At 71.2% G+C, this 55,846-nt stretch carries 56 protein-coding genes and 1 pseudogene (1 of these 57 cut by a window edge); 25 read left to right on the forward strand and 32 right to left on the reverse strand.

The features are described from left to right. Positions 1-185 (forward strand): annotated as a pseudogene (locus ACZ4XJ_RS35880) (2-oxoacid:ferredoxin oxidoreductase subunit beta); the annotation flags it as partial. A gap of 76 nt (positions 186-261) precedes the next feature. Here the strand turns inward: ACZ4XJ_RS35880 and ACZ4XJ_RS35885 are convergent. Next, complete coding sequence (locus tag ACZ4XJ_RS35885) at positions 262-711, reverse strand: winged helix-turn-helix transcriptional regulator (RefSeq protein WP_468498685.1); 450 nt, start codon at positions 709-711, stop codon at positions 262-264. 94 nt (positions 712-805) lie between these two features. Here ACZ4XJ_RS35885 and ACZ4XJ_RS35890 point away from each other — a divergent pair, with 94 nt between their 5' ends. The 3 genes from ACZ4XJ_RS35890 to ACZ4XJ_RS35900 all read left to right on the forward strand — a co-directional run bounded on the left by ACZ4XJ_RS35890 (position 806) and on the right by ACZ4XJ_RS35900 (position 4,386). Beyond that, positions 806-1,660 carry an SDR family oxidoreductase gene (locus ACZ4XJ_RS35890; RefSeq protein WP_468498686.1) on the forward strand — a complete coding sequence of 285 codons (855 nt, stop codon included), beginning with the start codon at positions 806-808 and terminating at the stop codon, positions 1,658-1,660. A 161-nt stretch (positions 1,661-1,821) separates the two neighbouring features. Then, positions 1,822-2,862 (forward strand): EamA family transporter RarD, encoded by a 1,041-nt coding sequence (rarD, locus tag ACZ4XJ_RS35895; RefSeq protein ID WP_468498687.1) that lies wholly within the window; start codon positions 1,822-1,824, stop codon positions 2,860-2,862. A 207-nt stretch (positions 2,863-3,069) separates the two neighbouring features. Beyond that, complete coding sequence (locus ACZ4XJ_RS35900) at positions 3,070-4,386, forward strand: M28 family metallopeptidase (protein ID WP_362881897.1); 1,317 nt, start codon at positions 3,070-3,072, stop codon at positions 4,384-4,386. Between the two features lie 40 nt (positions 4,387-4,426). On the opposite strand, the gene ACZ4XJ_RS35905 is transcribed toward ACZ4XJ_RS35900, so the two are convergent. The 4 genes from ACZ4XJ_RS35905 to ACZ4XJ_RS35920 form a co-directional block, all read right to left on the reverse strand. Next, complete coding sequence (locus ACZ4XJ_RS35905; RefSeq protein WP_362881899.1) at positions 4,427-4,843, reverse strand: hypothetical protein; 417 nt, start codon at positions 4,841-4,843, stop codon at positions 4,427-4,429. Next, on the reverse strand, positions 4,840-5,043 hold the full coding sequence (locus tag ACZ4XJ_RS35910; RefSeq protein WP_362881901.1) for a hypothetical protein: 204 nt from the start codon (positions 5,041-5,043) through the stop codon (positions 4,840-4,842). The genes ACZ4XJ_RS35905 and ACZ4XJ_RS35910 overlap by 4 nt, the downstream gene beginning before the upstream one ends. Positions 5,044-5,163: 120 nt before the next feature. After that, a complete protein-coding gene (locus tag ACZ4XJ_RS35915) occupies positions 5,164-6,354 on the reverse strand; it encodes a LolA family protein (protein WP_468498688.1) in 1,191 nt (396 codons plus the stop codon). 248 nt (positions 6,355-6,602) lie between these two features. After that, a complete protein-coding gene (locus tag ACZ4XJ_RS35920; RefSeq protein ID WP_362881905.1) occupies positions 6,603-7,613 on the reverse strand; it encodes a polyprenyl synthetase family protein in 1,011 nt (336 codons plus the stop codon). 211 nt (positions 7,614-7,824) lie between these two features. On the opposite strand from ACZ4XJ_RS35920, the gene ACZ4XJ_RS35925 reads away from it, so the two are divergent. After that, complete coding sequence (locus tag ACZ4XJ_RS35925; RefSeq protein ID WP_468498715.1) at positions 7,825-9,318, forward strand: peptide MFS transporter; 1,494 nt, start codon at positions 7,825-7,827, stop codon at positions 9,316-9,318. Positions 9,319-9,357: 39 nt separating this feature from the next. Then, the gene (locus tag ACZ4XJ_RS35930; protein ID WP_468498689.1) at positions 9,358-11,364 is read left to right on the forward strand and encodes a CocE/NonD family hydrolase; all 2,007 of its coding nucleotides are present in this window, start codon (positions 9,358-9,360) and stop codon (positions 11,362-11,364) included. Between the two features lie 43 nt (positions 11,365-11,407). Here ACZ4XJ_RS35930 and ACZ4XJ_RS35935 read toward each other — a convergent pair whose 3' ends face one another. Beyond that, a complete protein-coding gene (locus ACZ4XJ_RS35935; RefSeq protein ID WP_468498690.1) occupies positions 11,408-11,602 on the reverse strand; it encodes a DUF397 domain-containing protein in 195 nt (64 codons plus the stop codon). Further along, positions 11,599-12,435, reverse strand: a complete 837-nt coding sequence (locus tag ACZ4XJ_RS35940) for a helix-turn-helix domain-containing protein (RefSeq protein WP_468498691.1) — start codon at positions 12,433-12,435, stop codon at positions 11,599-11,601. The genes ACZ4XJ_RS35935 and ACZ4XJ_RS35940 overlap by 4 nt, the downstream gene beginning before the upstream one ends. Positions 12,436-12,543: 108 nt before the next feature. Here ACZ4XJ_RS35940 and ACZ4XJ_RS35945 point away from each other — a divergent pair, with 108 nt between their 5' ends. The 4 genes from ACZ4XJ_RS35945 (at position 12,544) to ACZ4XJ_RS35960 (ending at position 14,060) form a co-directional block, all read left to right on the forward strand. Then, a complete protein-coding gene (locus tag ACZ4XJ_RS35945) occupies positions 12,544-12,783 on the forward strand; it encodes a hypothetical protein (RefSeq protein WP_468498692.1) in 240 nt (79 codons plus the stop codon). Then, a complete protein-coding gene (locus tag ACZ4XJ_RS35950) occupies positions 12,780-13,091 on the forward strand; it encodes a hypothetical protein (RefSeq protein WP_468498693.1) in 312 nt (103 codons plus the stop codon). Before ACZ4XJ_RS35945 ends, ACZ4XJ_RS35950 begins: the two co-directional genes overlap by 4 nt. Next, positions 13,088-13,474: a hypothetical protein gene (locus tag ACZ4XJ_RS35955; protein ID WP_468498694.1), complete on the forward strand. Its 387-nt coding sequence runs from the start codon at positions 13,088-13,090 to the stop codon at positions 13,472-13,474. The genes ACZ4XJ_RS35950 and ACZ4XJ_RS35955 overlap by 4 nt, the downstream gene beginning before the upstream one ends. A 157-nt stretch (positions 13,475-13,631) precedes the next feature. Further along, a complete protein-coding gene (locus ACZ4XJ_RS35960; protein ID WP_468498695.1) occupies positions 13,632-14,060 on the forward strand; it encodes a hypothetical protein in 429 nt (142 codons plus the stop codon). A gap of 99 nt (positions 14,061-14,159) precedes the next feature. Here the strand turns inward: ACZ4XJ_RS35960 and ACZ4XJ_RS35965 are convergent, their stop codons facing one another. Continuing rightward, positions 14,160-14,966, reverse strand: a complete 807-nt coding sequence (locus ACZ4XJ_RS35965) for an HAD family hydrolase (RefSeq protein WP_468498696.1) — start codon at positions 14,964-14,966, stop codon at positions 14,160-14,162. Between the two features lie 141 nt (positions 14,967-15,107). Between ACZ4XJ_RS35965 and fahA the strand changes: the two genes are divergently transcribed. The 3 genes from fahA to ACZ4XJ_RS35980 all read left to right on the forward strand — a co-directional run bounded on the left by fahA (position 15,108) and on the right by ACZ4XJ_RS35980 (position 17,863). Beyond that, entirely contained in the window at positions 15,108-16,331 is a 1,224-nt protein-coding gene (fahA, locus tag ACZ4XJ_RS35970) for a fumarylacetoacetase (RefSeq protein ID WP_362881918.1), read from the forward strand. Between the two features lie 193 nt (positions 16,332-16,524). Continuing rightward, a complete protein-coding gene (locus tag ACZ4XJ_RS35975) occupies positions 16,525-17,121 on the forward strand; it encodes a hypothetical protein (protein ID WP_468498697.1) in 597 nt (198 codons plus the stop codon). Positions 17,122-17,242: 121 nt separating this feature from the next. Next, the gene (locus tag ACZ4XJ_RS35980; protein ID WP_362881921.1) at positions 17,243-17,863 is read left to right on the forward strand and encodes a Uma2 family endonuclease; all 621 of its coding nucleotides are present in this window, start codon (positions 17,243-17,245) and stop codon (positions 17,861-17,863) included. A 53-nt stretch (positions 17,864-17,916) separates the two neighbouring features. On the opposite strand, the gene nuoN is transcribed toward ACZ4XJ_RS35980, so the two are convergent. The 14 genes from nuoN to ACZ4XJ_RS36050 are packed head-to-tail and all read right to left on the reverse strand — an operon-like array spanning position 17,917 to position 33,808. Continuing rightward, positions 17,917-19,563 (reverse strand): NADH-quinone oxidoreductase subunit NuoN, encoded by a 1,647-nt coding sequence (gene nuoN, locus ACZ4XJ_RS35985; RefSeq protein WP_383999294.1) that lies wholly within the window; start codon positions 19,561-19,563, stop codon positions 17,917-17,919. Then, positions 19,560-21,155 carry an NADH-quinone oxidoreductase subunit M gene (locus ACZ4XJ_RS35990; RefSeq protein ID WP_362881925.1) on the reverse strand — a complete coding sequence of 532 codons (1,596 nt, stop codon included), beginning with the start codon at positions 21,153-21,155 and terminating at the stop codon, positions 19,560-19,562. Before ACZ4XJ_RS35990 ends, nuoN begins: the two co-directional genes overlap by 4 nt. Position 21,156: 1 nt before the next feature. Continuing rightward, on the reverse strand, positions 21,157-23,076 hold the full coding sequence (nuoL, locus tag ACZ4XJ_RS35995; protein ID WP_468498698.1) for an NADH-quinone oxidoreductase subunit L: 1,920 nt from the start codon (positions 23,074-23,076) through the stop codon (positions 21,157-21,159). A 14-nt stretch (positions 23,077-23,090) separates the two neighbouring features. After that, positions 23,091-23,390, reverse strand: coding sequence for an NADH-quinone oxidoreductase subunit NuoK (gene nuoK, locus ACZ4XJ_RS36000; RefSeq protein ID WP_362881928.1), 300 nt, complete (start codon positions 23,388-23,390; stop codon positions 23,091-23,093). Continuing rightward, positions 23,387-24,214 (reverse strand): NADH-quinone oxidoreductase subunit J, encoded by an 828-nt coding sequence (locus ACZ4XJ_RS36005; protein WP_468498699.1) that lies wholly within the window; start codon positions 24,212-24,214, stop codon positions 23,387-23,389. The genes nuoK and ACZ4XJ_RS36005 overlap by 4 nt, the downstream gene beginning before the upstream one ends. After that, positions 24,211-24,798 (reverse strand): NADH-quinone oxidoreductase subunit NuoI, encoded by a 588-nt coding sequence (nuoI, locus tag ACZ4XJ_RS36010; RefSeq protein ID WP_468498700.1) that lies wholly within the window; start codon positions 24,796-24,798, stop codon positions 24,211-24,213. Before nuoI ends, ACZ4XJ_RS36005 begins: the two co-directional genes overlap by 4 nt. Then, positions 24,791-26,176: an NADH-quinone oxidoreductase subunit NuoH gene (gene nuoH, locus ACZ4XJ_RS36015; RefSeq protein WP_468498701.1), complete on the reverse strand. Its 1,386-nt coding sequence runs from the start codon at positions 26,174-26,176 to the stop codon at positions 24,791-24,793. Before nuoH ends, nuoI begins: the two co-directional genes overlap by 8 nt. Continuing rightward, a complete protein-coding gene (locus ACZ4XJ_RS36020) occupies positions 26,173-28,683 on the reverse strand; it encodes an NADH-quinone oxidoreductase subunit G (protein ID WP_362881933.1) in 2,511 nt (836 codons plus the stop codon). Before ACZ4XJ_RS36020 ends, nuoH begins: the two co-directional genes overlap by 4 nt. Further along, positions 28,680-30,059 (reverse strand): NADH-quinone oxidoreductase subunit NuoF, encoded by a 1,380-nt coding sequence (gene nuoF / locus ACZ4XJ_RS36025; RefSeq protein ID WP_362881935.1) that lies wholly within the window; start codon positions 30,057-30,059, stop codon positions 28,680-28,682. Before nuoF ends, ACZ4XJ_RS36020 begins: the two co-directional genes overlap by 4 nt. Next, positions 30,059-30,832 carry an NADH-quinone oxidoreductase subunit NuoE gene (gene nuoE / locus ACZ4XJ_RS36030; protein ID WP_468498702.1) on the reverse strand — a complete coding sequence of 258 codons (774 nt, stop codon included), beginning with the start codon at positions 30,830-30,832 and terminating at the stop codon, positions 30,059-30,061. The genes nuoF and nuoE overlap by 1 nt, the downstream gene beginning before the upstream one ends. Continuing rightward, positions 30,829-32,151 (reverse strand): NADH-quinone oxidoreductase subunit D, encoded by a 1,323-nt coding sequence (locus ACZ4XJ_RS36035; protein ID WP_362881938.1) that lies wholly within the window; start codon positions 32,149-32,151, stop codon positions 30,829-30,831. The genes nuoE and ACZ4XJ_RS36035 overlap by 4 nt, the downstream gene beginning before the upstream one ends. Then, a complete protein-coding gene (locus ACZ4XJ_RS36040; RefSeq protein ID WP_362881939.1) occupies positions 32,151-32,882 on the reverse strand; it encodes an NADH-quinone oxidoreductase subunit C in 732 nt (243 codons plus the stop codon). Before ACZ4XJ_RS36040 ends, ACZ4XJ_RS36035 begins: the two co-directional genes overlap by 1 nt. Beyond that, complete coding sequence (locus tag ACZ4XJ_RS36045; RefSeq protein ID WP_266381642.1) at positions 32,879-33,433, reverse strand: NuoB/complex I 20 kDa subunit family protein; 555 nt, start codon at positions 33,431-33,433, stop codon at positions 32,879-32,881. The genes ACZ4XJ_RS36040 and ACZ4XJ_RS36045 overlap by 4 nt, the downstream gene beginning before the upstream one ends. 15 nt (positions 33,434-33,448) lie before the next feature. Then, complete coding sequence (locus ACZ4XJ_RS36050; RefSeq protein WP_030773548.1) at positions 33,449-33,808, reverse strand: NADH-quinone oxidoreductase subunit A; 360 nt, start codon at positions 33,806-33,808, stop codon at positions 33,449-33,451. Between the two features lie 849 nt (positions 33,809-34,657). Between ACZ4XJ_RS36050 and ACZ4XJ_RS36055 the strand changes: the two genes are divergently transcribed. Both ACZ4XJ_RS36055 and ACZ4XJ_RS36060 read left to right on the forward strand, forming a co-directional pair. Next, entirely contained in the window at positions 34,658-35,572 is a 915-nt protein-coding gene (locus tag ACZ4XJ_RS36055; protein ID WP_468498703.1) for a C40 family peptidase, read from the forward strand. A gap of 209 nt (positions 35,573-35,781) precedes the next feature. Beyond that, the gene (locus ACZ4XJ_RS36060; RefSeq protein WP_468498704.1) at positions 35,782-36,045 is read left to right on the forward strand and encodes a hypothetical protein; all 264 of its coding nucleotides are present in this window, start codon (positions 35,782-35,784) and stop codon (positions 36,043-36,045) included. Positions 36,046-36,088: 43 nt separating this feature from the next. Here ACZ4XJ_RS36060 and ACZ4XJ_RS36065 read toward each other — a convergent pair whose 3' ends face one another. Then, entirely contained in the window at positions 36,089-36,376 is a 288-nt protein-coding gene (locus tag ACZ4XJ_RS36065) for a hypothetical protein (protein WP_362881942.1), read from the reverse strand. Then, the gene (locus tag ACZ4XJ_RS36070) at positions 36,373-36,945 is read right to left on the reverse strand and encodes an ATP-binding protein (protein ID WP_468498705.1); all 573 of its coding nucleotides are present in this window, start codon (positions 36,943-36,945) and stop codon (positions 36,373-36,375) included. Before ACZ4XJ_RS36070 ends, ACZ4XJ_RS36065 begins: the two co-directional genes overlap by 4 nt. 256 nt (positions 36,946-37,201) lie before the next feature. On the opposite strand from ACZ4XJ_RS36070, the gene ACZ4XJ_RS36075 reads away from it, so the two are divergent. The 4 genes from ACZ4XJ_RS36075 to ACZ4XJ_RS36090 all read left to right on the forward strand — a co-directional run bounded on the left by ACZ4XJ_RS36075 (position 37,202) and on the right by ACZ4XJ_RS36090 (position 39,606). After that, positions 37,202-38,053: a helix-turn-helix domain-containing protein gene (locus tag ACZ4XJ_RS36075; RefSeq protein ID WP_362881966.1), complete on the forward strand. Its 852-nt coding sequence runs from the start codon at positions 37,202-37,204 to the stop codon at positions 38,051-38,053. 12 nt (positions 38,054-38,065) lie between these two features. Next, the gene (locus tag ACZ4XJ_RS36080) at positions 38,066-38,275 is read left to right on the forward strand and encodes a DUF397 domain-containing protein (RefSeq protein WP_362881944.1); all 210 of its coding nucleotides are present in this window, start codon (positions 38,066-38,068) and stop codon (positions 38,273-38,275) included. Between the two features lie 302 nt (positions 38,276-38,577). After that, the gene (locus ACZ4XJ_RS36085) at positions 38,578-39,027 is read left to right on the forward strand and encodes a hypothetical protein (protein ID WP_468498706.1); all 450 of its coding nucleotides are present in this window, start codon (positions 38,578-38,580) and stop codon (positions 39,025-39,027) included. A 69-nt stretch (positions 39,028-39,096) separates the two neighbouring features. Continuing rightward, positions 39,097-39,606: a PIN domain-containing protein gene (locus ACZ4XJ_RS36090; protein WP_468498707.1), complete on the forward strand. Its 510-nt coding sequence runs from the start codon at positions 39,097-39,099 to the stop codon at positions 39,604-39,606. Here ACZ4XJ_RS36090 and ACZ4XJ_RS36095 read toward each other — a convergent pair whose 3' ends face one another. Then, positions 39,607-40,890: a geranylgeranyl reductase family protein gene (locus ACZ4XJ_RS36095; RefSeq protein WP_362881947.1), complete on the reverse strand. Its 1,284-nt coding sequence runs from the start codon at positions 40,888-40,890 to the stop codon at positions 39,607-39,609. A gap of 98 nt (positions 40,891-40,988) precedes the next feature. On the opposite strand from ACZ4XJ_RS36095, the gene ACZ4XJ_RS36100 reads away from it, so the two are divergent. Next, positions 40,989-41,519 (forward strand): GNAT family N-acetyltransferase, encoded by a 531-nt coding sequence (locus ACZ4XJ_RS36100; protein ID WP_362881948.1) that lies wholly within the window; start codon positions 40,989-40,991, stop codon positions 41,517-41,519. A gap of 254 nt (positions 41,520-41,773) precedes the next feature. Here the strand turns inward: ACZ4XJ_RS36100 and ACZ4XJ_RS36105 are convergent, their stop codons facing one another. Further along, on the reverse strand, positions 41,774-42,670 hold the full coding sequence (locus ACZ4XJ_RS36105; RefSeq protein WP_383999360.1) for a glutaminase: 897 nt from the start codon (positions 42,668-42,670) through the stop codon (positions 41,774-41,776). A 54-nt stretch (positions 42,671-42,724) separates the two neighbouring features. Then, positions 42,725-43,417 (reverse strand): demethylmenaquinone methyltransferase, encoded by a 693-nt coding sequence (locus ACZ4XJ_RS36110; protein WP_468498708.1) that lies wholly within the window; start codon positions 43,415-43,417, stop codon positions 42,725-42,727. A 232-nt stretch (positions 43,418-43,649) separates the two neighbouring features. Here ACZ4XJ_RS36110 and ACZ4XJ_RS36115 point away from each other — a divergent pair, with 232 nt between their 5' ends. Continuing rightward, positions 43,650-44,567 carry a DUF3152 domain-containing protein gene (locus ACZ4XJ_RS36115; RefSeq protein WP_468498709.1) on the forward strand — a complete coding sequence of 306 codons (918 nt, stop codon included), beginning with the start codon at positions 43,650-43,652 and terminating at the stop codon, positions 44,565-44,567. Between the two features lie 101 nt (positions 44,568-44,668). After that, the gene (locus ACZ4XJ_RS36120) at positions 44,669-45,010 is read left to right on the forward strand and encodes a helix-turn-helix domain-containing protein (RefSeq protein ID WP_468498710.1); all 342 of its coding nucleotides are present in this window, start codon (positions 44,669-44,671) and stop codon (positions 45,008-45,010) included. Here ACZ4XJ_RS36120 and ACZ4XJ_RS36125 read toward each other — a convergent pair. The 4 genes from ACZ4XJ_RS36125 to ACZ4XJ_RS36140 form a co-directional block, all read right to left on the reverse strand. After that, positions 44,976-45,620, reverse strand: a complete 645-nt coding sequence (locus ACZ4XJ_RS36125) for an imidazolonepropionase-like domain-containing protein (protein ID WP_362881953.1) — start codon at positions 45,618-45,620, stop codon at positions 44,976-44,978. The genes ACZ4XJ_RS36120 and ACZ4XJ_RS36125 overlap by 35 nt on opposite strands. 19 nt (positions 45,621-45,639) lie before the next feature. Next, the gene (gene mqnC / locus ACZ4XJ_RS36130; protein WP_383999352.1) at positions 45,640-46,839 is read right to left on the reverse strand and encodes a cyclic dehypoxanthinyl futalosine synthase; all 1,200 of its coding nucleotides are present in this window, start codon (positions 46,837-46,839) and stop codon (positions 45,640-45,642) included. A gap of 108 nt (positions 46,840-46,947) precedes the next feature. Further along, a complete protein-coding gene (locus tag ACZ4XJ_RS36135; protein ID WP_468498716.1) occupies positions 46,948-48,735 on the reverse strand; it encodes a serine/threonine-protein kinase in 1,788 nt (595 codons plus the stop codon). Positions 48,736-48,963: 228 nt separating this feature from the next. Next, positions 48,964-49,827, reverse strand: a complete 864-nt coding sequence (locus ACZ4XJ_RS36140; protein ID WP_362881955.1) for a menaquinone biosynthetic enzyme MqnA/MqnD family protein — start codon at positions 49,825-49,827, stop codon at positions 48,964-48,966. Positions 49,828-50,064: 237 nt separating this feature from the next. On the opposite strand from ACZ4XJ_RS36140, the gene ACZ4XJ_RS36145 reads away from it, so the two are divergent. Beyond that, positions 50,065-50,268, forward strand: a complete 204-nt coding sequence (locus ACZ4XJ_RS36145) for a cold-shock protein (RefSeq protein ID WP_015610594.1) — start codon at positions 50,065-50,067, stop codon at positions 50,266-50,268. 182 nt (positions 50,269-50,450) lie between these two features. Here the strand turns inward: ACZ4XJ_RS36145 and ACZ4XJ_RS36150 are convergent, their stop codons facing one another. Then, positions 50,451-52,238 (reverse strand): lytic transglycosylase domain-containing protein, encoded by a 1,788-nt coding sequence (locus tag ACZ4XJ_RS36150; protein WP_468498711.1) that lies wholly within the window; start codon positions 52,236-52,238, stop codon positions 50,451-50,453. Positions 52,239-52,690: 452 nt separating this feature from the next. Between ACZ4XJ_RS36150 and ACZ4XJ_RS36155 the strand changes: the two genes are divergently transcribed. After that, positions 52,691-53,473 carry an SDR family oxidoreductase gene (locus ACZ4XJ_RS36155; protein WP_362881957.1) on the forward strand — a complete coding sequence of 261 codons (783 nt, stop codon included), beginning with the start codon at positions 52,691-52,693 and terminating at the stop codon, positions 53,471-53,473. A gap of 40 nt (positions 53,474-53,513) precedes the next feature. After that, positions 53,514-55,846, forward strand: the 5' portion of a protein-coding gene (locus tag ACZ4XJ_RS36160; RefSeq protein WP_362881958.1) for a bifunctional FO biosynthesis protein CofGH. Its footprint extends 259 nt past the window's final position; only the first 2,333 of its 2,592 coding nucleotides appear in the window; its start codon is at positions 53,514-53,516; the stop codon falls past the right edge of the window.

Raw genomic sequence — 55,846 nt, forward strand, 5'->3', positions numbered from 1 at the left:
CCCTCTCCCGCCTCGCCGACCCCGACACCCTCCACCACACCCCCATCGGCGTCCTGCGCAGCGTCGAACGCCCCGTCTACGACACCCTCATGGCCGAGCAGTTGGAGACCGCCGTCGACCAGCGGGGCAAGGGCGATCTGGCGACGCTGCTGGCGGGCGCCGACACCTGGACCGTCACCGACTAGGCATCGGACGGCGTCATCCGGCCGGCCTGGTACCGGCCGCGAACCGGCAGCGAGGCACGACGAGGCCCGGAACCCGTTACGACGGGGGCCGGGCCTCGTCGCGTGCGGCCCGGGCCGCGTCCTGCGCGGCACGGTCCTCGTCCTGCGCCGCGCGGGCGGCGTCGTAGGCCGCGCGGGCGCCCTGGACCTCGGCCGTGCGGCGTTCCGTCCAGCGCGCCAGGGCCCACACCTGCTCGGCGGCCTCGCGGCCCAGTGCCGTGAGGGTGTAGTCGACGTGCGGCGGGATCACCGGGTGCGCGTGGCGCAGGACGAAGCCGTCGCGCTCCAGCGTCCGCAGGGTCTGGGCGAGCATCTTCTCGCTGACGCCACCCACTTCCCGGCGCAGTTCGCTGAAGCGGTGGGAGCGCTCGATCAGGGCGGCGAGGACGAGCACGCCCCACCGGCTGGTGACGTGCTCCAGGATCCCGCGCGAGGGACACATCGGGGCCCGGATGTCGGCGGGCTTACCAGGGCTACTTACTTCCATGCCAGTACCTTACTTTCAAGTGTGTACTTTCCAATAGTTAGCGCTCTCCGTAGGATGGTGTCATCCACCTGGTCACCTCGCATTGGAGCGCATCATGAGCATCGTCGTCACCGGAGCCACCGGATCCCTGGGCCGCCTCGTCATCGAGGAGCTGCTGAACCTGGTCCCCGCCGAGCGGGTGGCCGCCGTCGTGCGCGACGAGGCGAAGGCCGCCGACCTCGCCGCGCGGGGCGTCGAGGTACGGGTCGCCGACTACGACGACCCCGCGAGCCTGGCCCCTGCCTTCCGGGCCGGCGACCGGGTGCTGTTGATCTCCGGCAGCGCGGTCGGCCGGCGCGTCCCGCAGCACACCGCCGTGATCAAGGCCGCCGAGGCGGCCGGGGTCGCCCAGCTGGCGTACACCGGGATCCTCGGCGGCCCCGAGGCCGACTTCGACCTGGCGGCCGAGCACAAGGTCACCGAGCAGGCGATCCTCGACTCCGGGCTCCCCCACACCTTCCTGCGCAACGGCTGGTACCACGAGAACTACACCGCCCAGCTGCCCGGCGTCCTGGCGCACGGCGCCGTCGTCGGCAGCGCCGGCGAGGGCCGGATCGCCTCCGCGGCGCGGGCCGACTACGCGGCTGCCGCCGCGACCGTCCTGACCGGCGACGGGCACCTGAACCGGGTCTACGAGCTCTCCGGCGACACCGCGTGGGGCCTGGCCGAGTACGCCGCCGAGGTCGCCCGGCAGTCCGGCAAGGAAGTCGCGTACGCCTCGGTGACCGCCGACGAGCACCTGGCGATCCTGACCGGCGCCGGCGTGCCCGAGGGGTTCGCCGCGATCCTGGTCGACGTCGACGCGGCCATCGCGCGCGGCCGGCTGGCCGGTACGAGCGGAGACCTGGCCCGGCTGATCGGCCGGCCGACCACTCCGCTCGCCGCCGCGGTCACCGCCGCCCTGGCCTGATCCGGATCACCCACCGCGACCGGCCGGGGCGACCCGGCCGACCGGTCGTCCCACCCACCGAGATGTCATGAGTATCTCGCTCGAACGGGCATGACATCGGACGCCTGCGGCGCTACGGTCATTGCGTTGTGAGATTGGCCGGAAGTAGCACTGGAGGACCCGTGAAGGCCGAGAACGAGCAGCGCACGGGATTGCTCTCCGGATTCGGCGCGTACGGGCTGTGGGGGCTCGTACCCCTCTTCTGGCCCCTGCTCAAGCCCTCGGGCGCGATCGAGATCCTGGCCCACCGGATGGTGTGGTCCCTGGCCGTCGTCGGGATCGCGCTGCTGGCGCTGCGCCGCTGGAGCTGGATCCGTGAGCTGGTCCGGCAGCCCCGCAAGCTCGGGCTGACGGCGCTCGCCGCGTCCGTGATCAGCGTGAACTGGGGCCTGTACATCTGGGCGGTGAACAACGGGCAGGTCGTCGAGGCCAGCCTCGGCTACTTCATCAACCCGCTGGTCACCATCGCGATCGGCGTGCTGATGCTCGGGGAGCGGCTGCGCCGGGCCCAGTGGGTGGCCGTCGCCATCGGGTTCGCGGCCGTGGTGGTGCTCGCCGTGGGGTACGGGCGGCCGCCGTGGATCTCGCTGATCCTGGCCTTCTCCTTCGCCGCGTACGGACTGATCAAGAAGAAGCTCGATATGGGCGGCCTGGAGTCACTGACGGCGGAGACGGCCCTGCTGTTCCCGCCGGCCCTCGCCTACCTGCTGTGGCTGGCGGTCCAGGGCGACTCGACGTTCGCCACGGAGGGCCTCGGGCACTCCCTGCTGCTGGCCGCGACGGGCCTGGTCACCGCGATCCCGCTGGTGCTCTTCGGGGCGGCCGCGATCCGGGTGCCGCTGTCCACCCTCGGGCTGCTCCAGTACATGGCCCCGGTGTTCCAGTTCGGGCTCGGCGTCCTGTACTTCCACGAGGCGATGCCGCCCGAGCGTTGGGCGGGCTTCTCCCTGGTGTGGGCCGCCCTCGCGATCCTGACCTGGGACGCGCTGCGCACTTCCCGCAGGTCGCGGGCCCGACTCGCCGCCGCCGCGGCGACCGCGCTCGGTGCGGGCCCGCAGGAACTCCCGCAGGCGAGCGCCCGGGAGGCCGCCCGCGAGACCCCCGACGCGGCCCTCACCGACGGGCCCGCCGCTCCTCCCGCACAGACCCGCGAACCGGCGTAACACCGCCCCCTTTCGCCCACCCGATCCCCGGTACGGAACATCTGCACCGGGGATCGTCCGTTTTCCGAACCGCCCTGACCGGATTGTGGTCTTGACGGATTGTCATGCTCTCGCTGAACATCAGGCTCGCACTGACGCACTACAAGCTCACCTGCTCTATCCCCGCACGTTCCGTCTCATCCCCATACGGAATCCCGGAGCCCCCACATGAGCCTGTCCGTCTCCCGGCGCCTCGCCGCCGTGGCCGCGATCGCGGTCACCGGTCTGCTGGGCGCCACCGCCCCCGTCGCGCTCGCCGCACCCACGGCGGTCGCCGCGGCCCCCACCCCGCCCGACATCCCGCTGGCCAACGTCAAGGCCCACCTCACGCAGCTGTCGACGATCGCCGCGAACAACGGTGGCAACCGCGCGCACGGCCGGGCCGGCTACAAGGCCTCGATCGACTACGTGAAGGCCAAGCTGGACGCGGCCGGGTTCACCACCACGCTCCAGACCTTCACCTCCAGCGGTGCCACCGGCTACAACCTGATCGCCGACTGGCCGGGCGGTGACCCCAACTCGGTGCTGATGTCCGGCGCGCACCTGGACTCGGTGACCTCGGGCGCGGGCATCAACGACAACGGCTCGGGCAGCGCGGCGGTCCTGGAGACCGCTCTCGCCGTGTCGCGGGCGGGCCTCCAGCCGACGAAGCACCTGCGCTTCGGCTGGTGGGGCGCGGAGGAGCTGGGCCTGGTCGGCTCGAAGTACTACGTCAACAACCTGCCGACCGCCGAGCGCGCCAAGTTCGCCGGGTACCTGAACTTCGACATGATCGGCTCGCCGAACCCGGGCTACTTCGTCTACGACGACGACCCGACCATCGAGCAGACGTTCAAGAACTACTACGCCGGTCTCGGCGTCCCGACGGAGATCGAGACCGAGGGCGACGGCCGCTCGGACCACGCGTCCTTCAAGAACGTCGGCATACCCGTCGGCGGTCTGTTCAGTGGCGCCAGCAACAGCAAGTCCTCGGCGCAGGCGCAGAAGTGGGGCGGCACCGCCGGTCAGTCCTTCGACCGCTGCTACCACTCCTCCTGCGACAACACCGCGAACATCAACGACACCGCCCTGGACCGCAACGCGGACGCCATCGCCTACGCGATCTGGAACCTCGGCGCGTCCACCCCGGTCCCGCCGGGACAGTCCTTCGAGAACACGACGGACGTGAACATCCCGGACTCCCCCGCCGCCGGGGTCAACTCCCCGATCACGGTGTCCGGCGTCACGGGCAACGCGCCCGCCACCACCAAGGTCGACGTGAACATCGTCCACACCTACCGCGGTGACCTCCAGATCGACCTGATCGCCCCCGACGGGACGGCGTACCGGCTGAAGAACTCCGGCTCGGACTCCGCCGACAACGTCATCGCCTCGTACACGGTGAACGCGTCGAGCGAGGTGGCGAACGGCGTCTGGAAGCTCCAGGTCAAGGACGTGGCGGCGCAGGACGTCGGCTACATCAACAGCTGGAAGATCACCTTCTAGTGACGGGTCCGGCGTCGCTCCGTACGGGGCGGCGCCGGCCTCACTCGTCCTCGGGTCCCGACCGGAGCGAAGCGGACAACGGTTCCTGGATCCGGGCGCGCAACTCCTCGGCGACGGCCGCGATGTCGGCGCGGCCGAGCTTCGCGGCCTCCACGAGGTCGCCGAGCTCCTCCGGCGTCGGAAGTTGTCTGGCCCCGGCCACCCGCAGGTACGAGCGGGTGGCCGCGGCCGCGTAGAACTCGTTCATCGGGGATTCCAGCGCGGGACAGACGGCCAGCGTGTGCAGGAACGCGGCGGCCCGCCAGGCGGTGTCGGGGGCCGGCTGTTCGGGCACCAGCACCAGGTCGTTCTGGTGCCGGGCGACGGCGGCGGCCACCCCGGAGGGGTCCCATACGGCGGGATCCGACGGCAGGTGGTGGGCGAGGGCAGTCCAGGCCCACTCCATGGTGATCTTCAATTGCCGAACCGCTCCTGGAAGTAGCCCCAGTGGTCGGCGAACTCCTCGATGCCGGTGAGGAACGTCTTCCGGTCCTCGTCGAGTTCGCGCTCCGTCACCTCGGTGATCAGTGCGGTGACCGTCGTGCCAAGCGCCGCCGCGCGTACCTTGAGGCGCTCGTGGAACTCTTCGTCCAGGCGAATGGTGACGTGTCTCGACATGGCCAACACGGTACAGCGGGTGTGCTGTACGCAGGAGGGGAACGGCAGAAGGGTGGCCCGGGACACAGGTCCCGGGCCACCCTTCGCGTGGTCACCGCGGCTACGCGGCGCCGCTCGCGACTACTTGGCGGCGTCGGCGGCCTTGATCAGCGCGTCCTTGGTGACGGCGCCGACGTAGACCTTGCCGTCGTCCGTGATCAGGGCGTTGACCAGGCGGGTCGACAGGACCCGGCCCTCGCCGAACTTCCCGGTGACCTTGTCACCGAGGGAGTTCAGGAACTGCTGCGCCTCCTTGGGGGCGTTCTTGTCCTTCTCCAGCTCCTTGAGGCCCTGGCCGGCGCCGGTGTCGATGCGGGCGACGGTGGCCCAGCCCTCGCCGAGGACCTTCACGTCCCCGTTGCCGCCGCCGGTCAGCGCGTCGAGCCCGGGGAAGGACTCCAGGGCCTTGAGGTCCTTGCCGTGCTCCTTGCCCTCGCCCTCCAGGCCCTCGGTCACCTTGGCGCCCTTGGGCGGGGTGAACGCGAAGGTGTCGGCGGCGGGCTTGGCGAAGTCGACCTTGGTGAAGCCCGCGTCGACGATCGGCTTGCCGCCCTGGCTGGAGAGCAGCTGGACGCGCAGCGGGACGCCGTTCTTGGCGTCGACCGCGATCTGCACCGAGCCGACCGTGGAGCCGCTCTGCTTGGGCTTGAGGACCAGCTGGTAGGCGTCCCGCCCGGCGACCTGCGCCGTGTCACCGACGCTGATGGCCGTGGTCGGGCCGGTGGCCTTGAGGATCTCCTGGGCCATCTGCTGCGGGGAGCCCGGCATCCGGTCGGGCGTCCCGTGCTCGGTGCCCTTGCCGGCGCCCTCGGGGTTCTTCTCGTGGAAGACCTCGTTGGACTTCGAGTCGTAGCCCCAGACGTCGGCGCCGTTGTGGATCAGGCTGTACTCGTCCTTCCCGTCGAGGAAGGTGAGCTTCTGGCGGTCCGGGCCGTCCGCGGCGACGCGGAAGGTGTGCGAGCCGTTCGCCAGCTGCGCGATCTTGTCCTCCGGGTTGGCCGAGCCGCCGGTGACGCCACCGCCGCCGAGGAGGCCGGAGGCGATCTTCGGCAGGCCCAGGTCGGTGGTCAGCCGCGCGGTGCCGGAGAGCTGCTCGACGTCGGACGCGGCGACCTTCTCGATCAGCTGCTGCGCCGTGACGTCGGGAAGATCGGGTCCGCCGGCGTTGGCGAAGGCGGGGACCATCGCGACGGTCGCCACCGCGATGCCCACCACCGCGACCGGTACGGCGTACCGTGCGGCCTTCCGCGAGGTCTTCGTGTTCGCTGCCATGTCAGTGCCCTGCCCTCTGTGTCGTCGGCGGCGACCCCCGTGTCGCCGCGCTCACCCGGTCCGCTGGGGTTCGATGTCTCCATCTGACCAAATCGCGGCCCCCGGGGCGTCAGCCCCCGGAGCCAACTCCGCGTACGACCGTGGGATGACACCGCGGCGGCCCGCCTCCCCCGACCCGTAGGGGTCGCCCGGGGGGAGGCAGTCATTCCGCCGGCGTGGGGCGCGGGGCACCCCGGGGCGGGACGGCGTCAGCCGGCGCGGTGGACCACCGCGTCGCACAGTTCCTCCAGCGCGGACTTCGCGAAGCACTCCGGCAGCGGGGCCAGGGTGGCGCGCGCGTCCTCCGCGTAGCGGATGGTGTCGCGGCGGGCCCGCTCCAGCGCGGGGTGGACCCGCAGCCGGGCCAGGACCTCGGCGTGCCGGGCGTCGTCCGTGAGGTCGCCGTCGAGCAGCGTGACGAGTTCCAGGTCCTCGGGGCGGCCGTCGCGCTCGGCCATCTCGCGCAGCCGCAGCACGGGCAGGGTGGGGATGCCCTCGCGCAGGTCGGTGCCGGGGGTCTTGCCGGACTCGTGGGAGTCGGAGGCGATGTCGAGGACGTCGTCGGCGAGCTGGAAGGCGGTGCCGAGCCGCTCGCCGTACTGGGTCAGGATGTTGACGACGGCCTCGTCGGCGCCGGCCATCAGCGCGCCGAACCGGCCGGAGACCGCGATCAGCGAGCCGGTCTTGCCGGCGATGACGTCGAGGTAGTGCGCGACCGGGTCGCGCCCGTCGCGCGGGCCGGCCGTCTCCAGGATCTGGCCGGTGACGAGCCGCTCGAAGGCCTCGGCCTGGATGCGGACGGCCTCCGGCCCGAGGTCGGCCAGGATGTGGGAGGCGCGGGCGAAGAGGAAGTCACCCGTCAGGACGGCGACGGAGTTGCCCCAGCGGGCGTTGGCGCTCTCCACGCCGCGGCGCACGTCGGCCTCGTCCATGACGTCGTCGTGGTAGAGCGTGGCCAGGTGCGTGAGCTCCACGACCACCGCGGACGGCACGATCCCGGGGGCGTAGGGATCGCCGAAGCGGGACGCGAGCATCACCAGCAGTGGGCGGAAGCGCTTGCCCCCGGCCTTCACCAGGTGTTGCGCGGCCTCGGTGATGAAGGGGACTTCGCTCTTGGTGGCCTCCAGCAGACCCGCCTCGACGGCGGCCAGTCCGGCCTGGACATCGGTCTCAAGAGCCTGGTCCCGCACGCTCAGTCCGAACGGCCCGACGACGGTCACGAGGGGTACTCCTGTCTGCTGACGATCACCTTGACGATCACATGGATTGTCGATGTGTCGCTGCCATCACTCAAGCCAGCGTATCCGGTCCGTTTTCGATCACCCAGAGCGCCTGTCCGGCCGCCACGCGCGCAGCGCCCGATACACCCCGGTATGTTCAGTGGAAGTCGAAACGACCGGAGAATCTGTGGTGTCCAGAACCATGACCGATATGGACGGGCCCGACCCGGAGGCGGACCAGCCGCCGCCCGGTGACGACCACGCCTTCCTGGGGCATCCCAGGGGCCTGGCCACCCTGTCCGGGCTGGAAGTCTGGGAGCGGTTCTCCTTCCTCGGCATGCAGGCCATCCTCGTCCTCTACTTCGCGGACGCGGTGGCGAGCGGCGGCCTGGGCATGGACCCGGGCAGCGCGGCGTCCGTCGCGGCGGCGTACGGGACCATGGTCTACCTCGTCTCGGTGGCCGGCGGGTGGCTCGCCGACCGGATCCTCGGTTCCTACCGGGCGGTGCTCTACGGCGGCGTCCTGATCGCCTGCGGGCATTACGCCATGGCCGTGCCCACCGCCGCGATGACCTGGGTCGGACTCGGCCTGATCAGCGCGGGCACCGGCCTGCTCAAGCCCAACGTGGCCAGCATGGTCGGCAAGCTGTACCGCACGGACGACGAACGGCGCGACGCCGGGTTCGCCCTCTACTACATGGGCATCAACGTCGGCGCCTTCGCCGGCCCGCTGATCACCGCCTGGCTCGGCGAGCGCGAGGGCTGGCACTGGGGCTTCTCCGCCGCCGCCATCGGCATGACCGCCGGGCTCGTCCAGTACGTGCTGGGACGCCGCCATCTGGCCGGACGGAAACACTCGGCCGAGTACGCCCTCGCCCCCGACGCGATGCGCGCCGCCATCCGGAAGATCGTCGGCGGTTGCCTCGCGTTCGCCGTCATCGCCACCCTCCTGGCCGCCATCGGCTGGTTGACGATGGCCCGTTTCGTCGACGTCCTGACCCTCGTCTCGGTGATCGCGCCGATCGTCTACTTCGCGGTCATGTTCCGCAGCCCCCGCGTCACGGCCGAGGAACGCGGCCGGCTGCGCCCGTACGTGGTGCTCTTCCTGGCCTCGGTCGCCTTCAACTTCATCCTCTTCCAGGCCTACTCGACGATGATGCTGCTGGCCTCGACCAACGCCCGCACCACCATCCTCGGCTTCGACTTCCCCGCCGGCTGGTACGCCTCCGCGCTCGGCGCCTTCGAGGTGGCGCTGGCGCCCGTGGTGGCCGCGCTGTGGGTCCGGATGGGCCGCCGCCAGCCGCACGCCTCCAACAAGATCGCCATCGGGGTGATCCTGGGCGGCCTGTCCTTCCTGCTGATGGTCGTCCCCACCTCGGGCCACGCCGACGAGACGTACAAGATGGCCGCCTGGTGGATCGTCGGCTCGTACCTGCTGCTCGGCCTCGGCGACGTGCTGTTGGAGACCTCCGGCATGTCCGCCACCACGAAGCTCGCCCCCAAGGCGTACGCGAGCCAGACCATGGCCCTGTGGTTCCTCTCGCTGGCCCTGGCCAACGGCATCCAGGCCCAGGTCGTCAAGCTCTACGACCGGGTCTCCCACCCCGTCTACTTCGGCGTCAACGGCGCCATCGCCGTCGCGGCGGGCCTGGTCGTGGTCGCGCTGGCGCCCTGGCTGCGCCGCACCATGCACCCCGTCCACTGAGGCACCGCACCCCGTCCACCGAAAGGGGCCCGACCACCGATGATCATCCGTACCGAGTTCCCGTACGGGACCACCCACGAGGACGTCCGGATCCCGCTGCCGGACGGGGTGGAGCTGTACGCGCGGATCTGGCGCCCGGTGACGGACGAGCCCGTCCCCGCCCTGCTGGAGTACCTCCCCTACCGGCTCACCGACTGGACCGCGCCCCGCGACCGCCAGCGCCACCCCTGGTACGCCGGGCACGGCTACGCCTCGGTCCGCGTCGACGTGCGCGGCCACGGGTGCAGCGGCGGCCTGCCGGGCGACGAGTACGACGCGCGGGAGCTCGCCGACGGGGTCGCCGTGGTGGAGTGGCTGGCGGCGCAGCCCTGGTGCACGGGCGCGGTCGGCATGTTCGGGATCTCCTGGGGCGGCTTCAACAGCCTCCAGATCGCGGCGCTGGCCCCGCCGGCCCTGAAGGCGGTGGTCACCGTCTGCTCGACCGACGACCGCTACGACAACGACGTGCACTACATGGGCGGCTCCGTGCTGGCCGTGGACATGCACGCCTGGGCGGCGACCATGCTGGCCTTCGCCGCCCGGCCGCCGGACCCGCGGTTCGTCGGCGACGGCTGGCGCGAGCAGTGGCTGGACCGGCTCACCGCCGTCGAGCCGCTCGTCCACACCTGGCTGGCCCACCAGACCCGCGACGACTACTGGCGCCACGGCAGCGTCTGCGAGGACTACGGGGCCGTGAAGGCCGCCGTGCTGGCCGTCGGCGGCTGGCACGACCCGTACCGGGACACCGTCCTGCGGCTCGTCGAGCACCTCCCGACCGGGCGCGTACGGGGCCTCATCGGCCCCTGGTCGCACCAGTACCCGGACCGCGGGCTGCCGCCGGGCCCGGCGATCGGCTTCCTCCAGGAGACCCTGCGCTGGTGGGACCACTGGCTGCGCGGCGACGACAACGGCGTCATGGACGAACCCCTGCTGCGCGCCTGGATCAGCGACTCGCACCCGCCGGCGACCGTCTACGAGCGGCTGCCGGGCCGCTGGGTGGGCGAACGGGCCTGGCCGTCCCCGACGGTCGTCCCCGTCTCGTACGGCCTCCAGGGCCCCCCTGTGGTCGTCGCCTCGCCACAGCACACCGGGCTGGACGCGGGCCGCTTCTTCCCCTTCGGCAACGACGCCGACCTGCCGCCGGACCAGCGCGAGGAGGACGCCAAGTCGGCCTGCTTCGAGTTCCCCGTCGGGGCGGGCGAACCGGTGGAGATCCTCGGCCGGCCGTCGGTGACGCTGCGGCTGCGCATGGAGGTCCCGTACGGGCAGGTCGTGGCCCGGCTGTGCGACGTCGCCCCCGACGGCTCCTCGACGCTGGTCACCCGGGGCGCGCTGAACCTGTCGGCGCGCCACGGCCGGGACCGGGCGGCGCCGTGGCGGCCGGGCGCGACCGAGGACGTCACCTTCGAACTGAACGGCATCGGGCACGCGTTCCCGCCCGGGCACCGGATCCGGCTCGCGGTGTCCTCCGCGTACTGGCCCTGGATCTGGCCGCGGGCCGGCTCGGAGGCCGGCTGGACCCTCGACCCGGCCGGCAGCACCCTGGAACTCCCCGTCCGACCGCCCTCCCCGCGCGCGGACGAGACGATCGTCTTCGAGGCCCCGGAACAGGCCGCGCCCCTCGCGGTGGCCTACCCGGACACCCTGGAGGGCCCGCGCCCGGAACGCCTGGTCGTACGGGACGTCGCGGCCGGCACCTGGCGCCTGGAGGTGGACCCCCGCTACGGGGGCACCCGGGTGTACCCGGACGGCCTGGAGTTCAGCGAGGACGCGCGGGAGGTGTACGAGATCCAGGAGTCGGACCCGCTGTCGGCCCGCACCCACTCGGAGTGGAACATCCGACTGCGCCGGCCGGAACTGGGCTGGGACGCACGGGTGGAGACCCGCTCGGAGATCTCCTGCGACGAGGGCGGCTTCCTGACGTCCAACGAGGTGGTCTGCCGGGAGGGCGACGAGGTCGTCTTCCACCGCACCTGGGAACGCCGCCTCCCGCGCGCGGCGGGCTGACGGCCGGTCCCCCCGGGCAGCACGCCCGGGGGAAGGCCGACGCTCAGACGGCCTTGACGCCGTCCACGAAGGTGGCGAACGCGGCAGCGGTGAAGCCGAGCACGGGACTGTCGTCGCACTTGGAGTCCCGGACGGGGACGACACCGCGCGAGGCGACGAGGTTGGTGGCGACCTCAACGCACGCACCGCCGTTGTCGCTGTAGGAGGACGTGAACCAGCGGGGGGATTCGGTCGTCACGAGGTGCCCTTTCGTAGCTGATCGATCATGGCTACCGATGCCGCCTGGGTGCATGCCTCGGCTTGGAGCTGATGGTAGGCCGTCATCATGGGCACCACGGAGTTGTTATCCCGCTCCAAATGGCCCCGTTGGGCGGATTCCGCGTAGGACATGATCGAGCGGTCCGGCAACGTCAGGATGTAGAGAGGCAGGTTGAACGGTCGCCGCTCCCCCATGTCGAACGGGGCGATCTGAAGCACCGTGTTGGGAAGTTCGGCGAATTCGAGAAGCCGCGTGAACTGGTCCCGCATCAGGGTGGGTCCGCCGAGGGGCCGACGGATACAGCTCTCGTCCAGCACCGCGAGGATCAGCGGCGGAGGAGTGCGCAGCAATACCGTCTGTCGGTCCGCGACGACGGCGATCCGCTCGGCCGCGTGATCGGCAGTGATGGCCCCTCGTTTGACGGCACTCTCGGCGAGCACCGTCGCGTACTCCGGCGTCTGGAGCAGTCCAGGTATGACGCCCACCTCGTACAGGCGGATTTCCACCGCGCGGCTCTCGTAGCCCAGGAACTCCGGGAAGCCCTCCAGCAGTACGCCGTGCCGGATCTCGCGCCACTCGCGCTCGAACGACTTTTCGCCCTGGCCGGTGCCGAAGACCTCGTCGGCACTGCGCGAGAACCGCAAGGTCGGCACTTTCCGTCCGGTTTCGACCGCTGACACGTGCGTACTGGAGTACCCGAGCCGCCCGCCCAGGAACTCCTGCGTCCAACCACGCTCCTCCCGCCAGCTGCGCACACGCGCGCCGAAGGCGGCCTGCGGTCCGCGTTCGGGATTCAACTCCTTGCGGTTCAAGGGCCCCTGACCAATCTTCCGTTCCAATTCGACAAGTTGAAGCCTCCCCTGGCCCGGGTCATCCTGAACCCGTTGGGTAGCGAATTGGCTACGGAGAGGAACGGTGTCATGTGTGAAACACAACCGCCTCAACCCCCGTCCCCCGGCACGCTCGTGGTGGACACCGCGCAGGGTGACCGCGTCGGGGAGTTCCGCAGGGTCGCCGGCCCGTACTGGGCCCTGCGGCCCGTGCACGGCGGGGCCGAGTGGGAGGCGGAGCCGCAGCACGTGCGGCCCGCCGAGCCCATGGAGCGCCTGCGCGCCGAGAACGCGCGGCGCAACGCACAGAGCGCGAAGGGGTTGCTATGAGCGCCCCGCCGCCCGAAGGGGACGATACCGGGGCCGAGTTGCGGCGCATGGAGTCGGACCCGGCCTACCGGGCGCTGTTCCTCACGCTGCTGGACGCGGCGCTGGTCCGTCGGGACGCGGAGCGCGGCGCGTTCGCGCTGGGCGCCCTGGCGGCGGCCGAGCGGCTGCGGGGCCTGGTCCGGCCCGATCCCGACCCGGCGGTCCGCCGGGCCCGCGCCGACCGGCGGACCGCGGTGGCCGTGACGGTCGGGGCGATCGCCTGGACCTGCTGCGTGGCCGGCATCGTCGCCCGGGGGTGGCTCGCGTGAGCGGCGGGCCGACGCCTCCCCCGCGCCCGGTGTGCGCCGCGTCCGGCGCCCTCTCGGCGGCGCACCTGGAAGCGCTGGCGCGCCTCCTGCCCGCGCGGGCCCTCCGGGAGGTCCTCGCGGCCGGCCCCGAGCTGCGTTGCGCCTTGGAGCGCCACGCCGGCCCGCACCTGGACGTCGTCCACGACCCCGCCTCCGGCGACACCCTGTGGGCCCGCTGGTCCGACGCGAACGGGCCCGACGCGGAACCCGACGCCGTCCTCCCCCTCCCGGACTGCCCGGCGACCACCGGCCCCATCGCCTGCGCCCACCCCCTCGGCCACCCCGGCGGCCACAGCCGGAACCTCACGGCCCCCGCGCCCACAGGCTCGTCGATGCCGACATAGCGTCATGTGCAGACGACGGTTCATGCACGAACCGTGCGAGCACCCAGCGATCCCCTGACCGACGCCGAGAAGAACGATCTGGACGAAGCCCTCAGTGCTGTCCCGCCAACGCCTACCGGGGGGGCGATCCGGACTCGCAGGAGAGGACCGAAGCCGCATGAGTACCGCGCCCCAGCCGTCGGCCACCTCTCAGCCTCCCACTCAGCCCGAGGCGATCCGCGCCACCCTCGCCCGGGTCGCCCCTCATCTCCTCGCCGACTTCGACCGCGACCGGGCGGCCAGCACCGCCCGCGCCCGTACCGAGGTGTCCGCCGCTCCCCTGCGCACCTTCACCGAGGCATGGGCCGTCGAGGTCGCCATCGCCCGGCATCCCGAGACCGCTGCCCGGCTTCGCGCGTTGGAGGCCCGTGCCGGAGAGGTGACCGACCTCGGCGAGGCCCGGGACATCGCCGCCGAGATCAGCCTCATCCGCCGTGCGGCCTCGGCGTCGACCCGGCCGAACTCGGCGATCCCACGCCCGGTACGGCCCGTCGGCACATGCTCGGTTCCGGAGGATGGTTCGAGACCCAGGCCCTCCCCCGGATGAGGCCGCGCCTCCTCGCGGTGGTCCTCGTCGTGCCGCCGCCGCACCTGCTCTGACACCCGCCCGCCGGAGGCGCACCGCCCGCACGGAGCCGGGGCCCCGTCAGGCGTACAGCCGCTCCAGGACCACCGCGATGCCGTCTTCCTCATTCGAGAGGGTGACCTCGTCGGCGACGGCGAGGAGTTCGCGGTGGGAGTTGGCCATGGCGACCCCGTGGGCCGCCCACGCGAACATCGGGACGTCGTTCGGCATGTCGCCGAAGGCGATCGTGCACGAGCCCGGGATGCCGAGCACCTCGGCGGCGCGGGCCAGGCCGGCGGCCTTGTCCACGTCCAACGGCTGGAGTTCCACGGTGTGCTCCCCGGCCATGGTGACGTTCACCAGGTCGCCGACGACCGAGCGCGCGACCCGGGTCAGTTCGTCGTCGTCGAGCCGGGGGTGCTGGAGGAGGACCTTGTTGATCGGGGCCGACCACAGGTCGGCGCGGCGCGGTACCCGGACGGTCGGCAGGTGCGGGTGCCACATCCGGTAGCCGGGCCCTATCAGCATCTCCGCGTCGAGACCCTCCTGGTTCACCGCCGCCCAGACCTCGCCGATCTCCGCCTCGATCTTGCCGAGGGCGACCTCGGCGAGCCCCCGGTCCATGGAGACGGAGTGCAGCAGGATGCCGCGCGCCGTGTCGTACACCTGCGCGCCTTGCCCGCACACCGCGAGCCCCTCGTATCCGAGGTCGTCCAGGACGTGTCGAACCTGGGGAACGGGCCGTCCGGTGACGACGATGTGCTGGGCGCCGACGGCCCGGGCCGTCGCGAGAGCCTTGTGGGAGCGGGCCGAGACGGTGTCTCCGGCGCACAGCAGAGTCCCGTCCAGGTCGGTGGCGATCAAGGCGGGGGGGAGAGCGGAAGTCACGGCGTCAAGGATACGGACCCCGTTGGACAAGTCCTACAAATAGCGCCCGAATCCGGCCTCCCACAGACCCCACCTGGCACGTAACGTGTCAACAAGCCCCCGGGACACCCCCGGCCCGCGTCGAAAGCGAGGCAGCACCCCATGCCCCAGCAGAGCCCCCTCGATGTTCCCGAGGGCGACCCGTTCGGGCCGCACAACCTCCCCTACGGCGTCTTCTCGACCGCCGGGGAGGACCGTCGCCGGATCGGCGTGCGGATCGGCGGGCACGTGCTCGACGCGGGAGCGGCCGCCCTCGCGCTCGGCTCCCCGTACGCCGGACTGCTCGGGCAGTCCTCGCTGAACCCGCTGCTCGCCGCCGGCCGCACCGCCTGGCGCGACGTGCGCCGCGCGCTGACCGCGTGGGTCACCGACCCCGGCCACCGCCCCACCGTGGAGCCGCACCTGCTGCCGCTGGACGCGGTCACGCTGCACCTGCCGTACGAGGTCGCCGACTACGTCGACTTCTACGCGAGCGAGCACCACGCCACCAACGTCGGGCAGATGTTCCGCCCCGACGGGGACGCGCTGACGCCCAACTGGAAGCACCTGCCGATCGGTTACCACGGCCGCTCCGGCACCATCGTGGTCTCCGGCACGGACGTCGTGCGCCCCTCCGGGCAGCGCAAGGCACCCACCGACGCGGCGCCCGTCTTCGGGCCGTCCGTGAAGCTCGACATCGAGGCCGAGGTCGGCTTCGTCGTCGGCGCCCCGTCCGAGCTGGGCCGGCCGGTGCCGCTGGCCGACTTCGAGGACCACGTCTTCGGGCTGTTCCTGCTCAACGACTGGTCGGCGCGCGACGTACAGGCCTGGGAGTACGTCCCCCTCGGTCCGTTCCTCGGCAAGTCGTTCGCCACCTCCGTCTCCGCCTGGGTGACCCCCCTGGAGGCCCTGGACGCGGCCCGCGTCGCCCCGCCCGCCCGGGACTTCCCGCTGCTGCCCTACCTCGACGACGCCGACAGCGACCGCCCCGGCGGCTTCGACCTGCACATCGCGGTCTCCATCAACGGGCAGGAGGTGGCCCGGCCGCCGTTCGCGACGATGTACTGGACCGCCGCCCAGCAGCTCGCCCACATGACCGTCAACGGCGCCTCCCTGCGCACCGGCGACGTGTTCGGCTCCGGCACCGTCAGCGGTCCCGAGGTCGACCAGCGCGGCTCCCTGCTGGAACTCACCTGGAACGGCCGCGACGCCATCGAGCTGGCCGACGGCAAGCGCACCTTCCTGGAGGACGGCGACACCGTCACCCTGACCGCCTGGGCGCCCGGCGCCGACGGCACCCGCGTCGGCCTCGGCGAGGTCACCGGCCGGATCGTGGGATCGCGCTAGTCCGTCCGCCGGCGCCGGTCCGGGGACGGGGCGGCGCCCCGCCACGCCGTCCCGTCGCCAGTGCGCGGAAGTCCGCGTACGCCGGACGGGCCCTCTGGCTCATCCGTCCGGCCCGCCCGCGTGGCGGGCCGGCCCGGGGCCCGCGCATGCTGCTCGGACAGGCCGAAGTCCCCGCAGCGCAGGAGGCCCTGCCATGCTCGTGTCCACCCGTACCCTGGCCCTCGCCGCCGCCGCGGCGGTGGCGCTCGCCCTCGCCCCGACGGCCTCGGCCGTGGAGGGTCCGGCGCCGGACCCCCGCAACAAGAAGGCGATGCGCGACATGGCCACGGCCATCGCGGTGACCGCCAAGTACGTGGACGAGCGGCAGGCCCTCAAGGACGGGTACGTGAAGCACGGCGAGTGCATGAACAACCCGTTCGGCGTCGGCTCCATGGGCTTCCACTACGTCAAGGACGCCTACTGGGGCTCGACGGACCCCAGCAAGCCCACCGCGCTCGTGTACAGCGCCGAGACGGACAAGCACGGGCGGCGCAAGCTCCAGGCGGTGGAGTGGATGGTCACCGACCGGGACCAGGACCTGAAGACGGCCGACGACCGGCCGTCGATGTTCGGCCTCCCCTTCGACGGCCCGATGCCGGGCCACTGGGCGGGCATGCCGAAGCACTACGACCTGCACATGTGGGCGTACAAGCACAACCCGGCGGGTCGCTTCCACAACTGGAACACCGCCCTGACGTGCCCGAAGAAGACCCCGGCCGCGGGCGGCTCCGGACACGCGCACGGGCACTAGCCCGCGCCGGCCGATGCCGTCAAGTGCCTCCCGCATATGACTCATCCGAAAGGACGGTGTTCCGCGGATTCCCGGCGATACGCTGGTCGCACTCGCAAGACTCCGCCTCATGGGAGCACTGATGAGCGTCGAATCCGCAGCGCCGCAGCCTGAACCGGAGCCAGGGCCTTGCTGGCCGATCCCGCCGGCAGGCGGCTGGACCGCGGACGACCTGGACACGCTTCCGAATCTGCCTCCGCACACGGAGCTGATCGACGGGAGCCTGATCTTCGTGAGTCCGCAGACCCGCTTTCACTGGCGCGCGGTCAGTTTCCTCGAAAGTCGGCTGCGATCCGCAACCCCGGAAGGCCTGGAGGTCATTCGGGAGTTCACCATCGACATCGATCGTCACAATCGGCCCGAACCGGATGTGATCGTCGTACCGGAGGAGCCCTACGAGGATCTGGATCAGACCCGTCTTCCTGCGGAATCCGTTCGGCTCGCCATCGAAGTCGTGTCCCCCGAATCGGTCTCCCGTGATCGCGAGACCAAGCCGTTGAAGTACGCCCGGGCAGGGATCCTCCACTTCTGGCGCGTGGAGAACAAGGACGGCCGGGCCGTGGTCTACGTCTACGAACTCGATCCCGCCACCCAGAAATACGTCGCCACCGGGATCTTCCACGACCGGCTGAAGGTCTCCGTCCCCTTCCCCGTCGATCTGGATCTCACCGCCATCACGCCGAAGCGCAAGCGCCCCGAGTAAGCCGCAGGGCCCGACCCCCGAAGGGGGCCGGGCCCTGCGCCGTACCGGACCGGTCAGCGGACGAACGTGCTCGCCTGCCCCGCCAGGTCCAGGAAGTACTGCGGGGCCAGGCCCAGGACGAGGGTGACGGCGACGCCGACCGCGATGGTCGTCATCGTCAGCGGCGAGGGCACCGCCACCGTCGGGCCGTCCGCCTTCGGCTCACTGAAGAACATGAGCACGATCACCCGTACGTAGAAGAACGCGGCGATCGCCGACGAGATGACGCCGACCACGACCAGCGCCCCGGCCCCGCCCTCGGCCGCCGCCTTGAACACCGCGAACTTGCCGGTGAACCCGGAGGTCAGCGGGATGCCCGCGAAGGCCAGCAGGAACACCGCGAAGACGGCCGCTGTGAGCGGCGAGCGCCGCCCCAGCCCCGCCCACTTCGACAGGTGGGTGGCCTCGCCGCCCGCGTCGCGCACCAGCGTGACCACCGCGAAGGCGCCGATCGTCACGAAGGAGTAGGCGCCCAGGTAGAAGAGGACCGACTGCACGCCCTCCGCCGAGGTGGCGATCACACCGGCGAGGATGAACCCCGCGTGCGCGATCGAGGAGTACGCCAGGAGCCGCTTCACGTCGGTCTGCGTCACCGCGATGACCGCGCCGGCCAGCATCGTGACGATCGCGACGCCCCACATCACCGGCCGCCAGTCCCAGCGCAGGCCCGGCAGGACCACGTACAGCAGGCGCAGCAGCGCGCCGAACGCGGCGACCTTCGTCGCGGCGGCCATGAAGCCGGTGACCGGGGTCGGGGCGCCCTGGTAGACGTCCGGGGTCCACATGTGGAAGGGGACCGCGCCGACCTTGAACAGCAGGCCCATCAGGATCAGCGCGCCGCCGATCAGCAGCAGCGCGTCGTTGCCCATGGTGGCGGCCAGCGCCGGGTCGGTCCTGGCGACCGTGCCGTCCACCACGTCCGCGATGACCGCGTACGAGACGGAGCCGGAGTACCCGTACAGCAGGGCGATGCCGAACAGCAGGAACGCCGAGGAGAAGGCGCCGAGCAGGAAGTACTTGACGGCCGCCTCCTGCGACATCAGCCGCTGGCGGCGGGCGACGGCGCAGAGCAGGTACAGCGGGAGGGAGAAGACCTCCAGCGCGATGAACAGCGTCAGCAGGTCGTTGGCCGCCGGGAAGATCAGCATGCCGGCGACCGCGAACATGGCCAGCGGGAACACCTCGGTGGTGGTGAACCCGGCCTTGACGGCGGCCTTCTCGCTCTCGCTGCCCGGTACGGACGCGGCCTGCGCGGCGAAGGAGTCCACCCGGTTGCCGTGGACCTCCGGGTCCAGGCGCCGCTCGGCGAAGGTGAACATCGCCACGATCGAGGCGAGCAGGATGGTGCCCTGGAGGAACAGGGCCGGGCCGTCCACCGCGACGGCGCCCATGGCCGCGATCTGCGCCTTGCTGCTCCCGTACCCGCCGGCGGCGAGGCCGACGACCGCGGCGAAGGCCGAGGCGAGCGCGGCGACGGCGAGGAACACCTGGACGTAGTAGCGGGACCTGCGGGGAACGAACGCCTCGACGAGGACGCCGAGGACGGCCGCGCCCACCACGATGAGCGTGGGCGCGAGTTGCGCGTACTCGATGTGCGGGGCCGGGATCCGGTCGATCGGTTCCGCGGCCAGGGCCCAAAGGCCTGTAGCTGACGTGCTCACTTGGCCGCCTCCACCTCGGGCTCGGGGTCGGTCTGCTGTACGTCCGACATGGTGTGCTCGACCGCCGGGTTGACGATCTCGGTCAGGGGCTTGGGGTAGACGCCCAGGCCGATCAGCAGCGCGATCAGCGGGGCGACCACCAGCACCTCCCGCAGGCGCAGGTCCGGCATGGTGCGGACCTCCTCCTTCACGGGGCCGGTCATCGTGCGCTGGTACAGCACCAGCGTGTACAGCGCGGCGAGCACGATGCCGACGGTCGCGATGATGCCGACGACCGGGTAGCGGGCGAACGTGCCGACCAGGACCAGGAACTCGCTGACGAACGGTGCGAGTCCGGGCAGCGACAGGGTGGCCAGGCCACCGATCAGGAAGGTGCCGGCCAGGACCGGGGCCACCTTCTGCACGCCGCCGTAGTCGGCGATGAGCCGCGAGCCGCGCCGCGAGATCAGGAAGCCGGCGACCAGCATCAGCGCCGCCGTCGAGATGCCGTGGTTGACCATGTACAGCGTCGCACCGGACTGTCCCTGGGAGGTCATCGCGAAGATGCCCATGATGATGAACCCGAAGTGGGAGATCGACGCGTAGGCGACCAGCCGCTTGATGTCGCGCTGCCCGACCGCGACCAAAGCCCCGTAGACGATGCTGATCAGGGCCAGGACGAGGATCACCGGCGTGGCCCACTTGCTGGCGTCGGGGAACAGCCCGAGGCAGAAGCGGAGCATCGCGAAGGTGCCGACCTTGTCGACGACCGCGGTGATCAGGACGGCGACCGGGGCGGTGGCCTCGCCCATCGCGTTGGGCAGCCAGGTGTGCAGCGGCCACAGCGGGGCCTTCACCGCGAAGGCGAAGAAGAAGCCGAGGAACAGCAGCCGTTCGGTGTTGGTCGCCATGTCCAGGGTGCCCGCGGCGCGGGCGGCGGTGATCTCCTGGAGCGAGAAGTTCCCGGCGACGACGTACAGCCCGATGACGGCGGCCAGCATGATGAGCCCGCCGGCCAGGTTGTAGAGGAGGAACTTGACCGCCGCGTACGAGCGCTGCGCGGCCGCGTTCTCGTCGGACCCGGAGTGCGCCCGGTCGCCGAAGCCGCCGATGAGGAAGTACATCGGGATGAGCATGGCTTCGAAGAAGATGTAGAAGAGGAAGACGTCGGTCGCGGCGAAGGAGATGATCACCATCGCCTCGACCATGAGGATCAGGGCGAAGAAGCCCTGGGTCGGCCGCCAGCGGGAGCCCGCAGCGAAGCTGCTGTTGGCCGCTTCGGTTTCCAGAGGGTCGGCGTCGTTCCAGCCGGCCGCGATCACGAAGGGGATGAGCAGCGCGGTGAGCGCGATCAGCGCCACCCCGATGCCGTCGACGCCGAGTTCGTAGCGGACGCCGAAGTCGGCGATCCAGGAACGGGACTCGGTGAGCTGGTAGCGGTCACCGCTCGGGTCGAAGCGGACCGCGACGAGCACGGCCAGCGCCAGGGTCGCCAGCGAGAACAGCAGCGCGAGCCACTTGGCGGCGGTCCGGCGGGCGGCCGGTACGGCCGCCGTCAGGATCGCGCCGACCGCGGGGACCGCGGCCGTCACCGTCAGAAGCGGGAAATTCATCTCACACCGCCCTCATCAGCAGGGTCGCGGCGATGAGGATCGCCGTGCCCCCGAACATCGAGACCGCGTAGCTGCGGACGTAGCCGTTCTGCAGCTTGCGCAGCCGGCCCGAGAGCCCGCCGACCGAGGCGGCCGTGCCGTTGACCACTCCGTCGACCACGCTGTGGTCGAGGTAGACGAGCGAGCGGGTCAGGTGCTCGCCGCCGCGGACGAGGACGACGTGGTTGAAGTCGTCCTGGAACAGGTCCCGGCGGGCCGCCCGGGTGAGGAGCGAGCCGCGCGGGGCGACGACCGGGACGGGCTTCTTGCCGTACATGGCCCAGGCGATGCCGACGCCGATGACGAGGACGACCATGGTGGCGGCCGTCACCGTCAGGGCGCTGACCGGCGGGTGGCCGTGCTCGTAGCCGGTGACGGGCTCCAGCCAGTTCAGGAAGCGGTCGCCGATCTCGAAGAACCCACCGGCGAAGACCGACCCGAAGGCGAGCACGATCATCGGGATGGTCATGGACTTCGGGGACTCGTGCGGGTGCGGCGCGTGGCCGGAGCCCGCGGCGGAGCCGCTGTCGGACACGGTGGGTTGCCAGCGCTTCTCGCCGAAGAAGGTGAGGAGCATGACGCGGGTCATGTAGAAGGCGGTGATGCCCGCGCCCAGCAGGGTCACACCGCCGAGGATCCAGCCCTGGGTGCCGCCCTTCGCGAAGGCCGCCTCGATGATCATGTCCTTGGAGAAGAAGCCGGACAGACCCGGGAATCCGATGATGGCGAGGTAGCCGAGTCCGAAGGTCACGAAGGTGATCGGCATGTACTTCCGAAGGCCGCCGTACTTGCGCATGTCGACCTCGTCGTTCATCCCGTGCATCACGGAACCGGCGCCGAGGAAGAGGCCCGCCTTGAAGAAGCCGTGCGTCACCAGGTGCATGATCGCGAAGACGTAGCCGATGGGGCCGAGGCCCGCGGCGAGGATCATGTACCCGATCTGCGACATCGTGGAGCCCGCGAGGGCCTTCTTGATGTCGTCCTTCGCGCAACCGACGATCGCACCGAAGAGCAGCGTGACCGCTCCGACGACGGTGACGACGAGCTGGGCGTCGGGCGCCCCGTTGAAGATGGCCCCGGAGCGGACGATCAGGTAGACGCCCGCGGTGACCATGGTGGCCGCGTGGATGAGGGCCGAGACCGGGGTCGGGCCCTCCATGGCGTCACCGAGCCAGGACTGGAGCGGCACCTGCGCCGACTTGCCGCAGGCGGCGAGCAGCAGCATCAGGCCGATCGCGGTGAGCGTGCCCTCGGACGTCTCGCCGACGGAGCCGAGGACCGGTCCGAAGGCGAACGTCCCGAAGGTGGTGAACATCAGCATGATCGCGATGGACAGGCCGATGTCGCCGACGCGGTTGACGAGGAAGGCCTTCTTCGCGGCGGTGGCCGCGCTGGGCTTGTGCTGCCAGAAGCCGATCAGGAGGTAGGAGGCGAGGCCCACGCCCTCCCAGCCGAAGTACAGCAGCAGGTAGTTGTCGGCGATGACCAGCAGCAGCATGGCCGCGACGAACAGGTTGAGGTAGCCGAAGAAGCGGCGGCGGCGCTCGTCGTGCTCCATGTACCCGATCGAGTACACGTGGATGAGCGTGCCCACCCCGGAGATCAGCAGGACGAAGGTCATCGACAGCTGGTCCAGCTGGAAGGCCATGTCCGCCTGGAAGCCCTCCACCGGGATCCAGCTGAACAGCCGCTGGTGCAGGGTCCGGTCGTCGGCGCCGCGCCCCAGCATGTCGGCGAAGAGGGCGACGCCGATGCCGAAGGAGACGGCGGCGAGCAGGGTACCGAGCCAGTGACCGACCCTGTCGAGCCGGCGGCCGCCGCAGAGCAGCACCACCGCCCCGAGCAGGGGCGCCGCCACCAGCAGCGCAATCAGATTCTCCACTGTGTGAACGCCCCTTACAGCTTCATCAGGCCGGCGTCGTCGACCGAGGCCGAGTGGCGGGTACGGAACAACGACACGATGATCGCGAGGCCCACCACGACCTCGGCGGCGGCCACGACCATCGTGAAGAAGGCGATGATCTGGCCGTCGAGGTTGCCGTGCATCCGGGAGAAGGCCACGAACGCGAGGTTGCAGGCGTTGAGCATCAGCTCGACGCACATGAACAGCACGATCGCGTTCTTCCGGATGAGGACTCCGGCCGCGCCGATGGTGAACAGCAGGGCGGCCAGGTACAGGTAGTTGACCGGATTCACTTCGATGCCTCCTCACGGCCGAGGCGGTCCGCGGACGCCTGCTCCAGCGCCTTCAGGTCGTTGAGCGCCTCGCCGGACACGTCGCGGATCTGGCCGCGGGCCCGGAGCGTCTTGTTGACGGTCAGCTCGGACGGGGTGCCGTCGGGCAGCAGACCGGGCACGTCCACGGCGTTGTGCCGGGCGTACACGCCGGGCGCCGGCAGCGGCGGGAGCTGCACCCCGTCGCGTACGCGCTTCTCGGCCAGCTCGCGCTGCGTGGCGGCCCGCTCGGTGCGTTCGCGGTGGGTGAGCACCATCGCGCCGACGGTCGCGGTGATCAGCAGGGCGCCGGTGAGCTCGAAGGCGAAGACGTACTTGGTGAAGATCAGCGTGGCCAGGCCCTCGACGTGGCCGCCGGAGTTGATCCGGCCGAGCCCGTTGAAGTGGCTGAGCCCGGCCTGGCCGATGCCGGCGATCAGCAGGATGCCGAAGCCCAGTCCGCACAGGACGGCGAGCCAGCGCTGGCCCTTGATGGTCTCCTTCAGCGAGTCGGCCGCGGTGACGCCGACGAGCATGACCACGAAGAGGAACAGCATCATGATCGCGCCGGTGTAGACGACGACCTGGACGACGCCCAGGAAGTACGCCCCGTTGGCGAGGTAGAAGACCGCGAGGATGATCATCGTCCCGGCGAGGCTGAGCGCGCTGTGCACGGCCTTCTTCATGAGGATCGTGGCGAGCGCGCCGATGACGGCGACGGTGCCGAGGATCCAGAACTGGACCGCCTCGCCCGTGGAGGTCAGCGACCCGGCGGCGAGGTTGGCCGCGTCCAGGGCGGTGCTCATGCCCCCACCCCCTCGGCGGGTTCGGCGACCTCGCCCTTGGAGACGGCCGTCTGCCGGACCGTGCCCGGGGCGGCTTCCGTCACCAGCCCCCGGTAGTAGTCCTGCTCGTCGGTCCCGGGGAACACCGAGTGCGGGGCCTCGACCATGGTCTCGGTCAGGCCGGCGAGGAGCTGGTCCTTGGTGTAGATCAGCGACTCACGGCTGGAGTCCGCCAGTTCGAACTCGTTCGTCATGGTCAGCGCCCGGGTCGGGCACGCCTCGACGCACAGCCCGCACAGGATGCAGCGGGCGTAGTTGATCTGGTAGACGCGGCCGTACCGCTCGCCCGGGGAGTAGCGCTCCTCCTCGGAGTTGTCCGCGCCCTCCACGTAGATCGCGTCGGCGGGACAGGCCCAGGCGCACAGCTCGCACCCGATGCACTTCTCCAGACCGTCGGGGTGGCGGTTGAGCTGGTGCCGTCCGTGGAAGCGTGGAGCGGTGGTCTTCTGCTGCTCCGGGTACTGCTCGGTGAGGCGCTTCTTGAACATGGCCTTGAAGGTCACGCCGAAGCCGGCCACCGGGTTCTGCCACTTCTCGTCAGACATTTCCCGCACCCTCCTCTCGGTCGCTGTCGGTGGTCGTCGCGCCGCTGACGATCAGCTCCCGCTCGCTGCGGGACCGTCGGCGCGGTACGGGGGCCAGGTGCTGGCCGGGCTTGGGCGGTACGGGGAACCCGCCCGCCAACGGGTCGAAGGGCTCGGCCGCGGCGTCCTCGTCGGCCTGCGCGACGGCGGCCTTCTCGCGTTTGTCCCGGAACATGTCGGCGACGAAGGACAGCAGCAGGATCGCGACGACGGCTCCGCCGACGTACAGGACGATCTCGCTGAAGTCGTAGGCCTCGTTGCGCAGCGCCCGGACGGTCGCGACCAGCATCAGCCACACCACGGAGACCGGGATGAGGACCTTCCAGCCGAGCTTCATCAGCTGGTCGTAGCGGACGCGGGGCAGGGTGCCGCGCAGCCAGATGAAGAAGAACAGCAGCAGCTGCACCTTGAGGACGAACCAGAGCATCGGCCACCAGCCGTGGTTCGCGCCCTCCCAGTAGGTGGAGATCGGCGCCGGGGCCCGCCAGCCGCCCAGGAACAGGGTGACGGAGACCGCCGAGACGGTGACCATGTTGACGTACTCGGCCAGCATGAACAGCGCGAACTTGATCGACGAGTACTCGGTGTTGAAGCCGCCGACCAGGTCGCCCTCGGACTCCGGCATGTCGAAGGGGGCGCGGTTCGTCTCGCCGACCATCGTGATGACGTAGATGATGAAGGACACCGGCAGCAGGATGATGAACCAGCGGTCGGCCTGGGCCTCCACGATCGCCGAGGTCGACATCGACCCGGAGTAGAGGAACACCGAGGCGAAGGCCGCGCCCATCGCGATCTCGTAGGAGATCATCTGCGCGCAGGACCGCAGTCCGCCGAGCAGCGGGTAGGTCGAGCCCGAGGACCAGCCGGCGAGGACGATGCCGTAGATGCCGACCGAGGCCACCGCGAGGATGTAGAGCATCGCGATGGGCAGGTCGGTCAGCTGCATCGTGGTGCGCTGGCCGAAGATCGAGACCTCGTTGCCGGGCGGGCCGAAGGGGATCACCGCGATGGCCATGAAGGCCGGGATCGCCGCGATGATCGGGGCCAGGACGTACACCACCTTGTCGGCCCGCTTGACGATGACGTCTTCCTTCAGCATCAGCTTGATGCCGTCGGCGAGCGACTGGAGCATGCCCCAGGGGCCGTGCCGGTTGGGGCCGATGCGCAGCTGCATCCAGGCGACGACCTTGCGTTCCCACACGATGGAGAACAGCACGGTCACCATCAGGAAGGCGAAGCAGAACACCGCTTTGATGACGACGAGCCACCAGACGTCCCTGCCGAACAGCGACAGGTCCTCCGCGGCCAGCTGTACGAGGTCACCGGGTACCGCGTTCACGCGCCCACCTCCGCGGGGGTGTCACCGCTGGCGGCGGCCGGGACCGCCGGTCCGATGCGTACGAGGGTGCCGGGGCGGGCTCCGGTGTCGGAGTACACGCCGGAACCGGTGGAGTTCAGCGGCAGCCACACCACCCGGTCGGGCATGTCGGTGATCCGCAGCGGGAGTTCCACCGAGCCGGCCGGGCCGGTCACCGCGAGGACGTCGCCGTCCTTGACGCCGGTCTCGGCGGCGGTGGCGGCCGACAGGCGCGCCGGTGCCTCGTGCCGGGTGCCGGCGAGGGCGTCGTCGCCCTCCTGGAGCCGACCGAGGTCCAGCAGCAGCCGGTGGCCGGCGAGGACCGCCTCCCCGGCGGCGGGCCGGGGCAGCGGCACCCGGTCCGTGGACTGCTCGGCGGCGAGCTCGCCCTCCCAGGGGCCGAGCCGCTCCAGTTCCCGGCGTACGGCGTGCACGTCGGGCAGGGCGATCGGCCGGTCCGCGGCGTCGGCGAGCATGTGCAGCACGCGGGCGTCGGCGGGGGCGAGGCGGCGGGTCATCTGGTCGGGCTTGAGGGCGGCCTCGAAGGGCCGCACCCGGCCTTCCCAGTTGATGAACGAGCCGGCCTTCTCGGCGACCGCGGCGACGGGCAGGACCACGTCGGCGTGGTCGGTGACCTCGCCGGGCCGCAGTTCCAGGGAGACGACGAAGGCCTCCTTGAGGGCGGTCCGCGCGCGGGCCGGGTCCGGCAGGTCGGCGACCTCGACGCCGCCGACGAGCAGCGCGGACAGTTCGCCGGTCGCGGCGCCGTCCACGATCTGGCCGGTGTCGCGGCCGTGGCGGTGCGGGAGTTCGTCCAGCCCCCAGGCGGTCGCGACCTCGTCGCGGGCCCGCGGGTCGGTGGCGGGGCGGCCACCGGGCAGCAGCGACGGCAGGGCGCCCGCCTCGACGGCGGCCCGTTCCCCGGCCCGGCGCGGGATCCACACCAGGCGGGCGCCGGTCGCGTTGGCCGCCCGTACGGCGGCGGTCAGCGCGCCGGGCACGCCCGCGAGGCGCTCCCCGACGACGATGACCGCGCCGGGCCGGCGCAGCGCGTCGGCGGCGTCGGACCCGCCGGCCTCCAGGCCGCTGCGGGTGGCGAGCGCGTCCAGCCACTCGGGTTCGGTGCCGGGGGCGGCGGCCAGCAGGATGCCGCCCGCCTTGGCCAGGCCCCGGCTGGCGAACGGCGCCAGCGCGAAGGTCTGCTGCTTGTGCTTGCGGTGCGCCTTGCGCAGCCGCAGGAAGACGCCGGGGGCCTCCTCCTCGGCCTCGATGCCGGCGAGCAGCACGGTCGGCGCGGCTTCCAGCGAGGTGTGGGTGACGCCGGTGCCGTCGAGGTCCTTGCCGGTGCCGGCGACGGAGGCGGCCAGGAAGTCGGCCTCCTCGGCGCTGTGCACGCGGGCCCGGAAGTCGATGTCGTTGGTGTCGAGGACGACCCGGGCGAACTTGGCGTACGCGTAGGCGTCCTCGACGGTGAGCCGGCCGCCGGTCAGTACACCGGTCCGACCGCGCGCGGCGGCCAAACCGTTCGCGGCGGCCTCCAGGGCCTCGGGCCAGCTCGCCGGGGCGAGGACGCCGTCGGCGCCGCGCACCAGCGGGGTGGTCAGCCGGTCCGGGCGCTGCGCGTAGCGGAACCCGAAGCGGCCCTTGTCGCAGACCCACTCCTCGTTGACTTCGGGGTCCTCGGCGGCGAGGCGCCGCAGGACCTTGCCGCGCCGGTGGTCGGTGCGGGTCGCGCAGCCGCCCGCGCAGTGCTCGCACACGCTCGGGGAGGAGACGAGGTCGAAGGGGCGGGAGCGGAACCGGTAGGCGGCCGAGGTCAGCGCGCCGACGGGGCAGATCTGAATGGTGTTGCCGGAGAAGTACGACTGGAAGGGGTCGCCCTCGCCGATGCCGACCTGCTGGAGCGCGCCGCGCTCGACCAGCTCGATCATCGGGTCGCCGGCGATCTCGTTGGAGAAGCGGGTGCAGCGCGCGCACAGCACGCACCGCTCGCGGTCCAGGAGCACCTGCGTGGAGATCGGTACGGGCTTCTCGTAGGTCCGCTTGTGGCCCTCGAAGCGGGATTCGGAGTTGCCGTGCGACATGGCCTGGTTCTGCAGGGGGCATTCGCCGCCCTTGTCGCAGACGGGGCAGTCCAGCGGGTGGTTGATGAGCAGCAGCTCCATCACCCCGCGCTGGGCCTTGTCGGCGACCGGCGAGGTCAGCTGGGTCTTGACGACCATGCCGTCGGTGCAGGTGATGGTGCAGGAGGCCATCGGCTTGCGCTGGCCCTCCACCTCGACGATGCACTGGCGGCAGGCGCCGGCCGGGGAGAGGAGGGGGTGGTCGCAGAACCGGGGGATCTCGATGCCGAGCTGTTCGGCGGCCCGGATGACGAGGGTCCCCTTGGGCACCGACAGCTCGACGCCGTCGATGGTCAGGGAGACCGTGTCCTCGGGGGCCTTGTGCACCTCGCCGCCACCGGCGGGGGCGTTTGTGGTGACGGTCACGCGTTCACCTCCGTGTCAGCCCAGAGGGTCGACTTGCTGGGGTCGAAGGGGCAGCCCTTGCCCGTGATGTGCTGCTCGTACTCCTCGCGGAAGTACTTGAGCGAGGAGAAGATCGGGCTGGCGGCGCCGTCGCCGAGCGCGCAGAACGACTTGCCGTTGATGTTGTCGGCGATGTCGTTGAGCTTGTCGAGGTCGGACATGACGCCCTTGCCGGCCTCGATGTCGCGCAGCAACTGGACGAGCCAGTAGGTGCCCTCCCGGCAGGGGGTGCACTTGCCGCAGGACTCGTGGGCGTAGAACTCGGTCCAGCGGGTGACGGCGCGCACGACGCAGGTCGTCTCGTCGAAGCACTGGAGGGCCTTGGTGCCGAGCATCGAGCCGGCCGCGCCGACGCCCTCGTAGTCCAGCGGGACGTCGAGGTGTTCGTCGGTGAACATCGGGGTGGAGGAGCCGCCCGGGGTCCAGAACTTCAGCCGGTGCCCGGCGCGCATCCCGCCGCTCATGTCGAGGAGCTGGCGCAGGGTGATGCCGAGCGGGGCCTCGTACTGGCCGGGGCCGCTGACGTGCCCGGACAGCGAGTACAGGGTGAAGCCGGGGGACTTCTCGGTCCCCATCGACTTGAACCAGTCCTTGCCCTTGTTCAGGATCGCGGGAACCGAGGCGATGGACTCGACGTTGTTCACGACGGTGGGGCAGGCGTAGAGCCCCTCCACCGCCGGGAAGGGGGGCCGCAGTCGGGGCTGCCCGCGCCGGCCTTCGAGGGAGTCGAGCAGCGCCGTCTCCTCGCCGCAGATGTACGCGCCCGCGCCCGCGTGCACCGTGATGTCGAGGTCGAGCCCGCTTCCGAGGATGGCCTTGCCGAGGTAGCCGGCCTCGTACGCCTCGCGCACGGCCTCGTGCAGGCGCCGCAGGACCGGCACGGTCTCGCCGCGCAGGTAGATGAAGGCGTGCTGCGACCGGATCGCGTAGCAGGCGATGATCATTCCCTCGATGAGGGAGTGCGGGTTGGCGAAGAGGAGGGGGATGTCCTTGCAGGTTCCCGGCTCCGACTCGTCCGCGTTCACCACGAGGTAGTGCGGCTTGCCGTCGCCCTGCGGGATGAACTGCCACTTCATGCCGGTGGGGAAGCCCGCGCCGCCGCGTCCGCGCAGGCCCGAGTCCTTCACGTAGGCGATGAGGTCGTCGGGGGTCATGGCGAGGGCCTTGCGCAGGCCCTCGTAGCCCTCGTGGCGCCGGTAGGTCTCCAGCGTCCACGACCGGGGGTCGTCCCAGAACGCCGACAGGACGGGGGCGAGGAGCTTCTCCGGACTCGTGCCTCCCCCGGCCTCCGGCCGGGAGGTGCCCCCGAGACTTTCATTCGGTGTGGACACGGACATCACGCCCCTCCCTCGGTGCCGGTGCCGGGCTCGCCGCGCGTCTCACCGCGCGGGTGGACGATCGAGGCGTGCGGGCTCTCGCCGCGCGCGATCCGCAGGCCGATCAGCGAGGCGGGGCCCGCGCCGCCGCTCGCCTCGACCGCGCCCGCGCGCTCGTCGGGGAAGCCGGCCAGGATCCGGGCCGTCTCCTTGTACGTGCACAGCGGCGCGCCCCGGGTCGGTTCGACCGGCCGCCCGGCGCGCAGGTCGTCGACCATGGCCTTGGCGGAGTCGGGGGTCTGGTTGTCGAAGAACTCCCAGTTGACCATCACCACGGGGGCGTAGTCGCAGGCCGCGTTGCACTCGATGTGCTCCAGCGTGACCTTCCCGTCGGGGGTGGTCCCGTTGTTGCCGACGCCGAGGTGTTCCTTCAGCTCGTCGAAGATGGCGTCGCCGCCCATGACGGCGCACAGGGTGTTCGTACAGACGCCGACCTGGTAGTCCCCGGAGGGGCCGCGCCGGTACATCGTGTAGAAGGTGAAGACCGCGGTGACCTCGGCGGTGGTCAGGCCCAGCACCTCGGCGCAGAAGCGGATGCCGGTGCGCGAGACGTACCCCTCCTCGGACTGCGTGAGGTGCAGCAGGGGCAGCAGCGCGGAGCGGCTGTCGGGGTAGCGGGCGATGACCTCCTTCGCGTCCGCTTCGAGCCGGGCGCGTACGTCGGCCGGGTAGTCGGGGGCGGGGAGCTGGGGCATCCCCAGCTGGATGCCTTGCGTTTCACGACGGGCTGTCATCGGTCGACGCCTCCCATCACGGGGTCGATGGAGGCGACGGCGACGATGACGTCGGCGATCTGACCGCCCTCGCACATCGCTGCCATGGCCTGCAGGTTGGTGAAGGACGGGTCGCGGAAGTGGACCCGGTAGGGGCGGGTGCCGCCGTCGGAGACGACGTGGACGCCGAGCTCGCCCTTGGGGGACTCGACGGCCGCGTAGGCCTGTCCGGCGGGGACCCGGAAGCCCTCGGTCACCAGCTTGAAGTGGTGGATGAGGGCCTCCATGGAGGTGCCCATGATGTTCTTGATGTGGTCGAGCGAGTTGCCGAGGCCGTCGGGGCCCATGGCGAGCTGGGCGGGCCAGGCGATCTTCTTGTCGGCGACCATGACCGGGCCGGGCTCCAGCCGGTCCAGGCACTGCTCGACGATCCGCAGCGACTGGCGCATCTCCTCCAGGCGGATCAGGAACCGCCCGTAGGAGTCGCAGCTCTCGGTGGTCGGTACGTCGAACTCGTAGTTCTCGTAGCCGCAGTACGGGTCGGACTTGCGCAGGTCGTGCGGCAGTCCGGCGGAGCGCAGCACGGGACCGGTGGCGCCGAGCGCCATGCAGCCGGTGAGGTCGAGGTAGCCGACGTCCTGCATGCGGGCCTTGAAGATGGGGTTGCCGGTGGCGAGCTTGTCGTACTCCGGCAGGTTCTTCTTCATGGTCTTCACGAAGTCGCGCAGCTGGTCGACGGCGCCCGGGGGCAGGTCCTGGGCGAGGCCGCCGGGGCGGACGAACGCGTGGTTCATGCGCAGGCCGGTGATCAGCTCGAAGACGTCGAGGATCAGTTCGCGGTCCCGGAACCCGTAGATCATGATCGTGGTCGCGCCCAGCTCCATGCCGCCGGTGGCGATGCACACCAGGTGGGAGGAGAGCCGGTTGAGTTCCATGAGCAGGACGCGGATGACGGTCGCGCGGTCCGGGATCTGCTCGGTGATCCCGAGCAGCTTCTCGACGCCGAGGCAGTACGCCGTCTCGTTGAAGAACGGCGTCAGGTAGTCCATGCGCGTCACGAAGGTGGTGCCCTGCGTCCAGTTCCGGAATTCGAGGTTCTTCTCGATGCCGGTGTGGAGGTAGCCGATGCCGCAGCGGGCCTCGGTGACGGTCTCGCCGTCGATCTCCAGGATCAGGCGGAGCACGCCGTGGGTGGACGGGTGCTGGGGACCCATGTTGACGACGATCCGCTCGTCGTCCGCGCGGGCCGCCGACTGGACGACCTCGTCCCAGTCGCCGCCCGTGACGGTGTAGACGGTGCCTTCCGTGGTCTCCCGGGAGGAGGCGTGGTTCGTGGACATCAGCTGTACGACCTCCGCTGGTCGGGAGCCGGGATCTGGGCGCCCTTGTACTCGATGGCGATGCCGCCGAGCGGGTAGTCCTTGCGCTGGGGGAAGCCCTGCCAGTCGTCCGGCATCATGATCCGGGTGAGGGCCGGGTGGCCGTCGAAGACCAGCCCGAAGAAGTCGTACGCCTCGCGCTCGTGCCAGTCGTTCGTCGGGTAGACCGAGACGATCGAGGGGACGCGGGGGTCGGCGTCCGGGGCGGACACCTCCAGGCGCACGATCCGGCCGTGGGTGAGCGAGCGCAGGTGGTAGACGGCGTGCAGTTCGCGGCCCTTGTCGCCGGGGAAGTGCACGCCGCTGACACCGGTGCAGAGCTCGAAGCGCAACGCCGGGTCGTCGCGCAGGGTGGCGGCCACCCGCGGCAGGTGCTCGCGCGCGATGTGGAGGGTCAGCTCCGCCCGGTCCACGACGACCTTCTCGATCACGTGGGCGGGCACCAGGTCCTGCTCCTCCAGGGCCCCTTCGAGCTCGTCGACGACCTCGTCGAAGTACGAGCCGTACGGGCGGGCGCTCTCGCCGGGCAGGGCGACGGTCCGGACCAGGCCGCTGTAGCCGCTGGTGTCACCGCCGTTCGTGGCGCCGAACATGCCCTTGCGGACGCCGATCACCTCGGGGCCCGCAAGGGTCTCCCGGCCGCGCGGCGCGGGAACGTTGTTGCCGTTCTCGACGGCTGGGTCGTCGCTCACCGAAGGAGCCCCTTCATCTCGATGGTGGGGAGCGCCTTGAGGGCCGCCTCCTCCGCCTCGCGCGCCGCCTCTTCCCGGTTCACGCCGAGCTTGCCGCCCTGGATCTTCTGGTGGAGCTTGAGGATCGCGTCCAGCAGCATCTCGGGGCGGGGCGGGCAGCCGGGGAGGTAGATGTCCACCGGCACGATGTGGTCGACGCCCTGGACGATCGCGTAGTTGTTGAACATTCCGCCCGAAGAGGCGCAAACGCCCATGGAGATGACCCACTTGGGAGCGGGCATCTGGTCGTACACCTGCCGCAGCACCGGCGCCATCTTCTGGCTGACCCGCCCGGCGACGATCATCAGGTCCGCCTGCCGCGGTGAACCGCGGAAGACCTCCATGCCGAAGCGGGCCAGGTCGTAGCGGCCCGCTCCGGTGGTCATCATCTCGATCGCGCAGCACGCGAGGCCGAAGGTGGCCGGGAAGACGGATGACTTGCGCACCCAGCCCGCGGCCTGTTCGACGGTGGTCAGCAGGAAGCCGCTCGGCAGCTTCTCTTCCAGTCCCATGGAGTATTCAGCCCCTCAGTCCCATTCCAGGCCGCCGCGGCGCCAGACGTAGGCGTAGGCGACGAAGACGGTGAGCACGAAGAGCAACATCTCGACGAGCCCGAAGATCCCCAGGGCGTCGAAGGTGACGGCCCAGGGGTAGAGGAAGACAACTTCGATGTCGAAGACGATGAAGAGCATCGCCGTCAGGTAGTACTTGATGGGGAAGCGACCGCCGCCGGCGGGCATCGGTGTGGGTTCGATGCCGCACTCGTAGGCTTCGAGCTTTGCCCGGTTGTACCGTTTTGGGCCGATCAGCGTGGCCATGACCACGGAGAAGATCGCAAACCCTGCGCCGAGGGCGCCGAGCACGAGGATGGGCGCGTACGCATTCACGCTCCTCGCTCCTTCCAGTCGTCCTTGACCGTTGGACCGCCGCCGGCGCCGCGTGTCCCGCCTCGCGAAGATCGCCCCCAAGTTGGGGCGGGAGCATGTGAGGCAGTTCACAAGCCGGACTGCTGCGCATCTTATGCCTGCCGGTCTGTGATCTGCGACACGGGTAACAAGACCGAGTTTGTGATCTCCACCACCTGACGAACGATCATGAAGCCCGCCGAGCGGTGATCTTCATACGCAAGGCATCCACATGATCACCAAAGGTGACATTGGAGCCCGTCACCGCAGGTGGGGCGGGGGTCGCCCTATCAAATGGTGGCCCCTGCAAGCAAATTGGCGGTGGTGCCGGGTGGGTGGTAAAGGAAACCGCGTCGCTCGACCGGGGGAAGCCGGTGGGACCGGAGTGGACGCGGGCCGACGCCAGGGGCGATCGGGGGGATGGGAGGGCCGCGCGCGGGTACCGGGGAGGGTCGGTGGCCGGAAGTCGACGGCGGGATGAAAGGGGAGCGGATGCTGTGCATCCGTTCACTAACCGCACGGCAGGCTCACAGTCGGATCACGGACCGGCCACGACGCCCGTGAAGCCTGAGGTTACTGTGACCTGTGTCACATGAAAATCGGGCCGCCGAAAGAGGGCTTGGCCATCTGTGCACGTCGATGGTAGGCCCTGGATAAATTCGGACCAAACACTGAAAACCCATGATCACAGGCTTGTGAAAGGGTGTCCGATAAGCCCGTTACGGCGTCAATAAGGCCCGCGACGCGCCCGGTTAATGCCCGTCAGGGACAACTGTGGCGCAGACCACGTTTCTTGAAGCGAGTGCCCACCCCCTGATAGCGGTTGTTCTCATGTCCCACACCGCTCACATACCCAGCCACCGGAAGCCGCGCCGCAGCGCCTCGAAGCTCGCGGTCCGCGCCGGAGTTGCCGGTGGCGTTCTCAGCACCCTGGCCCTGGCCGGGACCGCGAGCGCGACCCCGTCCGCGGACCCCGTGGCCGAGACGACGATGGAAATGCCCGTCCTCGACCTGAACCTCGGCGCCGAGGTGTCCTCCGCGGTCACCACGGCCGCCGAGACCACCCGCGTCGCAGCCGTCGAGGCCGCCGTGGAAGGCGAGCTGAACGCCCAGGAGGAGACCGCCCGTACGGGCGCCGCCGCCGAGGCGAAGCAGGCCAAGGAGACCGCCCAGCAGGCCGCCGAGAAGAAGGCCAAGGAGGAGGCGGACCGCAAGGCCGACGCCGAGCGCGCCGCCCGCGACTCCGAGCGCGACACCCTCCAGACCGCCTCGGGCTCCAACACCTCCGCCGACGGGGGCTCCACCACGACCCCCTCCAAGAGCACCGGCTCGACCAACGGTTCGGGCAGCGGCTCGGGCCAGGGCTCCGGCACCGTCACGGCACCCGTCAAGGGCTCCGCGTCCGCCATCCTCAACTTCGCCCGCGCGCAGCTCGGCAAGGCGTACGTCATGGGCGGCACCGGCCCGTCCTCGTTCGACTGCTCCGGCCTCGTCCAGGCCGCGTACAAGCAGGCCGGCATCTCCCTGCCGCGCACCTCCCAGGCGCAGTCCACCGCCGGCCGCTCGGTGTCCCTGAGCGCCCTTCAGCCGGGCGACATCGTCTACTGGGGCTCCAAGGGCAGCGCGTACCACGTCGCCGTGTACTCCGGCGGCGGCAAGTTCATCGGTGCGCAGAACCCCAACACCGGGATCGTCGAGCGCCCCATGAACTACGACATGCCCACGGGCGCCGTCCGCGTCCTCTGACCGGACCGCTCGTCACGAAGGGCCGTCGCTCCCCCGCTCGGGGGCGGAGCAACGGCCCTTCGTCGTGCCCGGGCGCGCATGCGGGGTGTGTTCCGGAGTGGCGTTGTTCGCGCGCGACCCGACTTCGGATGCCGCGCGGGCCCTGCGAAGATGGAGGGCGGTACGCCCGGCCCGTGCGGGCCGGTCCGACCCCTGGAGGTGGTGGTGGCGTGAACACCGAGCCGTACGACGCCCATGGCGCCGGCGACCCCGGCGCCGCAGCGGCCGCCACCGGACTCGCCCTCCTCGCGGCGGGCGGTTGGCTGCTGACCACCACCCGTCCCTGGAACACGCCGGGCCACCCGTTCGTCCTGGGCCTCGAATGGACCGCCTCGGCGGCCCTGCTCCTGACCGGCCTCCTCCTCCTGGCCCACGGCATACGCGCGGTACACGGCGCCCCGCCCCCACCGACGAACCCCGGCACGGAAGCCTGAGGCCCCGAGCCCGACGGTTCGCCGGCTCCGGCCGGCCTCGGCCTCAGTCGGGTTCCGGCAGGTGGTGCCACTCCCCCGCCGTCACCCCGGTTCCCCGGGTCGGCTGTTCGAGCCACGCCTGCCAACGGCGGTACTCGGCCGGTTCCGGCTCGGCCCGGAAGGCCACGCGTAGGGCCGTGCCGGAGCAGTGGCAGGTGTACGCCGACGGGGACGTCCTGGCGCGGGGCCGTGAGGGCATCGACATCCTGATCGCGATCAACGCGAGCACGGCGAGCACCAGCGACAGGGCGTTCATGCCCCAGAAGGCACGATCGGCGGCGGCGAGGTTCATCCCACCCCCTCCAGCCCCTCGGCCCGCCGTTCAGCCGGCCGTTCAGCCACCCGTTCAGCCGGCCCTTCGACCGGCCCTTCGAGCGGCCCGTCGAGCGGCCCCTCGGGCGACCCTTCGGCGGGCCCTTCGGCGAGGCTGAACCAGACGACCTTGTCGCGCCCGCGCCCCGGCATCACGTCCCACCGCTCGGCGAACGCGGCGATCAAGTGGAGCCCTCGCCCGCTCTCCTGGCCGGCCGGCGCGTGGGGCAGTTCGCCGGGCAGCGGCAGAGTCGTGTCGACGGCGTCGTCCCGCACGAACACGAACACACGCCCGTCGGTCACCAGGACCTCGACCGCGAGCACGGCGGAACGCGTGTGAAGGTGCGCGTTCGTCACGGCCTCCGAGGTGCAGAGCCGAGCCGCCTCGGCCAGCCGGCGCCGGCCGAGCGTCTCCAGCAGACAGGCCACCCACTCCCGGGCGAGCCCCACCGTCCGCGCCTCGTTGGGCCCACTGAACTTGTACCGCCCGGCCGGCACCGACGGCCGGTCCGGCGATAAGGCGCTCGAACGCGCCTGGATGTCATTCATGATCACTCCCTGTCTCCCAACGCGGTTGAACGCAGCGTCGACCGGAACGCGTGGCGATGGCCGCTCGCCGATTGACTGCACGCCAAAGCAGGAGCCAGCGGCTGCACTTCGCACTCAACTGCCGCAGACGCGACGCTGTGGAGAACCGTAGCGCGCCCGCATCACACTTGATGCCATTTCTACTCACAATTGCTACGACGTGGACCAGTCGAAACCGACGGGCGACACTGGAACCCAACACGGGAGAAGGATGCTGATGCCCAACCGCAAAGCCCCAACCGCGCGGCAGCAGCGGCTCGGCGCAGAGCTGCGCAAGATGCGGGAACACGCCGGACTGACGCCCGCGCACGCTGTACAGCTCGTGGGTTCCGACCGAACGGCGATCTCCAACATCGAATCCGGCCGATCCGGCGTCAGCGGCGAGCGGGTAAGGACGTGGGCCGGCCACTACGGCTGTTCCGACACCGCGTACATCGACGCCCTCGCGGACATGGCCGAGGAGCGCGGGCAGGGTTGGTGGGACGACTACGCGGGCGTCCTGTCGCCCGGCGCCCTGGATCTGGCCGAACTGGAAGCCCGTTCCCACGCGCTGCGGGCCGTTCAGATCATGCACATGCCCGGCTTGCTCCAGACCGAGGAGTACGCCCGCGCCGTATTCGAGCAGGCGGTGCCCACACTCAGCCCCACCAACCTCCGCCGGCAGCTCTCGTACCGCTTGAAGCGTCGAGACGTGCTCGACAGCCCCAACGCACCGATGTGCACGTTCCTGATTCACGAGGCCGCGCTGCGGCTGGAGTTCGGCGGCGCGAAAGTGGCCAGGGCGCAGCTCGATCGATTGCTGGAGGAGTCGGAGCGGGACAACGTGAGGGTGCGAGTCATTCCGTTCGAGGCAGGCGGGTTTCCCAATGCGGGGTCGTCGACCCTGTACGCGTCGGGGCCCGTCCCCCAGCTCGACACGGTGCAGACCGATACCGCACACGGACCTGCGTTCCTCGACGCCGAGACGCGCCTCGACAACTATCGAGCGATCCTTGACCGGACCGAACAGCGCTCTCTCGACCCCGACCGGTCAAGGGACTTTATTCACAAAAGAGCACAACAAGTATGAAGGCGTAGGACTGTGGACATTCAATGGGAGAAGTCTCTTTACAGCACGGACGCGGAAGGCAGCAACTGCCTGGAGGTCGCCGAAGGAGAGGGCGACGACGAGATTCTGCTGCGGGAGAGTGACGACCCTGCGGCGATCATCCGAACGACTCGCGCGAAACTGCAAGCGTTCCTCGACGGTGCTCGCGCTGGACAGTTCGACAAGTACGGCACCGGCGCCTGATCAGGCCGATCCACAGCGGCCCTCGCATCAGCGGGGGCCGCTTCACTTTCCCTCAGTACCTCACGTATTGGCATATGCCGAATCACTCATTAGACGTCAAACAGTTGATGCGCCGTCGACGCACACGTTAACTTCGATGAGCGAGGCGGGGATGCCGGGCGACTTGAGACGCTCTGGCCCACGCTGCGCGAACTCCCCTCAGTCCTACGCCTTCTGTGGGGAGCTGGCCGCGCTCGCGCCCTGCCGCTCGTCACGGCATCGCGAGGGAGCGGCCACCCACGGAGCGGCAGGAAGGGGCACCCGTGCTCGTCCAACTCCCGGCACCCACGCACGAGCTCAGCAGTGCGCACCAGCACCTCGACCACAACGCGACCGTCCACCCCGGCGTCGCGATCGAGCGCGTCCGCTACGACCCCGACGGCGGGCCGGTCGAGGTCCGAGCCCCCGTACAGGTCGTCGCAAACGCCCTGGCTGCGGTCCGGGCCATCCGCGTCGACATCCGCGACGCGCACGTCTTCCCCATGACGCACTACGAAACGACCCGCGCACTCGAACGGGTCGACGCCGGCGGCCGGCTGCAAGCCGTCGCCGCCCTGCACCGCGGCGAGACAACCGGCTTCACGATCACCCTGCGGGACGGAACCTGCGCCGAGTGGCGACTGAGACCCGTCGTACACATCCCACTGGCCCCCGCGCCTTCCGCGGACCGCGGGTCCCCCTGTGCCCGGCGAACGGGCCAGGCGTGCCCGTAGGAGCACTTCGCCCACCGGACACATCACCCCCGGACGGCGATCCAAGCCGCGGCGGCGGGCGGAGCAGGAGTGGTAAGCAAGCGCCTCAAGATCAGGGCGAAGAGCGAGGGCACGCTCGTCCTGGACGCCCAAGGACTTTCACTGCACGTCTACGGTGACGAGGGGATGCGTGCACGTATCGAAGTCGCTCAGCAGAGCGGCCGACGCGTGGCGCTGTCCGCACTGACGCCCTTGCAGGTGCGCCGCACCGGGGAGGCCGCCAAGCGACTCCGGTTCCTACTGTCCCGGTCCGACGTGAAACCGGTCAACGACGCGGTGACGGACGCCGCAGCGAAGCTGCTGGACACCTCGGGCCTCGACGGGCACGAATGCCTCGTGGACGCACTCGTGGTGGCCACGGCCGCGCTCTGCCCGCCCCCGGTACTTCTCGTCACGTCCGACAAGTCGCACATCCCGGCGCTGTGCAAGGCCGCCGAGGAACTTCCCGGCTCACCGAAGGTGAAGATCGTCAACGTCGGAAGGTCGCACGCCGCGAGCCTGGCCGCTCAGGTCCCTACCGAGCGGCCAGGCCTTGAATGATCAGGCCTTCGGGGCCACCTTGCTCAGGCCGTTGATGATGCGGTCCATCGCGTCACCGCCCGTCGGGTCGGTCAGGTTGGCCAGCATCTTCAGCGTGAACTTCATCAGTACGGGGTGGGTCAGGCCGCGCTGCGTGGCCAGCTTCATCACCTTCGGGTTGCCGATCAGCTTTACGAAGGCGCGGCCCAGCGTGTAGTAGCCGCCGTACGTCTCCTTCAGCACCTTCGGGTAGCTGTGCAGCGTCAGTTCGCGCAGCGACGGCGTCGCGCGGGAATGGGCCTGGACGATGACGTCGGCGGCGATCTGGCCGGATTCCATCGCGTAGGCGATGCCCTCGCCGTTGAACGGGTTGACGAGGCCGCCCGCGTCACCGACCAGCAGCAGGCCCTTCGTGTAGTGCGGCTGCCGGTTGAAGGCCATGGGCAGGGCCGCGCCGCGGATCGGCTGCGTCATGTTCTCCGGGGTGTAGCCCCAGTCCTCCGGCATGGACGCGCACCACGCCTTGAGCACCTCGCGCCAGTCCAGCTCCTTGAACGCGGAGGAGGAGTTGAGGATGCCGAGGCCGACGTTGGACGTACCGTCGCCCATGCCGAAGATCCAGCCGTAGCCGGGCAGCAGCCGGTCCTGCGGACCGCGCCGGTCCCACAGCTCCAGCCAGGACTCCAGGTAGTCGTCGTCGTGCCGGGGCGAGGTGAAGTACGTACGGACCGCCACGCCCATCGGGCGGTCCTCGCGCCGGTGCAGGCCCATCGCGAGGGAGAGCCGCGAGGAGTTGCCGTCGGCGGCGACGACCAGCGGCGCGTGGAAGGTGACCGGGGTCTTCTCCTCGCCCAGCTTCGCCTGCACGCCCGTGATGTGGCCGGTGCGCGGGTCGCGGACGGGTTCGCCGACGTTGCAGCGCTCGTACAGGCGGGCGCCGGCCTTCTGCGCCTGGCGGGCCAGGGTCTCGTCGAAGTCGTCGCGCTTGCGGACGAGTCCGTAGTCCGGGTAGGAGGCGAGTTCCGGCCAGTCCAGCTGGAGGCGCTGTCCGCCGCCGATGATGCGCAGGCCCTTGTTGCGGAGCCAGCCCGCCTCTTCCGAGATGTCGATGCCCATCGACACCAGCTGCTTGGTGGCCCGCGGGGTCAGACCGTCGCCGCAGACCTTCTCGCGCGGGAACGCCGTCTTCTCCAGCAGCAGGACGTCCAGTCCGGCCTTGGCGAGGTAGTAGGCGGTGGTGGAGCCGGCCGGACCGGCGCCGACGACGATCACATCCGCGGAGTGTTCGGAGAGGGGCTCGGTCACTGCGGGGTCTCCCGAAGGCTCGATATAGGGTGCCAGGCGGCACCGGACACGTGCAGTCTAAGCAGCGAGAGAGATCACGATCCGAAGGGCTGCCCCCTATGACCACCTCGCCGACCCGGCCCCTCCCCGACGTACGCCTGCGCGTACCCACCCACGAGGACGCCCACGCCTGGCACGGGGTCTTCGACGACCCGGACGTGATGGAGTTCCTCGGCGGACCCGCCGAGCTGTCCTCGTACGTCGAGATCACCGCGCGGCAGCGGATGCACGACGCGCAGCTCGGCCACTGCCTGTGGACGTTGCTGGACGCGGACGGCGAGGTCATCGGCTTCACCGGGGCGCAGCCGTGGCCGGCGGAGAAGGCATGGGGGCCGGTCGGTGAGATCGAGATCGGGTGGCGGCTCGGGCGCTCCGCGTGGGGGCGGGGGTACGCGTACGCGGCCGCGTTGGCCGCGTTGGAGCGGGTGCGGGGGGTGGGGGTGCCGCGGGTGGTGGCGATGATCGACGATGCGAACGCGCGGTCGATCGCGGTTGCGGAGCGGTTGGGGATGACGCTCGCGGAGCGGTTTCCCTTGCCGGGTGGTGTGCGGTACGGGCGGCGCTACGAGATGGTCTTCGACGCCGGGTGAGGGTGGCGCGGGGGCCGGGGGTGCGCGGGGGCCGGGGGTGCTGCTGCGCGGGGGTCGGGGGTGCTGCTGCGCGGGGGTCGGGGGTGCCGCTGCGCGGGGCCGTTCCCCGACCCGCCCTTTCTCCGTTTCCCGGGCTCCGCCCGGACCCGAGGGGCCGGGGGCTCCGCCCCCGAACCCCTTCCGGGGCTCCGCCCCGTACCCCGCGCCTCAAACGCCGGCGGGGCTGAGTAGGGCCGCTCCGTGCGAGGGGCGTGTCAGAAGACGGACAGGCCCGTCAGGGTCGTGAAGCGGTCCAGGGCGGCGACGCCCGCTACCGAGTTGCCCTGGGGGTCCAGGCCCGGGCTCCAGACGGCCAGGGTGCACAGGCCCGGGACGACCGCGACGATGCCGCCGCCGACGCCGCTCTTGCCGGGCAGGCCGACCCGGTAGGCGAACTCGCCCGCCGCGTCGTACGTCCCGCAGGTCAGCATCACCGCGTTGATCTGCTTCGCCTCGCTGCGCGTCAGCAGTCGGGAGCCGTCCGCGCGCAGCCCGTGCCGGGCCAGGAAGCGGCCGGCCAGGGCGAGGTCGGCGCAGCTCATCTCGATGGAGCACTGCCAGAAGTAGTGGTCCAGCAGCGTCGGTACCGGGTTGTCGATGTTCCCGTACGAGGCCATGAAGTGGGCGACGGCCGCGTTGCGGTCGCCGTGTTCCTGCTCGGACGCCGCCACCTCCGCGTCGAAGCCGAGGCCCGGGTTGCCGCTCTCCTGGCGCAGGAACTCCAGCAGTTCGCTGCTCGCGTCGCCAGTCAGGCTCTGCAACCGGTCGGTGACGACGAGCGCGCCCGCGTTGATGAACGGGTTGCGCGGGATGCCGCTCTCGTACTCCAGCTGCACGAGCGAGTTGAACGGGTTGCCGGACGGCTCCCGCCCCACCCGCTCCCACAGGCTGTCGCCGCCCTCGGCCAGGGCCAGGGCCAGCGAGAACACCTTGGTGATCGACTGGGCGGAGAACGGGGTCCGCCAGTCGCCGACCCCGTGGACGTTGCCGTCGAGGTCGGCGAGCGCCATGCCGAAGCTGCGGGGTTCCACCGTCGCCAGCGCCGGAATGTACTCGGCGGGGGTACCGCTGCCGACGAGCGGGGCGACGTCCGCGGCGACCTGCTCCAGCAGCGCCGCCCAGTCGTAGGAGGCGGTCTCCACCACGGTCTGCTCAACCACGCTCTGCTACGCCTTGGTGCCGCGGTGCAGGGCGACGATGCCGCCCGTAAGGTTGCGCCAGGCGACCTTGCCCCAGCTGGCCTTCTGCAGCAGCGCGGCCAGCGCCGGCTGGTCGGGCCACTCGCGGACGGACTCGGCGAGGTACACGTACGCGTCCGGGTTCGAGGACACCACGCGGGCCACCGGCGGCAGCGCCCGCATCAGGTACTCCATGTACACGGTCCGGAACGGCGCCCACGTCGGCTGCGAGAACTCGCAGATCACGACCTGGCCGCCGGGCTTGGTCACCCGGTACAGCTCGCGCAGCGCGGCGTCGGTGTCCTGGACGTTGCGCAGCCCGAAGGAGATCGTCACCGAGTCGAAGACGTCGTCCTTGAACGGCAGCTTCGTCGCGTCGCCCGCGGTCAGCGGCAGCCAGGAGTGCTTCTTCTTGCCCTCGCGGAGCATGCCGAGGGAGAAGTCGCAGGGGACGACGTACGCGCCGGTCGCGGCGAAGGGCAACGAGGACGTGGCGGTGCCGGCGGCCAGGTCGAGGACCTTCTGTCCGGGACGGGCGGCGACCGCCTTCGCGACCTCCTTGCGCCAGAGCCGGGCCTGGCCGAGGGAGATGACGTCGTTGGTGAGGTCGTAGTTCGCCGCCACACCGTCGAACATGGAGGCGACTTCGTGCGGCTGCTTGTCCAGGGAAGCCCTAGTCACTGGCGTTGGCCCCTCGCTGTGCGGATCGACAGATACGCAGCCATCCTCTCAGGCCGTCCGCCACGGCCCCGCCCACGCCCCCGCCGGCGCCCCCGCGGCGGCCCGGGACTGGCCCCGAGGACAGTTGTGGTGCGGCGTGCGGGTGGGTTGACTGGGCGCGGGCTCCCACGGCACCGACGGTCCGGCAGGGCACGGGCACACTGGGTGCCCTCTCCTAGCAAAGGGCTCACGCATGCCGGCAGGCCGCTCGACCGGTCGTCCCCGAAGTGGTTCGCGCGTACTGCGCCGGGCCGAACGCCGCAGACGGCTGCGCCGTACGGTCCTCGGAACGACGGCGCTGATCGCTCTCACGGTGACCGCGTACACCTTCTCCCCCGGCAACCCCGAGGTCGCCACCGTCGCCGACGGGCGGGGGGCCGGGCCCGCCCCGAGCGCCCCGGCGGACGCCGGAACCGGCGCCCCCGCGGCCGCCTCCCCCGCGCCCCGGCACAGCCGCCGCGCGACGGCGGAGCCGTCCAAGGGCCACTCGGCGTCCCCGTCGGCGCCGCCCGCCTCCCCGAAGGCGTCCGCGAGCCCGTCCGCACCCGCGTCGGGCCCGGGGGTGTTCACGGCCTCCACCGTCACGGGGCAGCCGCAGGGCAAAGGAACCGTACGGAGCTGGCGGGTGGAGGTCGAGCAGGGCAGCGGCGTCGACGCGAACGCCGCCGCCCGCGGCATCGAGGCGGTCCTCGGGGATCCGCGCGGCTGGATCCACGACCCGGCGTACGGTTTCCGGCTGGCCGGGCCCGGTCAGCCGGTGGACTTCACCGTGAAGATCGCCACCCCGTCGACCACCGACCGGCTGTGCGAGGTGGTCACGCCCGAGCTGGTCGGCGAGACCAACTGCCGGGCCGGGCACACCGTCGTGGTCAACCTCAAGCGCTGGCAGGAGGGGTCCCCGCAGTTCAGCGGCACGGTGGAGGAGTACCGGGCGCTGATCGTGAACCACGAGGTGGGTCACGAACTCGGTCGGGAACACGAGACCTGCCCCGGGGCCGGGCAGCCGGCGCCCGCGATGATGCAGCAGATCAAGGGGCTGCTCGGCTGTACGTCCAACGCGTGGCCGTTCGACGTCGCGGGAACCTACCTGGCCGGTCCGCGCGTCCCCTGACACAGGAGTGTCCGGGGGGTCGGGGCTCCGGGGGCTCGGGGCCGGGCGCACGGGTGCACCGGTGTCCGGGTTCCGGGGTTCCGCGGTGAGGAGCGGGAACCGTGCGCGTCGTCAGCTTCAGCGTCCCCGCCTGGTTCCCGTCGTACGGGGCCGGGCCGGCGCCCCGGGTGCGGCTGACGGACCAGGAGTCGACGGTGTTCCTGCTACTGGCGACCGGCGCCTCCAACGCTGAACTCGCCGCCGAACTGCGGCTGTCGGTCAGCACCGTGAAGTTCCACGTGGGCAACATACGGGTCAAGCTCGGTGGGGTCAGCCGCCTCCAGGCCTGCCTGCTGGCCGCCCTCGCCCGCGACGGGCACCGGCTCCAGGAGCCGGACGACGACACCCCGGCCGGTGACGGACTCCCGCTCAGCGACGCCGGTGCAGCAGACGACCACCGATGACGGTGGCCACGCAGGTGCCCGCGCCGAGCGCGGGCAGCTCCGCCGGGGACGCCACCGCGAACACCGCGAACCGGGCCGGCGCGCCGACCGCGAGCACCCCGTGGAAGGCCTCCTCGGCGTTGTCCCGCCCGGCGAACGGGTCCAGCGCCGGCCGTCCCTCGTAGGGGACCGGCGGCACCACGGCGAGGCCCGAGCGGACCACCGCCGTGCGCACCGGGCCGACGGTGAACCGCCCCGCGACCGCCACCACCCCGCGCGCCAGCAGCTTCTGCGTACCGCGCCGGGCACTGTTGCCCCAGCGGGCCTCGGTCATCCCCAGGGCGTCGAGGGCGCCCGGCCCGCTGATCGGGTCCGCGCCGAGCTCGGCGATCTCGTAGGGGTCGTCCGGGTAGTACGTCCGCTCCAGCAGCTCGTCCGCGCCGCGCGCCAGCAACCCCGGCGTCAGCACGCCGGGCCAGCGGCGCACCCGGGCGTGCGGGGCGTCGGCGACGAGCTCCTCGTACGGGCCCGCGCGAACGATCCGCTCGCCGTCGACGAGGACGGCGCCGCCCTCCAGCGGCGTCGATCCCGGTCCGGCGAGGAGGAGTTCGGCGGTGTGCAGCGTCAGCATCGGGCGTCGGTCCCCGCCGTCAGTTCGAGGAGATGAGCTTCAGCTCGGGGTGCGCGGTGCCGCCCTCGATGGCGATGGAGGAGATGTGCGAGGCGACGCGGTCGTCGACCGGGTCGTTCGCCGGGTCGTCGTGCACCAGGAGGTGCTCGTACGTCGTCGCGCGCTGCGCCGGCGTGCGGCCGGCCTTGCGGATCAGGTCGATGATCTCCTGCCGGTTCGAGCGGTGCTTGGCACCGGCCGAGGAGACGACGTTCTCCTCCAGCATGATCGAACCGAGGTCGTCCGCGCCGTAGTGCAGGGACAGCTGCCCCGCCTCCTTGCCGACGGTGAGCCAGGAGCCCTGGATGTGGGCGACGTTGTCGAGGAACAGCCGCGCGATGGCGATCATGCGCAGGTACTCGAAGACGGTCGCCTGGGTACGGCCCTTGAGGTGGTTGTTCTCGGGCTGGTAGGTGTACGGGATGAACGCGCGGAAGCCGCCGGTGCGGTCCTGCGTGTCCCGGATCATCGCGATGTGCTCGATGCGTTCGGCGTTGGTCTCGCCGGTGCCCATCAACATCGTGGAGGTGGACTCCACGCCCAGCCGGTGGGCGATCTCCATGATCTCCAGCCAGCGCTCGCCGGACTCCTTGAGCGGGGCGATCGCCTTGCGGGGCCGGGCGGGCAGCAGTTCGGCGCCGGCGCCCGCGAAGGAGTCCAGGCCCGCGGCGTGGATCCGCTGGATGGCCTCCTCCGCCGAGACGCCCGAGATCCGGGCCATGTGCTCGACCTCGGACGCGCCGAGGGAGTGGATGACCAGCTGCGGGAATTCCTTCTTGATGGCCCCGAAGTGGTGCTCGTAGTACTCGACGCCGTAGTCCGGGTGGTGCCCGCCCTGGAACATGATCTGGGTGCCGCCGAGCTCCACGGTCTCCGCGCAACGGCGCAGGATGTCGTCGAGGTCCCGGGACCAGCCCTTCTTCTTGTCCTTCGGCGCCGCGTAGAAGGCACAGAACTTGCACGCCGTGACGCACACGTTGGTGTAGTTGATGTTGCGCTCGATGATGTACGTCGCGATGTGCTCCGTACCGGCGTAGCGCAGCCGGCGCGCGGCGTCGGCGGCCTGGCCGAGCGCGTGCAGCGGGGCGTGCCGGTAGAGGTCGAGGGCCTCTTCCCGGGTGATCCGGCCCCCTGCGGCGGCACGGTCGAGGACAGACTGGAGAAGGGCCTGGTCGGTCACCGGTGCGTCACCTTTCGGCGGTGTGTCAAGGGTCCGGACCGATCCAGCGTACGCCAGGGCCGCCGCGCGCCTTCCAGGGGCCGGGGGCGGGGTCCGCCCCCCGGCCGGTCAGGGGCTGCGCGTGAGGTCGCCCTCCGGGTTGCCGGCGGGCCGGTCGCCCGACGCGTAGTGCAGCGTCCCGTTCGCGTTGAGGGTGAAGCGTTCGTCGGCCGAGCCGTTGGAGCAGATGCCGGGGGCCGGGTTCGGGCCGCCCGAGGTGTCCAGGACGAGCGAGCGGTCGGTCGCCGACTTCAGCTTCCAGTCGCCGCTGCAATCGGTGCCGAGGAGGTCGATGACCGACTTGTCCCGGGCGACGACCTCGCCCACCTTGCCGCCCTCGATGGTGATCTCGAACGCGCTCGGCACGCCCATGCGGGCGGTCGTGACCGTCCCCTTCCAGGTCCCGGTCAGCTCCTTCGGGACGTCGCCCCGCGTCCCCTTCGGCGCGGCCGAGCCACCCCCGGACGGGTCGGGCGAAGGGGCGCCGGCCGGTGGTGACGCCGCCGGGTCGGTGTCCGCCGGCGCGGACTCCGAGGGGTGCGGACCGCTGCTCGCGGCGTCCCGGCCCGCACCGCCGCCGGGGAACAACCCCATCCCGTACAGCCCGCCGGACACCGCCGCCAGGACGGCCGCCGCCGCGAGGACGACGGTGCAGCTGAAGCGCCGCCCGGCCGCGGTCACCGTGACCCGGCGCCCGTCCGGAGCCGGCCGCGGACCCGCCGCAGCGCCGCCGGTCCCGCCGCCGCCCGCCTCCGACGGGGCCGGATGCGGCCCACCGGCCGCGCCGAAGGACCCGTACGGGCCCGCCTGCGCGGAGTACGGGGAACCGGCCGCGCCCCCGGGGCCGGGGAGCCCGCCCCCGTACGAGGGGTCCGGCGCTCCGAAGCCGGCGGCCGGCCCGGAGGAGGCCGACGTCCACGGCACCGGCCCCGAAACGGCCTCCGGCCCGACTCCGCCGCCGCCCGCCGGGTCGACGTCCAGGTCCAGCAGGGCGACGGCCGCCCGGCTCGCCTCCTCCACCAACGGCGCCGGCAACCACCCCGGGGCGCCCGACGCGCCGCCCAGGGCCACCACCAACTCCTCCGGGGCCGGCCGTTCGGACGCCGTCTTGGCCAGGCAGGACTCGATCAGCGCGCGCAGCCCACCGGCCGGGACGCCGTCGAGCTCCGGCGGCTCGTGCACCACCTTGTAGAGGAGCGTCGCCGAGTTGTCGCCACTGAAGGGCGGCCGGCCGGTCGCCGCGAAGGCCAGGACCGCGCCCAGCGAGAACACGTCCGCCGCGGCCGTGACGCCCTTGCCGAGGATCTGTTCCGGCGACATGTAGCCCGGCGAACCGACGGACACCCCGGTGGAGGTCAGCGAGGCCGTGCCGTCGGTGGCCCGCGCGATGCCGAAGTCGATCAGCCGGGGCCCGTCCAGGGTCAGCATCACGTTCGACGGCTTCACGTCCCGGTGGACGAGGCCCAGCGCGTGCACCGCGACCAGGGCCCGCGCCAACCCCGCGCCGACCGCCCGCACCGCCGGCCCGGGCAGCGGCCCGTGCCCCGCGACGGCCCGGTCCAGGGAGGGACCCGCCACGTACCCCGTCGCCACCCACGGCACCGCCGCGTCGGGGTCGGCGTCCAGCACCGGCGCCGTCCACTCCCCGCCGACCCGGCGCGCGGCCTCCACCTCGCGGCGGAACCGGGCCCGGAACTCCTCGTCCGAGGCGAAGTGCGGGTGCACGATCTTCACCGCCACGGTCCGGCCGCCCGCGCTGCGCCCCAGGTAGACGCGGCCCATGCCGCCCGCACCGAGCCGGCCGAGCAGCCGGTACGCCCCGATCGTCCGCGGTTCACCGGCTTCGAGCGGCTGCATCGCTTCCCCGTCCCCCGCACTGTGTGAGGTCACCCGACCACCCCAGCACCATAGGGCTTCGGCCCCGCCCGCGGTGGGCCGCCGACGGGCCCGCTTCCGAACCCCCGTCATATGCACGCATTCCGCTGCGCCCGCCCGTTTGCGGTACACGAGGGCGAATGGGGAACGAATTCCCGGGAAACCGCGCATTCACTTTTCGGAAGCGGAACGGCCGCGGGGATAACCCGCTCAGTGTTTCGGAGCGGCCACGTTCAGGAGCTCCACGGCGACGTCCGAGGAGTACCCGGTCGTGGGGCCCGTACGGCGCGCGAATTCACGGACGCCGGCCAGTTGTTCCGGGCCGAAACGGAAGTCGAGCGTGGTGAAGTAGCGCTCCAGCAGCTCGGCGTCGAAGGCCTCCCAGCGGGCGGCCTGCTTGGCGACCTTCGCCACCTCCGCCAGGGAGACGTCCCGGGAGGCGAGGAAGGCCTCGTGGACCTTGGCGACGACCTCCGGCTCGCGGGCCAGGTAGTCCTTGCGGGCGGCCCAGACGGCGAAGACGAACGGCAGTCCGGTCCAGTCCTTCCACATCTGCCCGAGGTCGTGGACGGCCAGCCCGAGCCGGGGCGCGTCGTGCAGCGAGGCGCGCAGCGCGGCGTCCCCGATCAGTACGGCCGCGTCGGCCTCCTGCATCATCACGCCCAGGTCAGGGGGGCAGGAGTAGTAGTCGGGCCGGACGCCGTACTGCTCGGCGAGGAGCAGTTGGGCCAGCCGTACGGAGGTCCGGGAGGTCGATCCGAGGGCGACCCGGGCGCCGTCGAGCCGCTCCAGCGGGACCTGCGAAACGATCACGCAGGACATGACGGGGCCGTCGCAGCCGACCGCGAGGTCGGGGAAGGCGACGAGCTGGTCCGCGTTGCGGAGGTACTCGACGAGGGTGATGGGAGCGATGTCGAGCTCACCCCGGACGAGGCGCTCGCTGAGTTTCTCGGGGGTGTCCTTGGTCAGCTCCAGGTCCAGCAGCGTGCCGGTTCGGGCCAGTCCCCAGTAGAGGGGCAGGCAGTTCAGGAACTGGATGTGGCCGACGCGGGGCCGGCTGCGGTAGACGTCCACATCGCGAGACTAGCCCCCGGGTTCCCGTCAGCGATCGCGCGGGTCTCAAACGTCCGAGTGACGTGATCTTTCCCTCTGGTCTCCGCCGCAGGGTGCATGCTAGGCTCGTCGCAAGTTGCAGTTTGGTTTCCCTTGCAGTACGAAGCCTGCGGAGAATGTGACCCGCAGGCTTTTGTAGTTTTCAGACTTCTTAGCAGGTTCTGGAGCAGGGCGACCCTTTGGCCCATAGGAGGGCTCATGGCTACCGGAACCGTGAAGTGGTTCAACGCTGAAAAGGGCTTCGGCTTCATCGCCCAGGACGGCGGCGGCCCGGATGTCTTCGTCCACTACTCCGCGATCAACGCCTCTGGCTTCCGCTCCCTGGAGGAGAACCAGCAGGTGACCTTCGACGTCACGCAGGGTCCGAAGGGCCCGCAGGCGGAGAACGTTATCCCGGCCTAGTCGCCTGGCCGACCGGATCGCGGTTGGATTAAGCAGTACCCAAGGAGCCCTGCCTCCTCCGTGCGAGCGGAGGAGGCAGGGCTCCTGCCTTGTGCCCGGCGGGGCGGGACGCGAAAGCCGCCGGCCGGTCACCGTGGGGACGGTGACCGGCCGGCGGTTCTGTGCGTTCGGACGCGCCCGGATCAGGCCTCGGGGGCCTTGGGGGCCTTGCCGGAGGTGACCGGGGCGGGAGCGGTACCCGTCGCCGGGGTCTCCGGCTTGGTCTCCGGCTTGGTTTCCGGCTTGGTTTCCGCCTTCGCGACGATCGTGATCTCCACGATCAGGAACGTCTTCTCGGGCGTGATCAGGCGCAGGTGGTAGGTGCCCGGGGCCACGTCCGTGGTGAGGAGTTCCGGCAGCGCGACCTTGCCGTCGGCGTCCGCCTCGGGCAGGTCCAGGGTGAACAGCTTCTTGTCCGCCCCGCCCGCGAAGTACGGCCCCTTCGCCGTCTTCGGGTCGACCGGCACCCAGACGCCCGCTTCCTTCACGACCAGGCCCGCCGTGAGCTGCGTACCGGCGACGGGCTCGTCCCCGGCGGCGGCCAGGAACTTCAGGCCCTTGACCGCCGTGCCGGTCTCGACCCGTACCGGGGCCGCGCCGTCGACGCGGGTCAGCACGAGGGGCTTGGCGGTGACCTTGCCGTCCAGGGCCAGGGTGAGCTGGGTCTTGGCGTCGTAGGCCGTCACGCGCAGGGTGAAGGTGCCCGCCTTCGGGCCCGCCGTCAGCTTCGGGGCGGTGGCGATGCCCTGGTCGTCCGTACGGACCACCACGCTGGACTGGTTCAGCGGGGAGAAGCGGGTGCCGCCGGTGGTGTCCGCCTCGACGGCGATGACGACGGCCTGGCCCACGGCCGGCTTGCCGTCGCCGAGCAGCGCCTTGAAGCGGGTGCCCTCGCCGAAGACGCTTCCGGTCTCGGCCTCCAGCTTCGCCCCGCCCGCCTGCTCCAGCTTGGCGAGCGTGGCCGGCGCCGGGGTCGGCTTCGTCGGCTCGGTGGGCTTCGTCGGCGTGGTGGGGGTGGTCGGCGTGGTGGGGGTGGTGGGCTTCGTCGGGGTCGTGGGCACGGTCGGCGTCGTCGGACCGGTGGGGGTCGTCGGCGTCGTCGGGAACGTGGGCCGCGGGGTGGGCAGCGTGCCCGTCACCGGCAGGGTCGGGAAGTTGCCGACGGGCGGGTTCGGAACCCCTGCGGCGCCGTTCTGGTACTGCCGCATGTAGCCGAGGACGTTGTTCACGTACTCGCGGGAGTTGTTGTAGCTGAGGATCGCCTTGTCGAGCTTGGCCGGGTCCGAGAGGTCCCGGTCGCCCGCGCACAGGTAGAGGCCCGCGCCCAGCGCCGCGTCGTAGATGTTGTTCGCGTCGCGCTTGCCGTCCGCGTTCCCGTCGGCCTTCCAGTCCTTCCAGGTGGACGGGATGAACTGCATCGGGCCGAAGGCGCGGTCGTACTCGGTGTCCGCGTCCCACTCGCCCTTGTCGGTGTCGCTGATCGACGCGTAGCCGTTGCCGTCGAGGCGCGGGCCGCGGATCGGCTTCTCCGTGGAGCCGTCGGACTTGAGCCCGTAGCCGGAGGCGTGCACGGACTCGATGCGGCCGATGCCGGCGAGCAGTTCCCACGGCAGCTTGCAGTTGGGCAGGGCGGCGCCGACCGACACCGCGGCGCGCTGGTAGGCGTCGAGGGCGGTCGCCGGTATGCCGCCGGCTCCGGCGGGAGCGTCGGCCCCGGGCGGCGGCGTCGGGTCGGCGAGGGCGGGCGGCAGGTCGAGCCGCGCGTCGCCACGATCGGTGGCCTGCGGGCTGTCCGGCGTCGGTTCGGACTCCCCGGCGCCCGCTGTCGCCGGGTTGGTGACGACCGCGGCGGTGGTCAGGCTGGCCGCGAGGGCGGCCGTGCACAGGACCTTGCGCGAGGTGTTGACTACATGACGGTGAAGCGGCTTCACAGTGCGGCGATCCCCCCAAGACGGCCGGCTTTCGCTAGCGGCCGGTCGAGCCGTGATTCTTCTGTCTATCAGGTATTCCGACGCGACTCGCCGTCACTCCGGTAGATATGACGCACCATTCGTCTCACCTTCACCGTCCTGTGACCCCGGACGTCCAGGGCGGGCCGCCCGGGGCCTCCCGACCGGCCCGATGAGGCGCACCCGTCCTGCCGGTAACGCCCCAATGGCCCGTTGCGGTACGGCTGGAGGTCCTTTGACCGCCTTGCCGCCCCACGCGCCGACCGGTACGGACCCGCGCCCCGGCCCGCCGGCGTCCCCGCGGGCGTGCCCGGCGGCATCCCCGTCGGCGTTCCCGGCGGCGTCCCCGTCGGCGCCCCCGGGGCGCGCCTTCCCATCCGCGCCCCCGCGACCTACCCTGACGACCCGTCAGATCGAGCCGTCAGGGAGCGCGCATGCTGTTGCGAGGGAAGACCGTCATCGTCTCCGGCGTCGGGGCCGGGCTCGGCCACCAAGTGGCCGCGGCCGTCGTGCGCGACGGCGGGAACGCCGTGCTCGGCGCGCGGACCGGGGCGAACCTGGCGAAGGCGGCCGCCGAGATCGACCCCGACGGTCGGCACACCGCCCTGCTGCCCACCGACATCACCGACGAGGCCCAGTGCGAGGCGCTCGTCGCGCTGGCCCGGGAGCGCTTCGGCGGCGTGGACGCCGTGGTGCACGTCGCCGCCTGGGACTCGTACTTCGGGGGCCTGGCGGACGCCGACTTCGGGACCTGGCAGCAGATCCTCGACGTGAACCTCCTCGGCACCCTGCGGATGACCCGGGCCTGCCTGCCCGCGCTGAAGGAGCGGGGCGGCTCCGTCGTCATCATCGGCACCCAGTCCGCCGTCGCCGCCCCCAACGAGGTGCAGCAGGCCGCCTACGCCGCGTCCAAGGGCGCGCTGACCTCCGCGATGTACTCGATGGCCCGCGAGCTCGGCCCGCACCGGATCCGGGTCAACACCGTGCTGCCGGGCTGGATGTGGGGGCCGCCCGTCCAGGCGTTCGTCACCTTCACCGCCCACACCGAGGGGGTTCCCGAGGCCGAGGTGCACGCCCGCCTCACCGAGCGGATGGCGCTGCCCGACCTGGCCACCGACGGGGACGTCGCCGACGCCGCCGCGTTCCTCGCCTCCGACCGTGCGCGGGCGATAACCGGCCAGTCGCTGCTGGTCAACGCCGGTGAACTGATGCGATGACGCCCTTCGTGCATGTACCACCGGATCGTATGCTCGCCCCATGACCACTCCGAGTGACGCTCCGACCGACAACGCGATGCGGCGCGCGCTGCGGCGGGCCCGCGACGGCGTCGCGCTGGACGCGACCGAGGCAGCCGTACTCCTGCGGGCGCGCGGCGGGGCCCTCGAGGACCTCGCCGGCTCCGCGGCCCGGGTCCGGGACGCCGGTCTCGCGGCCGCCGGCCGGCCCGGCGTCATCACGTACTCGCGCAAGGTCTTCATCCCCCTGACCCGCCTGTGCCGCGACAAGTGCCACTACTGCACTTTCGTCACCGTCCCCGGCAAGCTCCGCCGCGCCGGCCACGGCATGTACCTGTCGCCCGACGAGGTCCTCGACATCGCCCGCCAAGGCGCGGCGATGGGCTGCAAGGAAGCCCTCTTCACGCTCGGCGACCGCCCCGAGGACCGCTGGCCCGAAGCCCGCGAGTGGCTCGACGCGCACGGCTACGACGACACCCTCGCCTACGTCCGCGCCATGGCGATCCGGGTCCTGGAGGAGACGGGGCTGCTCCCCCACCTCAACCCCGGCGTCATGACCTGGTCCGAACTCCAGCGCCTCAAGCCCGTCGCCCCGTCGATGGGCATGATGCTGGAGACCACCGCCGGTCGGCTGTGGTCCGAGCCCGGCGGCCCGCACCACGGTTCCCCCGACAAGGACCCGGCCGTGCGGCTGCGGGTGCTGGAGGACGCGGGCCGCTCCAACGTCCCCTTCACCACCGGCGTCCTGATCGGCATCGGGGAGACGTACGAGGAGCGTGCCGAGGCCTTCTTCGAGCTGCGCCGGATCCAGCGCAGCTACCAGGGCATCCAGGAGGTCATCGTCCAGAACTTCCGCGCCAAGCCGGACACCGCCATGCGCGGCATGCCCGACGCGGAGCTGGAGGAGCTGGCCGCCGCCATCGCCGTCGCCCGACACATCCTGGGCCCCGGCGCCCGCATCCAGGCCCCGCCGAACCTGGTGGACGCCGAGTACGCGCTGCTCATCGGCGCGGGCATCGACGACTGGGGCGGGGTGTCCCCCCTGACCCCCGACCACGTCAACCCCGAGCGGCCCTGGCCGCACATCGAGGAGCTGGCCGCCCGGACGGCCGCCGCCGGCTTCGAGCTCCGCGAACGCCTGACCATCTACCCGGAGTTCCTGCGCCGCGGCGAGCCCTGGCTGGACCCCCGGCTGCTGCCGCACGTCCGCGCCCTGGCCGATCCGGACACGGGCATGGCGAACGCGTCCGCGAAGGTCGAGGGGCGTCCCTGGCAGGAGCCCGACGAGGGCTTCGCCGCGTACGGGCGCACCGACCTGCACACCGCCATCGACACCGAGGGCCGCACCGGCGACCGCCGCGAGGACTTCGACCACGTCTACGGCGACTGGGACGCGCTGCGCGAGGCCGCCGCCCCCGGCATGGTGCCCGAGCGCATCGACACCGACGTACGGGCCGCGCTGGCGCGGGCCGCCGACGACCCGACCGCGCTGACCGACGCGCAGGCGCTGGCCCTGCTGCACGCGGACGGCCCGGCCCTTGACGCCCTGTGCCGGGTCGCGGACGACCTGCGCAAGTCGGTGGTGGGCGAGGAGGTCACGTACGTCGTCACCCGGAACATCAACTTCACCAACGTCTGTTACACCGGCTGCCGTTTCTGCGCCTTCGCGCAGCGCCGCACGGACGCCGACGCCTACACCCTGTCGCTGGACCAGGTCGCCGACCGCGCCGCCCAGGCGTGGGACGTGGGCGCGGTCGAGGTGTGCATGCAGGGCGGCATCCACCCCGACCTGCCCGGCACCGCCTACTTCGACATCGCGCGCGCGGTGAAGGAACGCGTCCCCGGCATGCACGTGCACGCCTTCTCCCCGATGGAGGTGGAGAACGGCGCCACCCGCACCGGCATGTCCGTACGGGACTGGCTGACGGCCGCCAAGGAGGCCGGGCTGGACTCCATCCCGGGTACGGCGGCGGAGATCCTGGACGACGAGGTCCGCTGGGTCCTCACCAAGGGCAAGCTGCCGACGGCCGACTGGATCGACGTCATCTCCACGGCGCACGAGCTGGGCATCCGCTCCTCCTCCACGATGATGTACGGCCACGTCGACCAGCCCCGGCACTGGCTCGGCCACTTCCGGACGCTGGTGCGGATCCAGCGGGCGGCCCTGTCCAAGGGGGTGGAGGGCTTCACCGAGTTCGTGACGCTGCCCTTCATCCACACCAACGCGCCCGTCTACCTGGCGGGCATCGCCCGGCCCGGCCCGACCGTCCGCGACAACCGTGCGGTCACGGCGATGGCCCGGCTGCTGCTCCACCCGCACATCACCAACATCCAGACGAGTTGGGTGAAGCTGGG

The organism is Streptomyces sp. NPDC029836 (assembly GCF_055574495.1).

Excerpts from the sequence above, each read along its gene's own strand:
- ACZ4XJ_RS36135 (WP_468498716.1), bottom strand. The coding sequence starts at position 48,735 with ATGCAGCCGCTCGAAGCCGGTGAACCGCGGACGATCGGGGCGTACCGG.
- ACZ4XJ_RS35950 (WP_468498693.1), top strand. The coding sequence starts at position 12,780 with ATGAGCGCCCCGCCGCCCGAAGGGGACGATACCGGGGCCGAGTTGCGG.
- ACZ4XJ_RS35990 (WP_362881925.1), bottom strand. The coding sequence starts at position 21,155 with ATGAATTTCCCGCTTCTGACGGTGACGGCCGCGGTCCCCGCGGTCGGC.
- ACZ4XJ_RS35900 (WP_362881897.1), top strand. The coding sequence starts at position 3,070 with ATGAGCCTGTCCGTCTCCCGGCGCCTCGCCGCCGTGGCCGCGATCGCG.
- ACZ4XJ_RS36145 (WP_015610594.1), top strand. The coding sequence starts at position 50,065 with ATGGCTACCGGAACCGTGAAGTGGTTCAACGCTGAAAAGGGCTTCGGC.
- ACZ4XJ_RS36115 (WP_468498709.1), top strand. The coding sequence starts at position 43,650 with ATGCCGGCAGGCCGCTCGACCGGTCGTCCCCGAAGTGGTTCGCGCGTA.
- ACZ4XJ_RS35890 (WP_468498686.1), top strand. The coding sequence starts at position 806 with ATGAGCATCGTCGTCACCGGAGCCACCGGATCCCTGGGCCGCCTCGTC.
- ACZ4XJ_RS36065 (WP_362881942.1), bottom strand. The coding sequence starts at position 36,376 with ATGAACCTCGCCGCCGCCGATCGTGCCTTCTGGGGCATGAACGCCCTG.
- ACZ4XJ_RS36100 (WP_362881948.1), top strand. The coding sequence starts at position 40,989 with ATGACCACCTCGCCGACCCGGCCCCTCCCCGACGTACGCCTGCGCGTA.
- nuoE (WP_468498702.1), bottom strand. The coding sequence starts at position 30,832 with ATGACAGCCCGTCGTGAAACGCAAGGCATCCAGCTGGGGATGCCCCAG.
- ACZ4XJ_RS35960 (WP_468498695.1), top strand. The coding sequence starts at position 13,632 with ATGAGTACCGCGCCCCAGCCGTCGGCCACCTCTCAGCCTCCCACTCAG.
- nuoI (WP_468498700.1), bottom strand. The coding sequence starts at position 24,798 with ATGTCTGACGAGAAGTGGCAGAACCCGGTGGCCGGCTTCGGCGTGACC.
- ACZ4XJ_RS36005 (WP_468498699.1), bottom strand. The coding sequence starts at position 24,214 with ATGAGCACCGCCCTGGACGCGGCCAACCTCGCCGCCGGGTCGCTGACC.
- ACZ4XJ_RS35910 (WP_362881901.1), bottom strand. The coding sequence starts at position 5,043 with ATGTCGAGACACGTCACCATTCGCCTGGACGAAGAGTTCCACGAGCGC.
- ACZ4XJ_RS36045 (WP_266381642.1), bottom strand. The coding sequence starts at position 33,433 with ATGGGACTGGAAGAGAAGCTGCCGAGCGGCTTCCTGCTGACCACCGTC.
- ACZ4XJ_RS36055 (WP_468498703.1), top strand. The coding sequence starts at position 34,658 with ATGTCCCACACCGCTCACATACCCAGCCACCGGAAGCCGCGCCGCAGC.
- ACZ4XJ_RS35915 (WP_468498688.1), bottom strand. The coding sequence starts at position 6,354 with ATGGCAGCGAACACGAAGACCTCGCGGAAGGCCGCACGGTACGCCGTA.
- ACZ4XJ_RS36125 (WP_362881953.1), bottom strand. The coding sequence starts at position 45,620 with ATGCTGACGCTGCACACCGCCGAACTCCTCCTCGCCGGACCGGGATCG.
- ACZ4XJ_RS35930 (WP_468498689.1), top strand. The coding sequence starts at position 9,358 with ATGATCATCCGTACCGAGTTCCCGTACGGGACCACCCACGAGGACGTC.
- ACZ4XJ_RS36035 (WP_362881938.1), bottom strand. The coding sequence starts at position 32,151 with ATGTCCACGAACCACGCCTCCTCCCGGGAGACCACGGAAGGCACCGTC.
- ACZ4XJ_RS35980 (WP_362881921.1), top strand. The coding sequence starts at position 17,243 with ATGAGCGTCGAATCCGCAGCGCCGCAGCCTGAACCGGAGCCAGGGCCT.
- fahA (WP_362881918.1), top strand. The coding sequence starts at position 15,108 with ATGCCCCAGCAGAGCCCCCTCGATGTTCCCGAGGGCGACCCGTTCGGG.
- ACZ4XJ_RS35925 (WP_468498715.1), top strand. The coding sequence starts at position 7,825 with ATGGACGGGCCCGACCCGGAGGCGGACCAGCCGCCGCCCGGTGACGAC.
- ACZ4XJ_RS35945 (WP_468498692.1), top strand. The coding sequence starts at position 12,544 with ATGTGTGAAACACAACCGCCTCAACCCCCGTCCCCCGGCACGCTCGTG.
- ACZ4XJ_RS35975 (WP_468498697.1), top strand. The coding sequence starts at position 16,525 with ATGCTCGTGTCCACCCGTACCCTGGCCCTCGCCGCCGCCGCGGCGGTG.
- ACZ4XJ_RS36155 (WP_362881957.1), top strand. The coding sequence starts at position 52,691 with ATGCTGTTGCGAGGGAAGACCGTCATCGTCTCCGGCGTCGGGGCCGGG.
- nuoF (WP_362881935.1), bottom strand. The coding sequence starts at position 30,059 with ATGTCCGTGTCCACACCGAATGAAAGTCTCGGGGGCACCTCCCGGCCG.
- ACZ4XJ_RS35885 (WP_468498685.1), bottom strand. The coding sequence starts at position 711 with ATGGAAGTAAGTAGCCCTGGTAAGCCCGCCGACATCCGGGCCCCGATG.
- ACZ4XJ_RS36075 (WP_362881966.1), top strand. The coding sequence starts at position 37,202 with ATGCCCAACCGCAAAGCCCCAACCGCGCGGCAGCAGCGGCTCGGCGCA.
- ACZ4XJ_RS36070 (WP_468498705.1), bottom strand. The coding sequence starts at position 36,945 with ATGAATGACATCCAGGCGCGTTCGAGCGCCTTATCGCCGGACCGGCCG.